At 69.0% G+C, this 53,607-nt stretch carries 56 protein-coding genes and 1 pseudogene (2 of these 57 only partly in view); 23 read left to right on the plus strand and 34 right to left on the minus strand.

All coding sequences use genetic code 11. The features are described 5' to 3' along the window. Both AC1DMS_RS02725 and nac read right to left on the minus strand, forming a co-directional pair. Nucleotides 1-360: the 5' portion of an acetyl-CoA carboxylase biotin carboxyl carrier protein gene (locus AC1DMS_RS02725; RefSeq protein WP_018904133.1), read on the minus strand. Its footprint begins 81 nt before the window's first position; the window shows 360 of its 441 coding nt (coding positions 1-360); it begins with the start codon at nt 358-360; the stop codon falls past the left edge of the window. A gap of 147 nt (nt 361-507) precedes the next feature. Continuing rightward, a complete protein-coding gene (gene nac / locus AC1DMS_RS02730) occupies nt 508-1,446 on the minus strand; it encodes a nitrogen assimilation transcriptional regulator NAC (RefSeq protein WP_049826248.1) in 939 nt (312 codons plus the stop codon). Between the two features lie 162 nt (nt 1,447-1,608). Here nac and AC1DMS_RS02735 point away from each other — a divergent pair, with 162 nt between their 5' ends. Both AC1DMS_RS02735 and AC1DMS_RS02740 read left to right on the plus strand, forming a co-directional pair. Beyond that, the gene (locus AC1DMS_RS02735) at nt 1,609-2,817 is read left to right on the plus strand and encodes an aspartate transaminase (protein WP_369664604.1); all 1,209 of its coding nucleotides are present in this window, start codon (nt 1,609-1,611) and stop codon (nt 2,815-2,817) included. Between the two features lie 33 nt (nt 2,818-2,850). Continuing rightward, nucleotides 2,851-3,522: an RraA family protein gene (locus AC1DMS_RS02740; RefSeq protein ID WP_018904130.1), complete on the plus strand. Its 672-nt coding sequence runs from the start codon at nt 2,851-2,853 to the stop codon at nt 3,520-3,522. Between the two features lie 59 nt (nt 3,523-3,581). On the opposite strand, the gene AC1DMS_RS02745 is transcribed toward AC1DMS_RS02740, so the two are convergent. Genes AC1DMS_RS02745 through AC1DMS_RS02765 form a run of 5 tightly spaced genes read right to left on the minus strand, consistent with a single transcriptional unit; the run spans nt 3,582 to nt 8,284 of the window. Beyond that, nucleotides 3,582-4,268 (minus strand): hypothetical protein, encoded by a 687-nt coding sequence (locus AC1DMS_RS02745; protein ID WP_478180634.1) that lies wholly within the window; start codon nt 4,266-4,268, stop codon nt 3,582-3,584. Continuing rightward, nucleotides 4,265-5,239 (minus strand): Bug family tripartite tricarboxylate transporter substrate binding protein, encoded by a 975-nt coding sequence (locus tag AC1DMS_RS02750; RefSeq protein WP_038106949.1) that lies wholly within the window; start codon nt 5,237-5,239, stop codon nt 4,265-4,267. Before AC1DMS_RS02750 ends, AC1DMS_RS02745 begins: the two co-directional genes overlap by 4 nt. 54 nt (nt 5,240-5,293) lie before the next feature. Beyond that, nucleotides 5,294-6,250 carry a Bug family tripartite tricarboxylate transporter substrate binding protein gene (locus AC1DMS_RS02755; RefSeq protein ID WP_015866094.1) on the minus strand — a complete coding sequence of 319 codons (957 nt, stop codon included), beginning with the start codon at nt 6,248-6,250 and terminating at the stop codon, nt 5,294-5,296. Next, entirely contained in the window at nt 6,243-7,619 is a 1,377-nt protein-coding gene (locus AC1DMS_RS02760; protein WP_278881017.1) for an amidase, read from the minus strand. Before AC1DMS_RS02760 ends, AC1DMS_RS02755 begins: the two co-directional genes overlap by 8 nt. Further along, a complete protein-coding gene (locus tag AC1DMS_RS02765; protein WP_026283934.1) occupies nt 7,616-8,284 on the minus strand; it encodes an RraA family protein in 669 nt (222 codons plus the stop codon). Before AC1DMS_RS02765 ends, AC1DMS_RS02760 begins: the two co-directional genes overlap by 4 nt. 74 nt (nt 8,285-8,358) lie before the next feature. Between AC1DMS_RS02765 and AC1DMS_RS02770 the strand changes: the two genes are divergently transcribed. From AC1DMS_RS02770 to AC1DMS_RS02780, 3 genes are all read left to right on the plus strand, one after another. Beyond that, nucleotides 8,359-9,306: a LysR family transcriptional regulator gene (locus tag AC1DMS_RS02770; protein ID WP_038106945.1), complete on the plus strand. Its 948-nt coding sequence runs from the start codon at nt 8,359-8,361 to the stop codon at nt 9,304-9,306. Between the two features lie 193 nt (nt 9,307-9,499). Beyond that, on the plus strand, nt 9,500-11,335 hold the full coding sequence (locus tag AC1DMS_RS02775) for a CocE/NonD family hydrolase (protein ID WP_018904124.1): 1,836 nt from the start codon (nt 9,500-9,502) through the stop codon (nt 11,333-11,335). A 50-nt stretch (nt 11,336-11,385) separates the two neighbouring features. Further along, a complete protein-coding gene (locus AC1DMS_RS02780; protein ID WP_018904123.1) occupies nt 11,386-12,378 on the plus strand; it encodes a Bug family tripartite tricarboxylate transporter substrate binding protein in 993 nt (330 codons plus the stop codon). Between the two features lie 31 nt (nt 12,379-12,409). On the opposite strand, the gene AC1DMS_RS02785 is transcribed toward AC1DMS_RS02780, so the two are convergent. From AC1DMS_RS02785 to AC1DMS_RS02795, 3 genes are read right to left on the minus strand one after another with little or no spacing between them, the layout of a single operon-like run. Then, nucleotides 12,410-13,342, minus strand: a complete 933-nt coding sequence (locus tag AC1DMS_RS02785) for a LysR family transcriptional regulator (RefSeq protein WP_038106943.1) — start codon at nt 13,340-13,342, stop codon at nt 12,410-12,412. A 2-nt stretch (nt 13,343-13,344) separates the two neighbouring features. Then, complete coding sequence (locus AC1DMS_RS02790) at nt 13,345-14,301, minus strand: nucleotidyl transferase AbiEii/AbiGii toxin family protein (protein WP_018904121.1); 957 nt, start codon at nt 14,299-14,301, stop codon at nt 13,345-13,347. Further along, on the minus strand, nt 14,298-15,035 hold the full coding sequence (locus AC1DMS_RS02795; protein ID WP_018904120.1) for a type IV toxin-antitoxin system AbiEi family antitoxin domain-containing protein: 738 nt from the start codon (nt 15,033-15,035) through the stop codon (nt 14,298-14,300). Before AC1DMS_RS02795 ends, AC1DMS_RS02790 begins: the two co-directional genes overlap by 4 nt. A gap of 137 nt (nt 15,036-15,172) precedes the next feature. Here AC1DMS_RS02795 and AC1DMS_RS02800 point away from each other — a divergent pair, with 137 nt between their 5' ends. Continuing rightward, nucleotides 15,173-16,192 (plus strand): alpha/beta fold hydrolase, encoded by a 1,020-nt coding sequence (locus tag AC1DMS_RS02800; protein WP_369664605.1) that lies wholly within the window; start codon nt 15,173-15,175, stop codon nt 16,190-16,192. Between the two features lie 28 nt (nt 16,193-16,220). Here AC1DMS_RS02800 and AC1DMS_RS02805 read toward each other — a convergent pair whose 3' ends face one another. Further along, nucleotides 16,221-16,973, minus strand: a complete 753-nt coding sequence (locus tag AC1DMS_RS02805) for an AraC family transcriptional regulator (RefSeq protein WP_436288327.1) — start codon at nt 16,971-16,973, stop codon at nt 16,221-16,223. Nucleotides 16,974-17,083: 110 nt separating this feature from the next. Here AC1DMS_RS02805 and AC1DMS_RS02810 point away from each other — a divergent pair, with 110 nt between their 5' ends. Together AC1DMS_RS02810 and AC1DMS_RS02815 are read left to right on the plus strand one after the other, a co-directional pair. After that, entirely contained in the window at nt 17,084-17,629 is a 546-nt protein-coding gene (locus AC1DMS_RS02810; protein WP_015866358.1) for a peroxiredoxin-like family protein, read from the plus strand. 35 nt (nt 17,630-17,664) lie between these two features. Further along, the gene (locus tag AC1DMS_RS02815; protein ID WP_369664607.1) at nt 17,665-19,035 is read left to right on the plus strand and encodes a chloride channel protein; all 1,371 of its coding nucleotides are present in this window, start codon (nt 17,665-17,667) and stop codon (nt 19,033-19,035) included. Here the strand turns inward: AC1DMS_RS02815 and AC1DMS_RS02820 are convergent. The 3 genes from AC1DMS_RS02820 to AC1DMS_RS02830 are packed head-to-tail and all read right to left on the minus strand — an operon-like array spanning nt 19,001 to nt 19,806. After that, nucleotides 19,001-19,453, minus strand: a complete 453-nt coding sequence (locus tag AC1DMS_RS02820) for a DUF1772 domain-containing protein (RefSeq protein WP_369664608.1) — start codon at nt 19,451-19,453, stop codon at nt 19,001-19,003. The two genes, AC1DMS_RS02815 and AC1DMS_RS02820, sit on opposite strands and share 35 nt — an antisense overlap. Nucleotides 19,454-19,468: 15 nt before the next feature. After that, nucleotides 19,469-19,669 (minus strand): hypothetical protein, encoded by a 201-nt coding sequence (locus AC1DMS_RS02825; RefSeq protein ID WP_018904115.1) that lies wholly within the window; start codon nt 19,667-19,669, stop codon nt 19,469-19,471. Then, nucleotides 19,666-19,806 carry an Hsp20/alpha crystallin family protein gene (locus AC1DMS_RS02830; protein ID WP_018904114.1) on the minus strand — a complete coding sequence of 47 codons (141 nt, stop codon included), beginning with the start codon at nt 19,804-19,806 and terminating at the stop codon, nt 19,666-19,668. Before AC1DMS_RS02830 ends, AC1DMS_RS02825 begins: the two co-directional genes overlap by 4 nt. A gap of 220 nt (nt 19,807-20,026) precedes the next feature. Here AC1DMS_RS02830 and AC1DMS_RS02835 point away from each other — a divergent pair, with 220 nt between their 5' ends. Continuing rightward, nucleotides 20,027-20,521 (plus strand): BON domain-containing protein, encoded by a 495-nt coding sequence (locus tag AC1DMS_RS02835; RefSeq protein WP_018906991.1) that lies wholly within the window; start codon nt 20,027-20,029, stop codon nt 20,519-20,521. A gap of 6 nt (nt 20,522-20,527) precedes the next feature. Here AC1DMS_RS02835 and AC1DMS_RS02840 read toward each other — a convergent pair whose 3' ends face one another. Beyond that, nucleotides 20,528-21,085, minus strand: coding sequence for a type 1 glutamine amidotransferase domain-containing protein (locus AC1DMS_RS02840; RefSeq protein WP_018906990.1), 558 nt, complete (start codon nt 21,083-21,085; stop codon nt 20,528-20,530). Between the two features lie 316 nt (nt 21,086-21,401). Further along, the gene (locus AC1DMS_RS02845) at nt 21,402-21,821 is read right to left on the minus strand and encodes a CBS domain-containing protein (protein WP_015866352.1); all 420 of its coding nucleotides are present in this window, start codon (nt 21,819-21,821) and stop codon (nt 21,402-21,404) included. 231 nt (nt 21,822-22,052) lie between these two features. On the opposite strand from AC1DMS_RS02845, the gene AC1DMS_RS02850 reads away from it, so the two are divergent. Together AC1DMS_RS02850 and AC1DMS_RS02855 are read left to right on the plus strand one after the other, a co-directional pair. After that, the gene (locus AC1DMS_RS02850) at nt 22,053-22,559 is read left to right on the plus strand and encodes a transcription elongation factor (RefSeq protein ID WP_369664609.1); all 507 of its coding nucleotides are present in this window, start codon (nt 22,053-22,055) and stop codon (nt 22,557-22,559) included. Nucleotides 22,560-22,573: 14 nt separating this feature from the next. Further along, nucleotides 22,574-23,956 carry an NAD-dependent succinate-semialdehyde dehydrogenase gene (locus AC1DMS_RS02855; protein ID WP_369664610.1) on the plus strand — a complete coding sequence of 461 codons (1,383 nt, stop codon included), beginning with the start codon at nt 22,574-22,576 and terminating at the stop codon, nt 23,954-23,956. A 9-nt stretch (nt 23,957-23,965) separates the two neighbouring features. Here AC1DMS_RS02855 and clsB read toward each other — a convergent pair whose 3' ends face one another. The 4 genes from clsB to hmpA all read right to left on the minus strand — a co-directional run bounded on the left by clsB (nt 23,966) and on the right by hmpA (nt 27,300). Continuing rightward, nucleotides 23,966-25,207 (minus strand): cardiolipin synthase ClsB, encoded by a 1,242-nt coding sequence (gene clsB / locus AC1DMS_RS02860; RefSeq protein WP_418148292.1) that lies wholly within the window; start codon nt 25,205-25,207, stop codon nt 23,966-23,968. A gap of 22 nt (nt 25,208-25,229) precedes the next feature. Beyond that, complete coding sequence (locus tag AC1DMS_RS02865; RefSeq protein ID WP_369664612.1) at nt 25,230-25,601, minus strand: response regulator; 372 nt, start codon at nt 25,599-25,601, stop codon at nt 25,230-25,232. Between the two features lie 157 nt (nt 25,602-25,758). Then, on the minus strand, nt 25,759-26,040 hold the full coding sequence (locus AC1DMS_RS02870) for a hypothetical protein (protein ID WP_018906986.1): 282 nt from the start codon (nt 26,038-26,040) through the stop codon (nt 25,759-25,761). A gap of 75 nt (nt 26,041-26,115) precedes the next feature. Further along, nucleotides 26,116-27,300 (minus strand): NO-inducible flavohemoprotein, encoded by a 1,185-nt coding sequence (gene hmpA, locus AC1DMS_RS02875; RefSeq protein WP_369664613.1) that lies wholly within the window; start codon nt 27,298-27,300, stop codon nt 26,116-26,118. A 138-nt stretch (nt 27,301-27,438) separates the two neighbouring features. Here hmpA and norR point away from each other — a divergent pair, with 138 nt between their 5' ends. Continuing rightward, complete coding sequence (gene norR, locus AC1DMS_RS02880) at nt 27,439-29,016, plus strand: nitric oxide reductase transcriptional regulator NorR (RefSeq protein WP_369664614.1); 1,578 nt, start codon at nt 27,439-27,441, stop codon at nt 29,014-29,016. 243 nt (nt 29,017-29,259) lie between these two features. Continuing rightward, the gene (locus tag AC1DMS_RS02885) at nt 29,260-29,490 is read left to right on the plus strand and encodes a hypothetical protein (RefSeq protein ID WP_478131842.1); all 231 of its coding nucleotides are present in this window, start codon (nt 29,260-29,262) and stop codon (nt 29,488-29,490) included. Nucleotides 29,491-29,544: 54 nt separating this feature from the next. On the opposite strand, the gene AC1DMS_RS02890 is transcribed toward AC1DMS_RS02885, so the two are convergent. Together AC1DMS_RS02890 and AC1DMS_RS02895 are read right to left on the minus strand one after the other, a co-directional pair. Continuing rightward, entirely contained in the window at nt 29,545-31,818 is a 2,274-nt protein-coding gene (locus tag AC1DMS_RS02890; RefSeq protein ID WP_369664615.1) for a xanthine dehydrogenase family protein molybdopterin-binding subunit, read from the minus strand. 13 nt (nt 31,819-31,831) lie between these two features. Continuing rightward, nucleotides 31,832-32,305: a (2Fe-2S)-binding protein gene (locus AC1DMS_RS02895; RefSeq protein ID WP_062365312.1), complete on the minus strand. Its 474-nt coding sequence runs from the start codon at nt 32,303-32,305 to the stop codon at nt 31,832-31,834. Nucleotides 32,306-32,537: 232 nt separating this feature from the next. Between AC1DMS_RS02895 and AC1DMS_RS02900 the strand changes: the two are divergent. The 5 genes and pseudogenes from AC1DMS_RS02900 to AC1DMS_RS02920 form a co-directional block, all read left to right on the plus strand. After that, nucleotides 32,538-32,720, plus strand: a pseudogene (locus AC1DMS_RS02900) (hypothetical protein); the annotation flags it as partial. Nucleotides 32,721-32,763: 43 nt separating this feature from the next. Next, a complete protein-coding gene (locus AC1DMS_RS02905) occupies nt 32,764-33,984 on the plus strand; it encodes a helix-turn-helix domain-containing protein (protein ID WP_369664616.1) in 1,221 nt (406 codons plus the stop codon). Nucleotides 33,985-34,033: 49 nt separating this feature from the next. Further along, nucleotides 34,034-34,717: a Vgb family protein gene (locus AC1DMS_RS02910; protein WP_015866341.1), complete on the plus strand. Its 684-nt coding sequence runs from the start codon at nt 34,034-34,036 to the stop codon at nt 34,715-34,717. Nucleotides 34,718-34,839: 122 nt separating this feature from the next. Continuing rightward, on the plus strand, nt 34,840-35,637 hold the full coding sequence (locus AC1DMS_RS02915; RefSeq protein WP_369664617.1) for a DUF899 domain-containing protein: 798 nt from the start codon (nt 34,840-34,842) through the stop codon (nt 35,635-35,637). A 28-nt stretch (nt 35,638-35,665) separates the two neighbouring features. Further along, nucleotides 35,666-36,262: a hypothetical protein gene (locus tag AC1DMS_RS02920; protein WP_369664618.1), complete on the plus strand. Its 597-nt coding sequence runs from the start codon at nt 35,666-35,668 to the stop codon at nt 36,260-36,262. Here AC1DMS_RS02920 and AC1DMS_RS02925 read toward each other — a convergent pair. From AC1DMS_RS02925 to AC1DMS_RS02980, 12 genes are all read right to left on the minus strand, one after another. Next, a complete protein-coding gene (locus tag AC1DMS_RS02925; RefSeq protein WP_369664619.1) occupies nt 36,222-37,139 on the minus strand; it encodes a sigma-70 family RNA polymerase sigma factor in 918 nt (305 codons plus the stop codon). The two genes, AC1DMS_RS02920 and AC1DMS_RS02925, sit on opposite strands and share 41 nt — an antisense overlap. Continuing rightward, complete coding sequence (locus AC1DMS_RS02930; protein WP_278880857.1) at nt 37,136-37,897, minus strand: SDR family NAD(P)-dependent oxidoreductase; 762 nt, start codon at nt 37,895-37,897, stop codon at nt 37,136-37,138. Before AC1DMS_RS02930 ends, AC1DMS_RS02925 begins: the two co-directional genes overlap by 4 nt. Before the next feature lie 135 nt (nt 37,898-38,032). Continuing rightward, entirely contained in the window at nt 38,033-38,326 is a 294-nt protein-coding gene (locus AC1DMS_RS02935; RefSeq protein ID WP_015866336.1) for an addiction module antidote protein, read from the minus strand. 236 nt (nt 38,327-38,562) lie between these two features. Then, entirely contained in the window at nt 38,563-39,804 is a 1,242-nt protein-coding gene (locus tag AC1DMS_RS02940) for an MFS transporter (protein WP_412512460.1), read from the minus strand. A 184-nt stretch (nt 39,805-39,988) separates the two neighbouring features. Then, nucleotides 39,989-40,966 carry a Bug family tripartite tricarboxylate transporter substrate binding protein gene (locus AC1DMS_RS02945; RefSeq protein ID WP_478180635.1) on the minus strand — a complete coding sequence of 326 codons (978 nt, stop codon included), beginning with the start codon at nt 40,964-40,966 and terminating at the stop codon, nt 39,989-39,991. Nucleotides 40,967-41,005: 39 nt separating this feature from the next. Continuing rightward, complete coding sequence (locus AC1DMS_RS02950; protein WP_412512458.1) at nt 41,006-42,031, minus strand: aromatic ring-hydroxylating dioxygenase subunit alpha; 1,026 nt, start codon at nt 42,029-42,031, stop codon at nt 41,006-41,008. An 87-nt stretch (nt 42,032-42,118) separates the two neighbouring features. Then, entirely contained in the window at nt 42,119-42,925 is an 807-nt protein-coding gene (locus tag AC1DMS_RS02955) for a helix-turn-helix transcriptional regulator (RefSeq protein WP_278879724.1), read from the minus strand. A gap of 69 nt (nt 42,926-42,994) precedes the next feature. Continuing rightward, complete coding sequence (locus AC1DMS_RS02960; protein ID WP_278879722.1) at nt 42,995-43,480, minus strand: DoxX family protein; 486 nt, start codon at nt 43,478-43,480, stop codon at nt 42,995-42,997. Next, complete coding sequence (locus AC1DMS_RS02965; RefSeq protein WP_369664622.1) at nt 43,477-44,265, minus strand: DNA-binding domain-containing protein; 789 nt, start codon at nt 44,263-44,265, stop codon at nt 43,477-43,479. The genes AC1DMS_RS02960 and AC1DMS_RS02965 overlap by 4 nt, the downstream gene beginning before the upstream one ends. Beyond that, nucleotides 44,262-45,104, minus strand: a complete 843-nt coding sequence (gene bufB / locus AC1DMS_RS02970) for an MNIO family bufferin maturase (RefSeq protein WP_369664623.1) — start codon at nt 45,102-45,104, stop codon at nt 44,262-44,264. The genes AC1DMS_RS02965 and bufB overlap by 4 nt, the downstream gene beginning before the upstream one ends. Before the next feature lie 22 nt (nt 45,105-45,126). Beyond that, nucleotides 45,127-45,414: a BufA1 family periplasmic bufferin-type metallophore gene (locus AC1DMS_RS02975; RefSeq protein ID WP_369664624.1), complete on the minus strand. Its 288-nt coding sequence runs from the start codon at nt 45,412-45,414 to the stop codon at nt 45,127-45,129. 152 nt (nt 45,415-45,566) lie between these two features. Then, entirely contained in the window at nt 45,567-46,790 is a 1,224-nt protein-coding gene (locus tag AC1DMS_RS02980) for a PQQ-dependent sugar dehydrogenase (RefSeq protein ID WP_369664625.1), read from the minus strand. Nucleotides 46,791-46,934: 144 nt separating this feature from the next. Between AC1DMS_RS02980 and AC1DMS_RS02985 the strand changes: the two genes are divergently transcribed. The 5 genes from AC1DMS_RS02985 to AC1DMS_RS03005 all read left to right on the plus strand — a co-directional run. After that, nucleotides 46,935-47,324, plus strand: coding sequence for a hypothetical protein (locus AC1DMS_RS02985; protein WP_369664626.1), 390 nt, complete (start codon nt 46,935-46,937; stop codon nt 47,322-47,324). Between the two features lie 76 nt (nt 47,325-47,400). Next, the gene (locus tag AC1DMS_RS02990) at nt 47,401-48,633 is read left to right on the plus strand and encodes a TolC family protein (protein WP_062365296.1); all 1,233 of its coding nucleotides are present in this window, start codon (nt 47,401-47,403) and stop codon (nt 48,631-48,633) included. Continuing rightward, a complete protein-coding gene (locus AC1DMS_RS02995; RefSeq protein WP_478131843.1) occupies nt 48,630-50,132 on the plus strand; it encodes an efflux RND transporter periplasmic adaptor subunit in 1,503 nt (500 codons plus the stop codon). Before AC1DMS_RS02990 ends, AC1DMS_RS02995 begins: the two co-directional genes overlap by 4 nt. Further along, nucleotides 50,129-53,275: an efflux RND transporter permease subunit gene (locus AC1DMS_RS03000; RefSeq protein ID WP_369664629.1), complete on the plus strand. Its 3,147-nt coding sequence runs from the start codon at nt 50,129-50,131 to the stop codon at nt 53,273-53,275. Before AC1DMS_RS02995 ends, AC1DMS_RS03000 begins: the two co-directional genes overlap by 4 nt. A gap of 89 nt (nt 53,276-53,364) precedes the next feature. Beyond that, nucleotides 53,365-53,607, plus strand: the 5' end (the start) of a protein-coding gene (locus tag AC1DMS_RS03005) for a tyrosine-type recombinase/integrase (protein ID WP_018906962.1). 780 nt of this gene lie beyond the right edge of the window; 243 of the gene's 1,023 nt are visible here — the first part of the coding sequence; its start codon is at nt 53,365-53,367; the stop codon falls past the right edge of the window.

Consider the following 53,607-nt stretch of genomic DNA (forward strand, 5'->3'; position numbering starts at 1 on the left):
GTCGGCGCGGACTTCGTTGAACATCTTCATGGCCTCGATCACGCAGAGCATCTGGCCGGCCTCGACGGCCTGCCCCGGCTGCACGAAGGGCGGCTCGCCCGGCGCGGACTGCAGGTGCACCACGCCGTAGAGCGGCGCAAGGCATTCGGCCGCGGCGGCTGGCGGCGGTGCCTGCTGCGCAGACTCCGCGGTGGGCGCCTTGCGCGCAGCAGCAGCCGGGCGCCGCGCGGCTGCGGGCACGGCCGCCAGCGCCGATTGCTTCACCAGCCGCAATGTGCTGCCGTCTTCGCTGTACTCCAGCTCCGCGAGGTCCGAGGCCGCGAGTGCGTCGATGAGCGTCTTGATCTGTTCCTGCTTCATGCCGGGGCTGCCTGTGGCGACAGAACATCCTTGGTGGCCGACGCATTCCGCGAACGCGTGACGGCAGGCATGAACGGTAGCGGCCCGCGGGCACAAAGCCCAAGACGGAATGGCTGTGCCGGGATAAGGCCGGCTTATGACGGCACGCTACGACAGCGCAGCCAGTTCGGGTTCGGGCGTGGCCGCGAAGGTGCCGGCCAGGTCGACCACGAGTTCGAGCAGGATGCTCTTCACCGCCTGCGCCGGCTCCGAGAGCGGCAGGTGGTCGGACTGGCACAGCGCGAGCGGCGCCTCGATGACCGGATCGACGATCTGGAACTGCCAGGCCCCGCAGGCCGCCACCACTTCGCGCGCCATCGACGCCGGCAGGATGGTGGCGCCCAGCCCGTCGGCAATGGCGGCCGTCAGCGTGAAGGCCGACTCGATCTCGGCCACCACGCGCGGCACCATGCCCGCGCGCACGAAGGCCGCGTCGACCAGCTTGCGAACCACGTTGTAGGGGCGCGGCAGGAAGAGCTCGATGTCGCGCAGGTCGGCCAGCTTCACCGGCTGCGCCGGCGCCGGCATGGCGGCCGGCCCGACCAGGAACAGCGGCTCCTTGAGCAGCGGCAGGAACGAGAGGCCGTGGATCGCCTTGTCGCCATAGAGCACGGCCAGGTCCATGCGGCCGTTCATGATGAGCTCGCTCAGCGTGGTGCCGTAGTTTTCGTTCAGGTAGAGCAGGATGCCGGGGTGGCGCGCACGCACCGTGCGCAAGAGCGGCAGCGAGAGCGCCGAGGCCGCCGTGCCGGGCGCAAGCCCCACCGACACCTGGCCCGACAGCCCTTCGCCGGCCGCTTCCATGTCCACGCGGGCCTGCTCGCACTGGCGCAGGATGATCTGCGCATGCCGGTACAGCACCTTGCCGGCCTCGGTGGGCGTGACGCCGCGCTTGGTGCGCACCAGCAGCTGCTGGCGCACCTCGCCCTCGAGCGTGGCCAGTTGCTGGCTCAGCGCGGGCTGGGCGATGAAAAGAACCTCGGCCGCCTGCGTCAGGCTGCCGATGTCCACGATCTTCACGAAATATTTGAGGCGTCGCAGGTTCACGCCGTGTCCCCAAGCAAAAGCCGAGCCTAGCACCGCCCTCGCGCAGCGGCCATCGGGGCCCACCATAAGCTCTGCCTATACAACCAGTGCAATCTCGTCTTGGCCTCGCGCGATCGATGTGCGTACCGTTCGGTCCATGCCATCGCCAACCCAGGAAGACAAGTGACGCCCTCCCGCATTGCCGCCCGCGTGCGGCGCATCAAGCCCTCGCCCAGCACTTCGGCCGCCGACCGCGCCAACGAACTGCGCCGCCAGGGCAAGTCGATCGTGAACCTCGTGGTGGGCGAGCCCGACTTCGACACGCCGCCCCACATCCGGCAGGCCGCCGCCGCCGCCATCGAGAAAGGCGCGACGCGCTACACCCTGATGGCCGGCACGGTGGAGCTGCGCCAAGCCATCGCCGCCAAGCTGGAGCGCGAGAACGGCCTGCACTACGCGATGAACGAGATCATCGCCACCAGCGGCGCCAAGAGCGCGATCTACAACGCGCTCGCCGTCACGCTGGAGCCGGGCGACGAGGTGATCATTCCCGCGCCCTACTGGGTGTCGTATCCCGACATGGTGCTGGCCTGCGAAGGCACGCCGGTCACCGTGGCCTGCCCCGAGGCCAACGGCTTCAAGCTGACGCCAGCGCAGCTGGAGGCCGCGATCACGCCGCGCACGCGCTGGCTGCTGATCAACTCGCCGAGCAACCCGACCGGCGCCAGCTACACCGCCGACGAATATCGCGCGCTGGCCGAGGTGCTGCAGCGCCACCGCCAAGTGATGGTGATGACCGACGACATCTACGAGCACATCCGCTTCGACGGCCAGGCGACGCCGCACCTGCTTGCGGTTGCGCCTGCGCTGCGCGAGCGCACGCTGGTGATCAACGGCGTCTCCAAGACCTATGCGATGACCGGCTGGCGCATCGGCTACGCGGCCGGCCCGGCGGATCTGGTCCAGGCGATGAACACACTGCTGTCGCAGTCCACCGGCAACTGCTGCTCGGTGAGCCAGGCGGCCGCCGCGGCGGCGCTCGACGGCAACCAGGACTTCGTGGCCGAGAGCGTGGCCATCTACAAGCAGCGCCGCGACCGCACCCTGGCGCTGATCAACGACATCCCCGGCCTGCACTGCAGCCCGCCGCCGGGCGCCTTCTACCTGTACATCCACTGCGGCGGCCTGATCGGCAAGACCACGCCAGAGAGCAAGCGGCTGGACCAGGACGGCGACGTGGTGATGTACCTGCTCGAGAGCGAAGGCGTGGCCGTGGTCGCGGGCACCGCCTACGGCCTGTCGCCCTACTTCCGCCTTTCCATTGCCACGTCGATCGAGACGCTGGAGGAAGGCTGCGCGCGCATCGCACGGGCCGTGGCCGCCCTGCGCTGACGCGCGCCTGACTGAATTTCCGAGGACAACACCATGCCCTACAAAGCCATCCGCAAGAACCCGTCGGCCGCACCGGTGGCGCCCGAGATCCTCGCCGCACTGCGCGAGATGCCCGTCGCGGCGCTCAGTGACAACATGCACCGCAACATCGGCAGCATCGGCCTGCATCCCTACCACCGCCCAACGGCGCGGACCATGGCGGGCACGGCCGTCACGGCACGCTCGCGCGGAGGCGACAACCTCACGTACCTGCGCGCGCTCGAATTCTGCCGGCCCGGCGACGTGCTGGTGATCGATGCCGGCGGCGACCTCAACAACGCGGTGGTCGGCGGCATCCTCTCGTTCTACGCCGCGCACATCGGCATCCTGGGCGTGGTGGTCGATGGCGCGATCCGCGACGTGGCCGAGGTCCGTGCGCGCGAGTTCCCGGTGTATGCGCGCGGCGTCACCCACCGCGGTCCCTACAAGGACGGCCCCGGCGAGATCAACGTGCCGGTGTCCGTCGGCGGGATGGTCGTCAATCCCGGCGACATCGTGGTCGGCGACCAGGACGGGCTGATGGCCTTCGCGCCAGACGAGGCCGAGTTGCTGATCGAGAAGGCACGCGCGCACCTCGCAACGGAGGCGGAGACCATCCGGGCCATGAAGGAAGGCCGATGGGACCGCGCCTTCATCGACGCGCTCGAAGCGCGCTGCGCCAACTGAAGCCTGGATGAGCGGGAGAAGCGAGCGCCTGCACGGCGGAACCCGCGCTGGAGGTCGTCTTACGCGCTGATATCCATGCGATACCGGAAAACTCGCGCGTCGATGAGTTCTCCATACTTCTGCACTGGCGCTCCCAGTCGGGCGATGATTTTCCCGGCGGCGGCCTCGCTGGTGCACTCGATAAGCACATAACAGTCCTCGCTGCCCACGTAGCCCGAATCCGCCGTCACCGGCCTGGAAAGGCCAGCATCGGCCTCGACAAAGTGGATCGAAGCCGTGCCCGGTTGGTCGAGCACTTCCAGAACGCCCGCAAGCGCCGGCATCATGGCCGGATCACCGGACGGCCGAAGTCGCATAAGTGCGACTGCGACGCCTCGCGCGACCCCCGCGCTGTGCACCAGGCGTCCGACCACGCGCGTCGGCGCGATGAATCGTGAAATGTGGTGATTCGACCACTCGGTCTGGCTCGCCAGGGCTGCCCGGTAAGGCGCACTGTCCAGCACATCGAACCGCGTGGTGTTGTAGATCTGCAGGTAGCRCGTCGGCGCGCCGACGGATTCATACCGTCTCGCCTCGAGAAAACCGGGAATTGCCACTCTCTCGGCCAGGTGCTCACGGTCGAACCACTCGTTGAAGTCGGCCTCCTCCTCGGGGAGCACTTCCATCGATGAAATCAGGATGCCTTCGCCAGCAAAGACCATGTCGGTTCTCTCTTTCGGATGATGATGTGGGTCGGTGCGGATCAATCGATCCGGATGTTCGATTCGATGATCACCTTCTCCCACTTGAGGCGGTCCCGCTTGATCGTTTCGGCCAGCCGCTGCGGCGAGCCGCCTTCGAGCTCCATTCCCATCTCGAGAAGCTTGTTCTTCACCTCCGGGTCCTTCAGGATGTCGTTCACGTTCTTGTTCAGCAGCGCAATGACGGCGTCGGGCGTCCGGGCGGGTGCCAGCAGTGCAAACCAGTGCAGCAGCTCGAAGTTGGCAAAGCCCTTGGTCTCGGAGACTGCGGGCAGTCCGGGATAGGCGGGCGAGCGTTTCGCTGTCGTCACTGCAAGCGCCTTCATCCGGCCGGCCTTGGCCATCGGCATCGACTCCGGACCGATGGCCATCATCACGGACACCTGGCCGGACATCAGATCCTGGAGCGCGGGCGCGCCACCCTTGTAAGGCACATGCGTCATGTCGATGGACGCCGCGCGCTTGTACAGCTCCATGCCCAGGTGGCTGGGGTTGCCGGCGCCGCTGGAAGCGTAGTTGATCGGTGTCGCCGAAGACCGCGCGAACGCCGTGAGCTCGTCGAACGAATTGACCGGCATCGAAGGATGAACCATGACCACGCTGGGCAGGGTCACGGCCAGCACGATCGGCGCGAGGTCCTTTTCCGGGTCGTAGGCGAGGCGTCCCTTGTAGAGGGTCGGATTGACCGAAAGTCCCGCGGTGGAGGCCAGCAGGATCGTGTAGCCGTCCGGGTTCGCCTTGGCGACGAAGCTGGCCGCGATCTGTTCGGTGGCACCCGGCTTGTTCTCGACGACCACGGGCTGCTTGAGGCGTTGCGACAGCTGCTGCCCGATCAGGCGCGACACCGTGTCGGACGCGCCGCCCGGCGGATAGGGAACCACGATGCGGATGGGCTTGTCCGGGTAGTCCCCTGCGAACGCCGGCCCTGCCATCGCCAGTGAGAGGGCACACGCAACACGTATCAAGGCAATCTTCATGTCAGCATCCAATCAAGAGAGTGAAAAATTCGTCGTCCGGACCGCCCTGCAAGATCACTGGGGCGTGATCTTGGCGGCCTTCACGAGGCGCGCGTAGCTGTCCGCGTCCTTGCGCATGAACTCCCGGAAGGCTTCGGGCGAGTCCCCGACCGGAATGAGGGAGGTCTCCTCGAGCTGCCTACGCAACTCGCCGCGCAGCGCGGTCTTGATCGCGGCGTTGAGCCTGTCGATCACGGCCTGGGGTGTGCCGGCCGGCGCGGCAATGCCGGTCCAGGTGACGACCTCGAAGTCGGGCAGCCCCGCTTCCTTCATCGTGGGAACGTCCGGAAGCAGCGGCGAGCGCTGTCGGCTGGTGATGGCCAGCGCACGCAGCTTGCCGCTCCTGGCGTAAGGCAAGGCCGTCGGCGAGGTGTCGAACAGCATGTCGATCTGCCCGCCCATCAGATCCACGAGCGCCGGCGCGCCTCCCTTGTAGGGAACGTGCAGGAGCTCCACGCCGGCCTGCTGCATGAAGATCTCGGTAGAGAAGTGCTGGGCGGAACCGACGCTCGCGCTGCCGAAGCTCAGCTTTCCCGGGCGTGCCTTGGCCAGCGCGATCAACTCGTTGACGCTGCGCACGGGCGACTGCTGGCCCACGACCAGGATGTTGGGCTGATCGACGATCCGCATGATGGGCGCAAAGGCCTGCAGCGGATCGAATGGCGGATTGGCATACAGGAACTGGTTGGCGGCAAAGACACCGGCGCTGCCGACCAGCAGCGTGTAGCCATCCGGCGGCGCCTTGGCGACGTAGGCGGCACCGACGTTGCCGGAGGCACCCGGCTTGTTGTCGACCACGAAGGGCTGCTTCAGCGCGTCCTGCAGGCTCTTGCCGACCAGGCGCGCGACCAGATCCACGCTGCCGCCCGGAGGAAACGGGACGATCAGGCGCACCGGCTTGTGCGGGTAGTCCTGGGCGGCCGCGCACGGAACGACGAATGCCAGCAGGACGGCAGCCAGCTTGCTAAGCATTGCGCACCTCCTGCGACGGAATTCGAGACGGATGCAGTGCGGCGGCGACATCGGCAGCGACACCCAGCAGTGCGTGATCGCATCCCGCGCGCCCGACCAGTTGCAGCCCGATGGGCCGTGCGTCGTCGTCCTCACCCGCGGGAAGCGAGATACCGCACAGCGCGAGCAGGTTGACCGGGCGGGTGAAGTGGACCGGCGCCACGTTGTGGTCGACGTCCTCGAGGCGCGGCGCGGTCATCGCCGTGACGGGCATGGCGACGGCGGACAGCCCGAGCCTGTCCATCTCGCCGGCGAACTCCTGCTGCCAGCGCGACGCGGTGGTTTGGGCCTGCAGGTACTGCACGGCCGTGGTCGCCCGGGCGGCGACAAGCCGCGACCGCACCGACGGATCCATCGGTGCGTCCGGGTCGTCCAGGAACCGGTTGTTCACCCAGGCGCCTTCGGCGATCATGATGGCATTGGTGGGTTCCTTGAACGCCGCCAGCGGCGCCGGAAACCGGAATGGCACCAGGCTGAAACCCGCCTGCTCGAGCCTTTGCAGGCACTGTGCCTGGCATCGCGCGACGGCCGGCGCGAGCGGCGCGAGTTCATCCGCCTCCAGGACGCCGATCCGCTGGCGGGCGTCCGCGCCCGAACCGGGCGCGCCGGCGAGCGCCTCGAAGCACAGCCGGGCATCCTGCACCGACGACGCGAGCAGGCCCACGCTGTCCAGGCTCTCGCTGAGCGCATAGACGCCCTCGCGCGGCAGCGCATCGATGGTGGGCTTGAAGCCCACGATGCCGCAGAAGGCCGCGGGTACGCGAACCGAGCCGCCGGTGTCGGAGCCGATCGCCCACGGCACCAGGTGGGCTGCCACGGCCACGGCCGATCCGCTGCTGGAGCCGCCTGCCACCAGCGTGTCCATGGCGCGGCCGGCCGGATTGCGTGGCGTGCCCATGTGCGTATTGGTGCCCCAGGCGCCCAGCGCGAACTGCACCATGTGGGTCTTGCCGACGATGACGCCGCCGGCGTCGGCAATGCGCCGAACGATGGCTGCGTCCTGTTGCGCGATGTTGGCCGACAGCAGCGGTGAGCCCGCCGTCGTGGGCTTGCCCTGGATGTTCACCAGGTCCTTCAGCGCCAACGGAATGCCGTGCAGCAGGCCGCGGTCGTGGCCTGCGCGAAGTTCCTCGTCTGCGAGGGCCGCCGCCGCCAAGGCCTCTTCTTCGTAGACCGCCAGGAAGCTCTTGAAGACAGCGTCGTGCGCTGCGATGCGGCGAAGGCACTCCCGCGTGAGGATCACCGAACTCGTCTCTCCGGTTCGCAAGGCACGGGACAGTTCCGCCATCGGTGCGAAGGCGGGCGGCCTGGTCTGATGGGCGCTCGTCATGCCGCTGCCTCCTGGAAAACAAGGCGCGTGTCCAGCACGTCGGAATAGGACTCGCCGGCGCGCAGCCGTGACAGCGTCTGCTGCTCCGCCTGTTGCAGCAAGATCGCCTTCCGGGCCAAGGCCCACGCCTCGTCGGGCCGCATCACCAGAACGCCGTTTTCGTCAGCCAGCACGGCATCGCCGGGATGCACGCGCACGCCCCCGCAGTCCACTGGCCGGCAGAAGCTGCCCGCGTGCCCGCTGGCGCGGGTGGTGCGGGCGCTCAGGCCGCGGGCCCACACCGGCACGCCGAGCTCGCGCAGCTCCGCAATGTCCGTGACGCAGCCATCGACCACCACGCCTGCGACACCGCGAAGGCGCGCCGCGAGCATGCTGGCGCCTCCCATGCACGCGATCGTCTCGTCGCCCGCGCGGTCGACGAACAGGAAATCGCCGGCCCGCAGTTGTCCCAGCGCGTGATGCAGGATGGATCCGTCCGAGCCCTCGCAACGCACGGTGACGGCAGTGCCGACGCTGCGCGCCACCGCAGCCATGGCCTTGATCCGCCCATGCAGGAAGCCGCGATCATGAAAGTGGCCGATGGTGGCCGGCTCGGCCTCCTTCAGCAGGGCCAGCAGTTGCAGCGTGCATGGCGGCGGCAACTCTCCTCGTTCGATGGCAGTCATTTCGGATATCGTCGTTGTGAATGACGGCAATCGTAGGCAGCCGCTCCCGGCACCGATACTGATCAATTCTCACGATGGTTGATTCGAGTTCTTTATCAACGAGGTTCACCCTCCACCAGCTGGAAGCTTTCGTGTGGACCGCGCGTCTCGGCACGGTGCATGCAGCGGCGCGCCACCTGCATCTCACCCAGCCGGCGATCTCGCACCGCATCCGCGACCTGGAGGAGGAACTGGGTATCCAGCTGTTCGAACGCCAGAGCCAGCGCCTGCTGGTGACAGAGCTGGGACGCAACGTGCTGGTCTATGCGGAGCGCGTGCTGGCGTCGGCGCAGGACATGGCGCGGCTCGATCTGCGGCGCACCATCACCGGCCTGGTGCGCATGGGAGTGGACGAGTCCTGCGCGATCATCGGGATGCCGCAGATCCTCAAGGACATCAAGGACTGTTATCCGGCGCTTCGCGTGGACCTGACGGTGGGCGGAGGCGCCCAGCTGCTTCAGAAGATCAACAACCACGAACTGGACATGGCGCTGCACACGGGGCAAAGCAGCCAGCCCGACGTGACAAGCCAGTTCATCGGACTGACCGAACACCAGTGGGTGGCGGCCCACGACCTGATGATGCCCGACGAAGACTTTTTGCCGGCCCACGCCTTGAACCACCGCATCGTCTGCAATGCGCCGCCGTCGACCCTGCATGAATCGGCATCGCGCTGGCTGGCCTCGGACGGCTATTCGTTCGAGGAGTACAGCAGTTGCAACTCGCTCTCGCTCATGGTGGCGTTGGTCGCCTCCGGCCATGCGATTGCCATGCTGCCAGCATCGATCACGCGCCGGCAGGTCGCCGAAAAATCCCTGCAAATTTTGCGCGCCAAGCCGGCGGTGCCGAACGTGCCCTACTACTTTTCGTACCTGGCGCACCACCGCAGCGACACGACGGCGCGCATCCTGGACATCGTGCTGCGCAGCCTGCAGGACGCCGGGTTCTTCCAGGCCGACGGAGCGTCCCGGGACAGCGGCTGAGAAAGCCTTGAGAACGACTGTCGGGTTCTGATGTGTCGGCAGGTTGCTCGGCCGCGGTGGAGCATCGCCTCCTTCCATAGGCTCAACCTATGGATCAATCGGGATTTCGCATTTTTCAACGCGGGCTCGCATTCCCAGAATGGCGGAACGGTGGCAACACCATCCCTCTGTCTTCAGGAAAAGTACCCCGCTCATGTCGGACCGCGATAGCACGCCAGGCGCCTGGCACCTGCCGCCCAGCGCCTACCTCGCCGGGCGCAAGCCCGCCTTCGGCCTGCCCGGGCGGCCGGAGTCGCTCTACGTCACGATGCGCGACGGCTGCCGCATTGCGCTCGACTACTACCTGCCCCAGGCGAGCAACGGCGCGCAGCCGCCCGCCCGCCTGCCCACCATCGTCATCTTCACGCCCTACTACCGGCGCTTCGTGACCACCGACCCCACGGTGGAGGCCAGCCCCAACTGCGGCCGCTACCGCGACTTCTTCGTGCCGCATGGCTACGCGGTGGTGGTGGTGGACGTGCGGGGCACCGGCGCGAGTTTTGGCACGCGCGACGCATTGCGCTCGCCGAAGGAGCGCGACGACTACCACGAGATCGCCGAGTGGATCGTGCAGCAGCCCTGGAGCGACGGGCGCATCGGCTCGACCGGCATTTCGTACCTGGGCGCGGCGGCGGTGTTCCTCGCAAGCACGCGGCACCCCGCCGTCAAGGCCATCGCACCGCTGTTCGCCGTGACCGACATCTACACCGACCAGCTCTACGTGGGCGGCGTGCTCTCGACCATCTGGACCGGCCGCTACGACGAACTGATGGTCGCGCTCGACCAGGACGACCGCCCGGCCCTTGCCAAGTTCGCGTACTACGGCAACCCGCTGTTCGCGGGGCCGCAGCCGGTGGACGCCGATGCCGATGGCCGGCTGCTGGCCCAGGCGCTGCACCAGCACCGCAGCAACTGCCGGCTGAACGACATGGCGCGCGAGCTTCCGTTCCGGCACGACGCAACGCTGCACGACCCCGCATTGACGCTGGACGTGTGCAGCCCCGGCCACTACGCGCGCCAGATTCCCGAGGACGTGGCGATCTACTCCGTCTCGGGCTGGTACGACGGTGCCGGCTACAGCAACTCGGCGATCACGCGCTTCCTGACGCTGCCCAGGCACCAGCACCGCCTGCTGCTCGGCCCCTGGGACCATGGTGCGCGCAGCAACGTCTCGCCCTGGCGCGAGCAGACCGGCTCGGACTTTCCGCTGCTGGCCGAAGTGCTGCGCTTCTTCGACCATCACCTGCGCGGCATCGATACCGGGCTCGACAGGGAGCAGCCGGTGCACTACTTCACCATCCACGACGAGAAGTGGCAGGCCGCCGATGCATGGCCGCCAGTCGCGGGAACCTGCCGCGTCCATCCCGATGCGAACGGCGTGCTGGCGCTGCACGCACCCGCCCCGGGCCGCGACAGCTACCAGGTCGACTTCTCCGTCTCGACCGGCCGCCAGACGCGGCTGGAACGGCTGGGTGCCGTCGGCATCGAGCACTACTACCCCGACTGGACCGAGCGCCAGGCGCGATACCTGCACTACACCAGCGCACCGCTGGCTGCATCCGCCGAATTGACGGGCCATGTGAGCGCGAGCCTGCTGCTCGCATCGTCGGAGACCGACGCGGCCGTCTACGTCTATCTGAGCGAAGTGCTGGCCGACGGCAGCTGCCGCTACGTCACCGAAGGCCTGCTGCGGGCCTTGCACCGCGAAGGCCTGTCGCATTCGCCGGACTACGTGGCGAGCTGGCCCGTGAACACCTGCGACCGTGCCTCGGCCCGGCTGCTGGTGCCCCACGAGCCCGCGCGCCTGAACTTCGCGCTGCTGCCGGTCTCGTGGACTTTTGCGGCGGGCAGCCGCATACGGCTGTCGATCGGCGGCAGCGACGAAGGCCACGGCCCGCAGGTGCCGCACGGGCGGCCGCCGCGCCTGGAGATCCTTCGCGGCGCCGACGCCAGCTGGTTCGATCTTCCGCTGCGCGGCGCGCTGCGCTAAGCACTTCGCTCTCCCGTTCTTCCTTCAACATGCCAAGAGAGAGGCACGCCATGCCCCCCGTCACCCGTCGCTCGTTCGTTTCCATGCTGGCACTGGCCGGCACGCCGCTCCTATCCGTGCCTCTCGCGGCGCAGGCCCAATCGCCCTGGCCCGTACGGCCGGTCAAGCTCGTGGTGCCGCAGGGCGCGGGTTCGGGATCGGACGTGATCGCGCGCCTGCTCAGCGACCGGCTCGCCCAGCAGCTGGGCCAGGCGGTGGTGGTGGAGAACAATCCGGCGGCCAACGGCCTCGTGGCCCTGGGCGCCGTGGCCAAGGCGCCCGCCGACGGCTACACGCTGGTGCTCGCGGGCGTGTCGCAGATCGCCTTCAACCCAGCCCTGTACAAGAGCCTGCCCTACGATCCGCTGAAGGACTTCACCTTTCTTGCGCCCGTGGCCGATACGCCCTTCGTGCTGGTGACGAGCAACAAGAGCGGCATCAAGACCTTCGCGCAGTTTCTCGAGCAGGCGAAGGCGAAGAACGGCGAACTGACCTTCGGCAGCGCCGGCATCGGCAACTCCACCCACATCGCGATGGAACTGATCGCCGCGACCGCGGGCGTCAAGCTGATGCACGTGCCCTACAAGGGCTCGGCCGCGGCGCTCACGGGCGTGCTGGCGGGCGAGGTCGACGCCATGGTGAGCGTCGTCGGCCCGGCGCTGCCGCAGGTGCAGTCGGGCAAGGTGCAGGCGGTGGCGGTGCTCGGCGCCAGCCGCGTGCCGCAGTGGCCCCAGGTGCCGACGGTGAAGGAGGCGGGACTGAACGTGCCGCCGATGCCCGGCTGGTACGCGATTGCCGGCCCGGCGCGCCTGGATCCGAAGGTCGTTGCCACCTTCAACGCCGCGCTGCAGAAGGTGATGGCGGATCCGGCCGTCAAGGCCCGGCTGGCCGACCTCTCGCTGCCGGCCATGAGCGGCGGCGAAGCGGATATCCGCCGCCGCGCGATCGATGACCAGGCTTTCTGGAGTGCCTTCATCACCAGGAACAACATCCGCGTGGAATGAGCATGAGGTGCTCGCGAAGGAGCGCACCGCCCTAGCCTGCGTCGCTGAACCGCCGCACGCCCTTCCAGCGCTTGCTTGCGATCTCCTCGTCGATCACTTGCAGCAGCAGTTCGCGCACGCATTGCACGGCGGGACTGTGCGCCGCCGGGGCCGACAGGCTCAGCGACAGCTCGCGCAGCAGCGGCCGTCCCTTGATGGGAACGCCGCGCACGCGGCCATGCTGCTGCGCCAGCGCAAAGGCCGCGGTCGGCAGCACCGTGGCACCGAGCCCGCGCTCGACGGCCAGGATCAGGATTTCCACTGCGCTGGTTTCGGCCACCAGGCGGAATTTCAGTTGGCGATCGCGCAGCAGCCGCTCGGTGGCCACGCGCACCGAATTCGGATGCGTGGGCAGCAGCAGCGGCAGCTTGGCAAAGGCCTCGATGCCGAAGGCGCGCGGTGCTTTTTGCGACGAGGCCACCACCACGAACAGTTCTTCCTCCAGGATCGGCTCGATGCGCAGGCGCGAATCGGCCCGGGCATCCATCGTGACCGCCAGCGCCAGCCGGTCGGCCGCCACCTGCCCCGTCAAGTCCCCGCTGGAGGCCTCCACCATTTCCAGTTCGATCAGCGGATAGCGCTCCTGCAGCCGCGCCAGCAGCGGCGCGGCCAGGATGCGCGAGGTGCTGGTCGGGAACCCGATGGCCACCCGGCCCGAAGGCGATTCGCTCTCCTGCCGGATGGCCGAGCGGGTGTCTTCGAACTGCCGCAGGATCGTCTTCGCATGGCGATAGAGCAGCTCGCCGATGGCCGTGGCCCGCGTGCCGTGAACACTGCGTTCCAGCAAGGTGACGCCGAGCTCCGACTCCAGATTGGCCATGTGCTGGCTCAAGGAAGGCTGGGCGATGAAAAGCGCCTCCGCCGCGGTCGTGATGTTCTTGAGCTCGACGACCTTGACGAAATAGCGCAGCTGACGGATGTCCATGCTCATTCCTTCCTTGAAGACAGCGGGACACTCGCACTCGAAGCCACGGTGGCCAGCCGAGCGGTCAGCGTCTCGGCCTGTTCGGCAAACTTCTTCGGGTTTGTCTTTTGCAGCTGCGCCAGGTTGTGGAGCTTCCATCGCACGCCCGGGAGATCTTCCAGATGCCCGATGCCTGGCAGCGCGCACTCGGGTGCGCCGGCGACCAGCGATCGCAGGAAGCGCCGCTCATCGTCGTCGAGCCCCTGCTGGATCTCACGCGTGAGGCGCTCCCGGGCCGCGAGCAGTGCGTCGAGCGGCACCGGCTCGGCCGTCATGCCCTGGAAGTTGTGCTCGAAGTCGTGCCGGATGTCGCGCAGCGGCGGAAACAGCACTTCGTGCACCGGCCGGTTGCTGCTGGCCAGGTAGACCACGAAGGCGCGGCGGATGCCGGGTGTGATGCCTTCATGCGCAAAGAGCTGCATCACGTCGAACAGGTCGCGCGGATGCTGGCGGTCCAGCGTCGCCACCAGCTTGCCGCCGTACACGTCCTCCAGCGACACCACCGGAATCTCCAGGTCAGCCATCAAGATGTCACGCGCGGCCGGCGTGAGCGCGGCTCGGCGCACCGGCCGCACGGTGCCCCGCATCACGAAGTTGACTTCGATCTTCACCTGAACCGAGCCGCGGCGCACCAGCAGCTTGGTTTCGCCTGCCAGCGCTGCCGGGGCGTGCGTCTGGAAGCCTCGCCTCTTCAAGCGCTCAGACGCTTGGCGAATAGCTTCGTTGAAGCGCGCCAGCGCCGCGTCGCGCGGCAGCGTGTGATCGGGGAATACCAGATCCAGGTCCACCGACAGGCGCGGCATGTCGCGCACGAACAGATTGATCGCGGTGCCACCCTTCAGGGCGAAGGTGTCGTCCGCAAAGACGAGCGGCGCCACCTGTATCAACAGGCGCGCGGTCTCCAGATAGGCGGGGTTCATGGCTTGAGCACCAACAGGCCGTCGGCCGAACGGGACACCCAGGGCCGGCCGCTGCCCGTTGGCAGCGTGGCTGGATCGAGCTTGGCCGCCCAGGGCACAGAGGCCTCGCGGCCGAGCTGCAGGCACAACCGTACGGTCTTGACGCTCGTGCACCGCCGCAGCAGCTCGCCCAGCACATTGGCGCGCAGGCTGTAGGTGCTCTCCACAAGTTCGCGGGCTTCCTGCAGCGGCTGGCGTACGCCTACCTCGCTCAGCAACTCCAACAAGGCGCGCTCCGGTTCAGCCACCTGCGCCGCCCCGTCGCGCTTCTCGAAAGGGCCGGCGTGCAGCAAGGCGCCCGGTTGTTCGTCGAACAGCCGCTTGCGGTGGTACTCGGCCGGAAAGCGCCCAGTGAACCAGTCCGGCAGGTGCCCCGCCGCCCAACCATAAAGCTGAAGTACTGGCTGCTGCGCCACATACTGGCGCACGCCGTACCAGTCCAGCGCCGACTTGCCGCCCACGTGCAAGCCCGCCAGCTGTCGCTGCAGCAGAAGGAGGCTCGGATGCAGGGCCAGGGTGTCGTTGGGACGACAGAACACGCCGCGTGTCAGACGCGTGAGCCAGCCGGCGCGCACATAGTGCACGGCCAGGTCCGCGGAGATCCCCAGGGCCGCCAAGTCTTCTGAGGTCAGTGGAATTCCAGGGACCAGGCGGGTATAGAGCGCGTTTAGTTTGCTCTTTCCAATCGTAGCCATACTGCGATTCAAGCACTTTTTTCAAGTAATGGCAAACTTGAAATATCTGTCCAGATCGTAGTCTGCCTACGATATAGGTAACTTATATAAAATCAACCCATGGCGCGAGCGGCGTCTTCATGCCATAAAGCCGCACAGTGAGAACTTCAAGACACAGCACGCTGCGCGCCGGCCTTGCCGCGGTTGCGGCGCTCGCCGTGCTGGCGGCTCTGGCCGGCATTGCCTACGAGCAGATCGGTCGTTACCGCGCGGTACGAGACTTCCCGGCGCCCGGGAAGATGGTCGACGTCGGCGCCGGACGCCGCATCCAGCTCGACTGCCGCGGCACCGGCTCGCCCACCGTGGTGTTCGAAGCGGGCCTGAGCGTGGACGGATCGCTGAGCTGGTCGGCCGTGCAGCCGAAGGTCGCGGCGCACACGCGCACATGCGCCTACAGCCGTGCGGGGCTGATGTGGAGCGATCCTTCGAACACGCCGCCGGGCGCAGCGCAGGCGGTGCACGACCTGCATGCCGTGCTGGCCAAGTCGGGCGAACGCGGCCCCTTCGTGCTGGCCGGCCAATCGCTGGGCGGGCTCTACGCGCTGGGCTTCACGCATCGCTTCGGCGCCGAGGTCGCGGGGCTGGTGCTGGTCGATCCGTCGCATCCGGAGCAGGTCGAGCGCGTGGCGCATTTCATGACCGAATCGCGCTCGATGCGCTCGCGCATCGGCATTGCGCTGGCACCGTTCGGCGTGCTGCGCGCGGCCGCGCCGGTGCTGCTGCCGGAGAGCCCGCACCACAGCGCACAGGACATGCAGGCGGTCCGCGCCTTCGCGCCCAAGTCGCTGCGCACGCAGCTCGCCGAAAGCGATGCGGTCGACGCCTCGCTGGCCGAAGCCATGGACTTCCAGCACCTGGGCGATCGTCCGCTGGTGGTGCTGACCGCAATGGCGCCATACACCGCCGCGGAACTGCGCGGAATGAAGCTCACGCCCGAGCAGGGCCGGCAGGTCCAGGCCATCTGGCAGCACATGCACGGGGAAATGGCGGCGTGGTCCTCGCGCGGCAGGCAGCTGCTGGTGGCGGGCGCCGGGCACGACATCCAGTTCGACGAGCCGCAGGCGGTGGTGGACGCCGTGCTGTCGGTGGTCGACGCCGTGCGTGCGCAGCGCCGCTGACGGCATCGCGGCAACGGGCGCGTTCGCCTCACCACATCTTCGGCTGGCCGACCCGCGCCGGTTTCAGGGCCGCGGGTGCGTGGCCGTACGCTTTTGAAAAGGCTCTGGAGAAAGCCTCGGCGCTGCCGAACCCGGTGCGGCGGGCCGCGAGCTTGACCGGGTCGCCGGCCATCAGATAGCGGCGCGCCAGCGTCAGGCGCCATGCGCCAAGGTAGGCCATGGGCGTGGTGCCGACGATCGTGCGGAAGGTCGACATGAAGGTGCTCCTGGACATGGCCGACCGGCTCGCCAGGTCGTCGACGGTCCACTGCCGCGACGGCATGTCGTGGATCGACACCACGGCCCGGTGCAGCGAAGGATGCGCGAGCGCGGCGAACAGGCCCGGCTTCTGCGTGCCCGCATCGATCGCGCTCCGGAGCGCCATCAGCACCAGCACCTCGGCGAGCCGGTTCAGCGCCGCGCTGCGGCCGCAGCGGCTCCCCGCCGCTTCCGCCATGAAGGCTGCGGCGGTGGCCTGCAGCGACGGCGAGCCGTCCAGCGGCACCGAGACCTCCTCGGGCATCGCGCTCATCAGCGGATTGGCCTCGTTGTCGAAATCGACGCTGGCCGCGATGCGCGCATCGGGCGGCAGTTCGGAAAAGCCGCCGGGCCGGAAGACCACCCGGCCTGCGCTGCCGTCTTCCGGGCCCGCGAGCAGCAGGGCCGGCGTGCCGGGCTCGCCCGGTGCAAGCACCGCCACGCGCAGCTTGAACACCTCGACGAAGGCGGCGAGCCGGTCCATCTTGGGTGGATTCGGACTTTGAGTCATGAAAGTCGGACGTTTCATGGCGCCGAGCATGAGATCTTTGGGCCTTGTTTGCAACCCTCCGCTTTATTCAAGGAGCAACCCCCATGCTGATTCCACGCCAACAAGCCCCGGACCTGAGCGTCGACACCCTCGGCGCCGGCCGCTTCCGGCTGATCGACGAAAAGCCCGAGCGCATGACGCTGGTGTGCTTCTACCGTGGGCTGCATTGCCCGATCTGCGCCAGCTACCTGAAGGAACTCGAGCGGCTGACGCCGGCCTTCGCTGAGCGCGGCGTGGCCACCATCGCGATCAGTTCCGACGATGAGGCGCGTGCCCGCGCCATGGCCGACAAGATCGGCGCGGCCAAGCTGCGCATCGGCCATGGCCTGTCGCTCGCGGACGCCGGGAAGTGGGGCCTGTACATCTCGGCGAGCCGGGGCAAGACCTCCATCGGCATCGACGAGCCGGCGCTGTTTTCCGAGCCCGGCCTGTTCCTCATCAGGCCCGACAACACGGTCTACTACCTGTCCGTGCAATCGATGCCCTTCGTGCGGCCCAACTTCGCCGAGATGGTGCAGGCGCTGGACTTCGTCATCAAGAACGACTACCCGGCGCGCGGCGAGCAACTGCTGGAGCAGCCGGCGGCCTGAGGCGGCACGAAGGTTGCGTAAACTGGCCCGCACCCATGAACCGCGAGCCAGACTTCCTCGAACATCTGCGGGCCGAACTCTCGAGCGGCCGCACCTGGCTCGACCGCGCCATCGTGCTGGGCTATGCGATTGCGGCCGGGCTCTTCGTGGTGGGCTTCACGCTTGCGAGCGATTGGGTGTTCGGCGCGTTCCAGCGCTTCCACCGCGCGTGGCCCTGGGCCGTGCTGCTGACCACGCCGCTGCTCACCGCCGCCATCGCGTGGTTCACGCTGCGCTTCTTCCCGGGCGCTGGAGGCTCGGGCATTCCGCAGATCAAGGCGGCGCTGCACGCCACGCTGCCGGAGGAACGGCGCTTCAGCTTCGCATCGCTGCGCCTCACGGTCGCCAAGATCGGGCTCGGCGCGGCGGGCTTCGCGGCGGGGCTTTCGATCGGGCGCGAAGGGCCTTCGGTGCAGGTGGCGGCCGGGGTGATGCAGCATGCGCGGCGCTGGCTGTCGCCGCGCACCACCATCGACGGGCGCGCGCTGCTGGTGGCCGGCGGCGCGGCGGGCATCGCGGCCGCCTTCAATGCGCCGCTCGCGGGCGTGGTGTTCGCGATCGAGGAGCTCTCGGGCCGCCTGGAGGCGCGTTCCAGCGGCCTGATCATCACCGCCATCGTGCTGGCGGGCCTGGTGGCCGTCTCGGTGTTCGGCAACAGCAGCTATTTCGGCGTGATCCGCGTGCCGCGGCTCGGGTGGGATGCGCTCGGGCCGGGCCTCTTGGTCACCTTGCTCAGCGGCGCGGCGGGCGGCCTGTTCGCGCGCCTGCTGATCGCCTCGCTCACGGGCGCGCCGGGGCGCCTCAACCGCTGGCGCGCGCGCTTTCCGGTGCGCTTCGCGGCTGCCTGCGGCCTGGCCGTGGCCATCATCGGGCTCGTCACCGGCGGTGTCACCTTCGGCGCCGGGTCGGAGGCCGTGAAGCAGATGCTGCAGGGGCATGACGAACTCACGCCGCTCAACACCGTGCTCAAGTTCGTCGCCACCTGGCTCACGGCCTGGAGCGGCGTGCCGGGCGGCATCTTCGCGCCTTCGCTGTCCATCGGCGCGGGCATCGGCGACGCGGTGGCCGCGCTGGCCAGCCGCGATCTCGGCCCTGCGCTGATCGCGATGGGCATGGCCGGCTTCCTGGCTGCGGTCACGCAGGCGCCGCTCACCGCCTTCATCATCGTGATGGAAATGGTCGATGGCCATTCGATGGTGCTGAGCCTGATGGCGGCTGCCATGCTGTCCAGCCTGGTCTCGCGCATGATCAGCCGGCCGCTGTACGACACGCTGGCCGAGCACATGGTGTGGCGCGCCGTGGGCTCGATGCTGCCCACGGATGCCGCGGCAGTCACGCCCGCCGCCAGGACAACGCCGACGCCGTGACCAGGCAGAGCGCGAGGAACACGATGGCCGCGTTCACCGCATGCGAGTACTCCCAGTGGCGCCGCAGGATCTCCCAGTTGGCCGGGACGCTGGTCCAGTTGTGCGTGGCCTGGTTGCCCGGCAAGGTCCATGCCACGAAGATCGCGAACATTGCCGCGATGCAGGCCGCGGCACCGAGCGCGAGCCAGAACGGCAGGGGCTGCGAGCGGACGACGACCGCAAGGGCGATGTTCACCACCAGCGCCGCCACCCACAGCGAGCCGAGCACGGCCCAGCCGCGGTAGATGCCCTGCACCAGAAAATACTCCGGCTGGCCGAGGCCGATCTTGTTCGGGAGCGCCGCCAGGTGGGCGCCCGAGGGAATCAGCGCGAGAGCGCCGATCGCAATGGCCAGGAACTGAACGATCCTCGTGCCCATGGCAAGCCCGTCGAGCTAGGCGGCCGACTGCACGAACGGCCTGGCCTTCTCCAGGAAGACCTGGTGCCTCGCGTCGAGCTCTTCGATGTCTCGTTGCAGTTCGGCCTTGTCGTACGGCTCGCCGGCGGCAATGGCCGTCATCCAGCGGTCGAACTTGTCGCGCTCCGCGCGCCAGGCATCGTATGCAGTGCGGAGCTCGTCCCATTGAATGGTCATGCGAAGGCCTGCTCGATCTTCAGCACGCCGTCCTCCAGCCTGGCGACGGCGGTCTTGTCGTCCACCTCGCTGCCGAGCGTGAAGCCGCTATTCGTTCCATGCGGGTCAGGGCATTCATGATGATGATCTCCCGTCAAGTGTGGTGGCGAAACACGTCGCCTCCGCGCAGGCACGGCGACGCTCCAAGCCTATGTTCGGCCGTTGGCAAACCCCTGCCGCGTGCGAAGGAATTCGGGCGCGCCGCAACGACAGTTGCCGCGGCTGCCATCCATCGACGATGTCCGACAGACGGCCCTTGCGGCCCGCGCAAAGTAGTGAAAAGTCGTCCATCCACACACTAGGAACAGGAGCACCACCATGCGCGATTTCGTTTCCTTCGCAGCCGGCGTGGCTGCAGGCACTGTGGCCATGTACTACCTCGATCACCAGAGCGGCCCGCGGCGCCGGGCGCTCGCGCGCGACAAGGCCATTGCGGCCGGGCATGAGGCCGCGGACATGGCCGAATCCGCAGGCAAGAGAGCGGCGGACCACCTGAAGGGATACATGGCCACCGGCCGGCTCGATCGCACCGGAGGCGGCGAACCCGAGACCGACTCCCAACTGCACGAGCGCATCCGCGCACGGCTCGGACGGGTCGTGAGCCATCCGAGGTCGATCGAGGTGGAAGTCGACCGGGGCAGCGTCCACCTGCGGGGCCACATCCTGACCCGGGAGCTGGACGACCTGCTCTACGAGCTGAAGCAGATGCGGGGCGTGCAGGCGGTGACCAACGAACTCAGCTGCCACGACACGGCCGAGGGAATCTCCGAGTTGCAGGGCCGCACCGAGCCCGCCGGGCGCCCGCTGCATTGAGCCGTCTCAGGCGTGGGCCCGCGCATCCGCGAACAGCCGGACCATCTCGCGGTCGAAGGCCGGCAGGTCCTGCGGCTTGCGGCTGGTGATGAGGTTGCCGTCGACCACCACTTCGCGGTCCACCCACTTGGCGCCGGCATTCGTGAGGTCGCTGCGCAGCGAGGGCCACGAGGTCATCGTGCGGCCGCGCACCGCGTCGGCCTCGATCAGCGTCCACGGTCCGTGGCAGATCGCGGCCACCGGCTTGCCGGCCTTGAAGAAATCGCGCACGAAGGCGATGGCCTCCTCGTTGATGCGCAGCACATCGGGGTTCATGACTCCGCCGGGCAGCACGAGCGCATCGAACTCGTGCGCGGCGGCCTGCGGCAGCGGTATGTCGACGTTGAATTCATCGGCTGGCTTGTGGTGCTTCCAGCCGCGCACGGTGTTGTCCTTCGGCGAGACGATCTTGGTGGCGGCGCCGGCCGCATCGAGCGCCTTGCGCGGCTCCGTCATCTCGGCTTGCTCGAAGCCGTCGGCCACGAGAATGGCGACCTTGGCGCCATCGAGTTGGGTCTTGCTCATTGGGGAAATCCTTTCGGCCGTGTTTGCAAGAGAGAGAAAGAGAAAGAAAGGCAGCGGCCGGCCGCTGCGCTTCAAAGGGGGACGTGGTGCGCCTTTCATGCCATGCGCCTTGCCCACGAGCCACGCTCATTGGCGTTTGCGCCGGCCTGTCCGGCCCCGTTCTCGTCGTGCTCGCTCGATTCCACATGAGCACCGTCGGAGCCCCGGAGGGGCGCACCACATCCAACTCCAGACTGCGCCGCCGCATCGCCCACTTCTGTCAGAGGGATGCGGAAGCGCTGTAGGAAATCGCCAACCTCGGCGCGGGCGCCAGTGCTCAGGCGGGCTCCGAGATCTCGCACAGCGCTTCGGCCGCGGGTTCGGACTCGGTTTCCCTGACTGCAAGGTCGCCCAGCGCCACGATGCCCACCAGGCGCTTGTCGCGGCTGACGATCGGCAGCCGGCGGATCTGGTACTCGCCCATGATCGCGACAGCGCGTTCGACCGGTTCGTCCTCATAGGCCCAGCGGATCCGGTCGGACATCACCTCGCGCACCTTGGTGTCGGCGCCGCGGCCTTCGGCCACCGCGCGCACGGCAATGTCGCGGTCCGAGATGGAGCCGATCATCCGGTCGTTCGCGCCGACCGGCATCATGCCGAAGTCGCCGTCGCGCATCTGCCGCGCGGCCTCTGCAATGCTCGCATCGGGACTGATGACTTGCACGTCCCGGCTCATCACATCCTTGATCGTGTGCATGAGAAATCTCCTCTTCGGTTGAAAGGCCACGCGGCGGGTCCGGCCGAGGCGGCCGGCGCCGGGGCCTCGTGAACACTTTGCGAAAAATTGCCGCCTCCCCTCTGTAGGACTCGGCGCCCCACGCGCGTGATCGCCTGCATCGTCGAAGGCCTACATCGACGAGGTCGCGGCGCCCTACACCCGCGGCGCGCCAGCGGCCTAGAGTGAAATTTCAACTGCGGGAGATCCACCATGCCCGAGAAGAAAACCATCGAACGCGCCGAGCGCGACAAGCGCGAAGGCAAGGCGCCGACCACGCAGGCCGGCGAGTTCGTGCGCGAGGAAATCGAGCACATCCGCGAAGGCCGCCACGGGGCGCGTTCGCCCGAGCAGGCCATTGCAATCGGCTTGTCGAAGGCGCGCCGCGCGGGCGTCGACCTGCCCGTGCCCAAGAAGGGCACGGTCTCCGAGAAGACGCGGCGCAGCGCACAGCAGGCGCTGGAGGCCGGCGACAAGCCGGCTGCCAAGGTGTCGCGCAAGCGCTCGCGCGCGACCATCGGCGCCCTGCAGCACGAAAGCCAGGCCGCGGCGTCCAGGCCGGCGCTGGCCCGGCATGCCAAGGCGGCGTCCAAGGAGCGCACCGCGGCAGAGCGCTCGGCAGCGGCGCGCAAGGCGGCGCGTACCAAGAGTCCCGCCGAGCGTTCGCATGCCGCCCGCAAGGCAGCGCGCACGCGGGCCGCGCACAAGGCCGCCAAGTGAGGACAGGCAGCAAGATGACCATCGAATCCATCAACCCCGCGACCGGCGAGAAGCTCGAGGCCCATGCGGAAATGCCGCGTGCCGCGGTCGACGACATCATCGGCAAGACGCACGAGGCCTTCCTGGCCTGGCGCGGCACCTCGTTCGAGCAGCGCGCGCAGCACCTGCGCGAGGCGGCGAAGATCCTGCGCGCGAAGTCCGACACCTGGGGCCGGCTGATGGCGCACGAAATGGGCAAGCCGCTGCGCGACGGCATTGCCGAGGCGCAGAAGTGCGCGGCGTGCTGCGAATTCTTCGCCGACAACGCGGCGCGGCTGCTGGCGCGCGAGCCGGCCGATACCGAGGCGCGCACGAGTTTCGTCACCTTCAATCCACTGGGCGTGGTGCTGGCCGTGATGCCCTGGAACTTCCCGTTCTGGCAGGTGTTCCGGTTCGCCGCGCCTGCGCTGATGGCCGGCAATGCGGCGGTCCTCAAGCATGCGTCGAACGTGCCGGGCTGCGCGCTCGCGATCGAGCAGATCCTGCGCGAGGCCGGCATGCCCGAGCACCTGTTCCGCACGCTGCTGATCGGCAATGCGCAGGTCGATGCGGCCATCGGGCATCCGCTGGTGCGCGCGGTCACGCTGACCGGCAGCGGCCCGGCCGGAAGCGCGGTGGCGCGCAAGGCCGGCGAGATGCTGAAGAAGACGGTGCTCGAACTCGGCGGCAGCGATCCCTACCTGGTGCTGGAGGACGCCGACCTCGACCTGGCCGCCAGCGTGTGCACCAAGGGCCGGCTGGTCAACGGCGGCCAGAGCTGCATCGCCGCCAAGCGCTTCATCGTCGTCGAGCCGGTGCGGCGCGAATTCGAGCAGCGCTTCGTGCAGAAGATGAAGGCGGCGCGGCAAGGCGATCCGCTGGACATGGCGACGGAAATCGGCCCGCTCGCCCGGCACGACCTGCGCGACGCGCTGCACCGGCAGGTCGCGCAGAGCGTGCAGCGCGGCGCGCGCTGCCTGCTCGGCGGGCAGGTTCCCGAAGGCCCGGGCGCCTACTACCCGCCGACCGTGCTGACCGACGTCGCCAAGGGAATGCCCGCATACGACGAAGAGCTGTTCGGCCCCGTGGCCGCGGTCATTCCGGTGCGGGGCGAGGAAGAGGCCATCGCCGTCGCCAACGACTCGTCGTTCGGCCTGGGCGCCGCCGTCATCACGCGCGACCTGGCCCGCGCCGAGCGCATCGCGGCCGAGTCGATCGAGGCGGGCTGCGTGTTCGTCAACGAGGCCGTCCGCTCCGATCCGCGGCTGCCCTTCGGCGGCGTGAAGGACAGCGGCTACGGCCGCGAGCTGTCGGGCTACGGCATCAAGGAGTTCGTGAACATCAAGACGGTGTGGGTGGCTCAGGCCGGGCATCAGTGAACGCAGCGCTCAGCGGCCCAGCGGGGTCACGCGGGGCGCATGGCGCGGCAGCCATGCGATCCATGAGGGATACCACCGCAGCAGGTGAAAGACGACGAAGCTGCGCACCAGCCGCCAGCTGCTCCACTTGTCCAGGTCCGCGGCCCCGATCCGCTTGCAGTTGCGGTTCATGTGCTCGAGCCGCTCGGACAGCGCGCGATTGAACGCCGGGTCGTGCACGACCACGTTGGCCTCGAGATTGAGCGCCAGGCTCAGCGGGTCCAGGTTGCTCGAGCCCACGGTGCTCCAGCAGTCGTCGGTGAGCGCCACCTTGGCATGCATCGGCCGTTCGCAGTATTCGAAGATGCTCACGCCCGCCAGCAGCAGGTGGTGGTACAGCATGCGGGCCCCGATCCTGACGATCGGGATGTCCGGCTCGCCCTGCAGGATGAGGCGCACGTCGACGCCGCGCCGCGCCGCGTTGCGCATGTCCTGGATGAGGCGGTAGCCGGGAAAGAAGTAGGCATTGGCGATGACCACGCGCTGCCGTGCGCTGCGGATGGCCACGCGGTAGTGGCGCTCGATGTCGTTCGTGTGGCGCCAGTTGTCGCGGGTGACCAGGCACACTTCGGCTTCGCCGGCGCGCGCATGGCCGGTGGCGTGGCCGCTGCCTTCCTGCTGGCGCTCCGGCGGCGCGGGCCGATGGCTGCGCGCGCCTTGCTGCGCCTTCTTCTTGTCGGCGGCAACCGCACGCGCGGCGAAGCGATGGATCAGCTGCACGATCGGCCCGTTCAGTTCCACCGCATAGTCCTGCTTTGCCGTGGCGCCGAAGTCGAGCAGCTGATCGGCGGAGAAGTTGATGCCGCCCACGAAGGCGCAGGCATCGTCGACCACCACGATCTTGCGATGCATCCGGCGCAGCAGGTTCAGCCGCTGCCCCAGGATGCTGTGGCCCGGATCGAACACCCGGAGCCGGACGCCGGCCGCAGCCATCTCTTGGATGAAGGCCTCGGAGAGATCCGGTGAACCGAAGCCGTCGACCAGCAGGTCGATCCGGACGCCGCGCCTGGCCGCCTCGCACAGGCAGGCATGCAGTTGCGTGCCGACCTTGTCTTCATACAGGATGAAGGTCTCGATGAGCACCTCGCGCTGCGCGCGCCGCACCGCCTCGAACACGCGCGGAAAGAACTCCTCTCCGTTCTCCAGCAGCGAGACCCGGTTGCCCGGAACCCAGCGGGCACGGCCCAGGCCTCTGGCGGGAGAGTTCTTCATGGACGGCTGTCCGCACGCAGGCTCAGGGGGCCTGGTAGCCCAGGCAGTGCTCGAAAAAGGCGTCGAGCTCGGTGGACTTGTCGAACACCGCATCGGCGCCGAGCGCCAGGCAGCGGCGGCGCATCTCAGCGCTTGGATAGTTGGTGAGGACGATGACGTGCTGGTTGCTCGCGCGGCCCTGGCAGGAGCGGATGACCGTGAGGCCGGAACCTTCCTTGAGGAAGAGATCGATGACCGCGAGTTGCCAGGTGCCATGCTGCGCAAGCGCATCGATGGCGGCCTGGGCCGTCTCGGCGGTGGCCACCACACGGGCGCCGGCCAGCTCTTCGAGTGCGGGAATCAGGTTGTCCCGGATCGTCCGGCTGTCCTCGACAAGGATCGTAGTGAGCGGCATGCATACGCTTTCGGCGTCTGGAGGCTCTTGGGACATCGGAACGCAACCACCAATGCGGTCTTTGTACGGCCCGGCCCTGCTCGTCCTTGTAGGCAAGCTTCTCGACTTGGAGACGGTGCCCAGGAAGCGCGCCGCCGAAGCGCGCGCCGGGGCTTGCTCAGGACGCCTTGCGGTTGCTTTCGGTCTCCAGCGCTTCGGCGACCTTCTCGAGCAGATCGACCGATTTCGACAGCTTCTTCTCGATCTGGCCGGTCTGCTCGATCGCGCGGTCGAGGTCGTCGGTGCGCGTGTCCTCGGAGACGCCCTTGTCCAGCACCACGTGAACGACGGCGAGCTCGTCGGCGGCTTCTTCCACCGTTTTCTTCACCTGCTTGCTTTCGTCCAGCGCGCGTTCGACGGCGCGGCTGCTGCTGCTCTCGGGGGCGTTCAGGGCGGGCATTTGGGATCTCCTCGTGAGTGCACTTTCATCCTATACCCGTGAAGCCGAAGCGTCGACAAGATGGGGTAGCCCGCCTCATGCCTCCAGCGCCTCCAGCGGACCGAAGAATTCGTAGCGCAGCTGCTGCTTGGGCACGCCCAGCGCCAGGCCGCTCGCATACACCGCCTTCATGAAGGGCTTGGGGCCGAGGAAGTAGAGGTCGACGTCGCGGTCGGCCGGCAGTTGCTGCGCGAGCAGCTCGCGCGTGACGAAGCCGGTCGCATGCGGCCGGTCGGATTCGCGCGGCGCGTCGTAGACGTAGAGCGGCTTCACGTTGGCATGCCGGGCGGCCAGCGCATCGACGCGCGAGCGGAACGCATGGGCGCCGCCATGCCGCGCGGCGTGGATGAAGTGCACCGGCCGGCCGGTGTGCGCCATCGACTCGAGCATGCTCATGGCCGGCGTGATGCCCACGCCGCCTGTCACCAGCACCAGCGGCCGCACGCGCTCGCCGGCGGGCTGCAGCACGAAGTCGCCGCAAGGCGCCTGCACACGCAAGACGGTGCCGACCCCGGCCTTCTCGTGCAGCCAGTTGGAGGCGCGGCCGCCCTCTTCCTGCTTGACGCTGATGCGGTAGAAGGGCTTGCCCGGCGCATCGGACAGCGAATAGTTGCGCCGCAGCGGCTCGCCGTCGATGTTCAGCACCAGCGTGAGGTACTGGCCGGGCGAGAACGCGAGCAGCGGGCCGCCGTCGGTCGGCTCCAGGTAGAAGGAGGTGATGACGTCGCTCTCCTGCTCGCGGCGCGCCACGCGGAACTCGCGCTCGCCGCGCCAGCCGCCGGTCTGCGCGGCATTGGCGCGGTAGACCTCTTCCTCTGCGGCAATCAGCAGCGCCGCCAAAGATTGGTAGGCCTCGCCCCAGGCCGCGATGATCTCGTCGGTGGCGGCTTCGCCGAGCACGTCCTTGATGGCCTGCAGCAGGCAGCCGCCGACGATCGGGTAGTGCTCGGGCAGCACGCCCAGCGCGGCGTGCTTCTGGATGATGCGCGGCAGCGCGCCTGCAATCTCTTCGAGCCGGTCGATGTGCGTGGCATAGGCCAGCACCGCGCCCGCCAGTGCGCGGGCCTGGCTGCCGGCGGCCTGGTGCGCCTCGTTGAAGAAGGCCTTCACCTCCGGATGGCTCTCGAACATGATCCGGTAGAAGTGGCTGGTGATGGCCTCTCCGTGCGCCTGGAGCGCGGGAACGGTGGCTTTGACGATGGCGATGTTTTGCGGGGTCATCTGTGGCTTTCGGGGTCGGCAGTTGGGATGCTTTTCCTTCTCACGATCCGTGCCAGCTCCTGGCCCCCCGCAAGTGCCCGCCGCCGCTGGGGATTTGCGATACGTGGTCAAATTCGCAACAGGATCCATGTTGTATTTATGACCACAAACAGTGTCAATTCGACCACGGGCGAAGCGGCCGCGGCCACCGAGGCGCAGCGCTACCGCTCGCTCCTTGCCGCTGCGCGCGGCCTCGTGCGATGCGATGCCGCCGCGCTGCTGCGGCTCGACGGCGACGTGCTGCGGCCGCTGGCCGTGGACGGCCTGAGCGACGAAACCCTGGGGCGGCAGTTCCCCGTGGCCTCGCACCCGCGCTTTGCCCGCCTGCTCGAGAGCGGGCGGGGCCTGCGCTTCCCGCACGACTGCGGCCTGCCTGACCCGTACGACGGCCTCGTCGCGGGCCAGCCGGGCATCCTGCCCGTGCACGACTGCATGGGCGCGCCGCTGCGCCTGCGCGGTGCCACCTGGGGCTTGCTGACACTGGACGCGCTCGACGCCGGCACCTTCGAGGCCGTGGGCCCGGCACAGCTCGACGCGCTGGTGGCGCTGGTCGAAACCGGCATCGAGGCTGCCCACACGATCCAGGAAATGGAAGCGCGCGCCATGCGCGAGCAGGCCGTGGCCCAGGCCCTGCGCTCGGGCCGCGGCGCCACGCGCGAGCTCCTTGGCAGCAGCCCCGCGATGAAGCAGCTGTGCAGCGAGATCGACACGGTCGCGGTGTCCGACCTCACGGTGCTGCTGCTCGGCGAGACCGGCGTGGGCAAGGACCTGGTGGCGCAGCGCCTGCATGCGCGCTCGCGCCGCAGCGACCAGCCGCTGGTGCAGGTGAACTGCGCGGCGTTGCCCGAGACGCTGGCCGACAGCGAGCTCTTCGGCCACAAGCGCGGCGCCTTCACCGGCGCGGTGCAGGACCGCAACGGCAAGTTCGAGATCGCCGATGGCGGCACGCTCTTTCTCGACGAGGTCGGCGAACTGCCGCTGACGGTGCAGGCCAAGCTGCTGCGCGTGCTGCAGAGCGGCGAGCTGCAGCGGCCCGGCAGCGACCGCACGCTGAAGGTCGACGTGCGCGTGATCGCGGCCACCAACCGCGACCTGCCCGCGGCGATCGCGCAGGGCCGCTTCCGGGCCGACCTCTACCACCGGCTCTCGGTCTATCCGCTGGTCGTGCCGCCGCTGCGCGAGCGCGGGCGCGACGTGGTGGCGCTCGCGGGCGGCTTCCTTGAAGAGAACCAGCATCGCCTGGGCGCGCGCAACCTGCGGCTGTCGCCGGCCGCCAAGGCCGCCCTGCTCGCGCACGGCTGGCCCGGCAACGTGCGCGAGCTGGAGCATGTGATCAGCCGCGCGTCGCTGCGCGCCTTCAGGGAGCAGCGCCGCGGCGCGCGCTGGACGGCGATCGAGCCGCATCACCTGGCGCTGGAGGCTGCGGCGGCCGGCGGTCCGGCAGCGTCGCCTGCGCCACCTGCACCGGCGCCGGCAGGCCAGCACGCGGGCGTTGCCAGTGGCGGCGCCACGCTGCGCGAAGCCACCGAGGCCTTCCAGCGCGCCTGGCTCGCCGATGCGCTGGCGCGGCACCGCGGGCACGTGGCCAATGCGGCGCGCGAGGCCGGCATCGACCGCAGCAACTTCCACCGGACGCTGCGCAAGCTGGGCGTGCCGCGGCCGGAAAGCACGCCCTGAGCCCCGTGCATCCCATGCCGGAGGCATCGGCATACCCCAACGGTCCGCGCAGCCACTCACCACTTTGTGGGAGTGTTAACAGTTACCAATCTCAACACAATGGCGCGAAATTTAGACAAACAATTACGCAACGTAGCTGCCTGGAGCTGAGAGGTTCCAGCGACAGACAAGCTCGGTGCCGTGAACCCTTTGGAGCTTGTCTTGCACAACCTGTTTTCAAGTTGCACGTGCGGCTTTGCCCACATGAAACGGCTCCAGCGGCGGCTGTGGATGCGCCTGTTCCCTTCGCTGCGGCTTTATCGCTGCGCCCAGTGCGGCCGCATACAGCTTGCGCCGCGCCGGGCCGTCGAACAGGCGATCGCCACGCGGCTGGCCCAGGAAGCAACGCTTCGGCGGCCTGCGGAGCCGAGCCCGAATGCCGCTTTGGGTGGGCACATCGAGGAGGCCGAAGCTTCGCCGGCGCTGCGCCGTTAGGGCGCACACCGTTCCGTGCCCGCCCGGCTCAGTGCATGCGCGTCGGGGTGCGGCTCATGCCGGTTTTGTGTCAGCCAGGTCGAACGGCAGCTGCCGCAGCGGCTTGCCCGTCAGTTGCGCGATCGCGTTCGCAAAAGCCGGCGCCAGCGGCGGCAGGCCCGGCTCGCCGATGCCCTTGGGCGGTTCCGCGCTCGGCACGATGTGCACGGCGAACTCGGGCATGTCGGTGATGCGCGGCACGGTGAAGTCGCCGAAGTTGCCCTGCTGCACTTCGCCGTCCTTCAGCGTGATGGCGCCGCCCGGCAGGCACATCGACAGGCCCATGACCGCGGCGCCCTGCACCTGCGCTTCCACGCTGCGCGGATTGACGGCCAGGTTGCAGTGCACGCCGGCGGTGGCGCGGTGCAGCACCGGCTGGCCGTCCTTCACCGAAGCCTCCACCACATAGGCCACCACCGACTCGAAGGACTCGTGCACCGCCACGCCCCAGGCGCGGCCGGCGGGCAGCTGCTTCTTGCCATAGCCGCTGCGGTCGACGGCGAGCTGCAGCGCGGCGCGGTGGCGCGGGTGCTTGTCGCCGAAGAGCTGCATGCGGTAGGCCACCGGGTCCTGCTTTGTGCTGCGCGCGATCTCGTCGAGCAGGGTCTCCATCACGAAGGCGGTGTGGGTGGAGCCCACGCTGCGCCACCACAGCACCGGCACGTTGACCTTGGGGTGGTGCACGGTCAGGCGCATCGGCAGCGGGTAAGGATCGCGCATGCCCTCGGTGGCCGTGGCGTCGATGCCGTTCTTCACCTGGAAGGGCTCGAACACGGAGCCGGCGGTGATCGACTGGCCCACGATGACGTGGTCCCAGGCCAGCACCTTGCCGCGCTCGTCGAAGCCGATGCGCGCGCGGTGCAGGTGCATGGGGCGGTAGTAGCCGCCCTTGATGTCGTCCTCGCGGCTCCACAGCAGGCGCACCGGCGCGTTGAGCCCGGCGGCGCGCGCGGCCTTGGCGATCTCGCAGGCCTCCACGATCACGTCGCTGGTGCTCACGAAGCGCCGGCCGAAGCCGCCGCCCGCCATCTGCACGTTCACGCGCACCTGCTCGGGCTTGAGGCCGAGCGCGCGCGCCGCCGCGGCACCGTCGAGCCCCGCGCACTGGGTGCCGACCCACAGCTCGGCGCTGTCGCCCGACAGCTGGACAGTGCAGTTCAGCGGCTCCATCGGCGCATGGGCGAGGTAGGGGAACACGAACTCGGCTTCCAGCTGCCGCGGCGCCTTGGCCAGCGGCGCCATGTCGGCGTCGAACTTGCGCGCGCCGGGCTGTTTGGCCAGTTCGCGGTACTGGACCAGTTGCCTGCCGCTGTCGACCTTTTCGACGGCGGCCGTATCCCACTGCAGCTTGAGCGCGTCGCGGCCCAGCTTGGCCGGCCAGTAGCCGTCGGCCACCACGGCCACGCCCTCGGCGCCACGGTCCAGCGGCACGCGCAGCACGGCCTTCACGCCCTTGACGGCGCGCGCGGCGCTGTCGTCCACCGAAGCCAGGCGCGCGCCGAACACCGGCGGATGCGCCACCACGGCCGTGAGCTGGCCGGCATGCTTGACGTCGATGCCGTAGTCCTGCCGGCCGCTGCTCTTGGCGCGCGCATCCAGCCGCGTGGTCGGTCGGCCGATGAGCTTGAAGTCCTTGGGGTCCTTCAGCCTGACCTTCTCGGGCACCGGCAGCGCCATGGCGGCCTCGGCCAGTTCGCCGTAGCCCAGCTTGCGGCCGTTCGGGCCCAGCACGGTGCCGGCCTGCGTGCGCAGCGTGGATACGTCGACGTTCCAGCGCGCCGCCGCGGCCGACAGCAGCATGGCGCGGGCGCGCGCGCCGAGCTCGCGGTACTGCGTGAAGCTGTTCTTGATCGAGTTGGAGCCGCCGGTCAGGTGCATGCCGAAGACCGGGTCGTGGTAGGCGGCGTCATTGGTGCCGCTCTTGCTGCGCACCAGGCTCCAGTCGGCATCGAGCTCCTCGGCCAGGATCATCGGCAGGCCGGTCTGCACCCCCTGGCCGAATTCGAGGCGGTTGTGGGTCACGGTGACTTCGCCGTTGGGCGCGATCTGCACGAAAGCCGAAGGCTGCTGCGTCGGCTTGAGGGTGCTGGCCGCCGCTTGCTTGCCGGTGGCCTGCGCCATGGCCATGTGGGGAAAGGCGCCGAGCGCGAGGCCGCCGGCGCCAGCCAGCTTGAGGAAGCTGCGGCGCGGCAATGCGGTGGTGTCCTCGGGTTGTGATTGGCTTGCTTCGGCCATCAGGCGCTGAAGGATGCGCGGCAGTTCGGTGGAATCGATGTGAGTGGGCAACATGGCGGATGCTCCTTCAGGCCAGGGATTTGGCGGCATCGGCCACCGCGGCGCGGATGCGGGCGTAGGTGCCGCAGCGGCAGATGTTGCCGGCCATGGCGGCATCGATCTCGGCCGCCGTGGGCTGCTTGCCCCGGGGCTGCGACTTGAGGAACGCCGTGGCGCTCATGATCTGGCCGCTCTGGCAGTAGCCGCACTGCGCCACGTCGTGCTTGACCCACGCGGTATGCACCGCGGCACCGACCGGGTCGCTGCCGTCCGTTGCGGCCTCGATGGTGACGATCTTCTTGCCCTCTGCGGCCGAGATGGGCGTGATGCACGAGCGGATGGCTTGGCCGTCCAGGTGCACCGTGCAGGCGCCGCACAGCGCCGCGCCGCAGCCGAACTTGGTGCCCGTCATGCCCAGCGTGTCACGCAGGGCCCAGAGGATGGGGGTGCCGGGATCGGCGTCGACCGTGTGGTCGCGGCCGTTGACATTGAGCGCGCTCATGGTGGGGTCCGTTCTTCTTCGTGGGGTGGGGGCGCCGGTCGGCGCTGGAGGCGACTGTAGGAAGAAGCATCAGAAAGAAACAGTGGCGAATATTGCATGCCTTGTGAAGTCAGGCTTCATAAAGCAGGTTCATTGAGAGGAGACGGCCAGCCAATGGCCGTCAGAAACCACAGTGTCTTACCTTGAGATTTCTATCTAAACGGTTGACTTATATGGACTTTCACCATGTTCTTTGAAATCGTCTGTTTGCAGTGAAAGGAAGCGAGGCCTCGCCTCTCCACGGTCAGCAGATGTGGTCTCCACGACCGGTGAGATGGCGCTCATGAACACCATGCATCCCATGGATTTCGTGGACGTCAAGCTGACGTTGGAGAAATATCCGGACCGCGATCCCCTCAAGCGTTCGAAAGACCTGTTGCAGGCCGAGATCGGTGTTGGCGCCGGTGTAGCCTCGCCCCATGGATTCCCTGATTGCCGCCTCCGCCCGCGCCCTGGCCGCCGGCGACGCGCTTGGCGCGCTCAAGCGGGTCGCGCTGCGCGACGACCCGCCGGCGCTGGCCCTGCGCGGCATTGCGATGGCGCAGCTCGGCGAGCATCCGCGCGCGCGCGAACTGCTGCGGCGCGCCGCGCGCGGCTTTGGCGCCCACGAGGAACTGGCGCGCGCGCGCTGCGTGGTGGCCGAGGCCGAGGTGGCGATGGCCATGCGCGAGCTCGGCGGCTCGCCGCGCGCGCTGGCCGCGGCGGCGGCCACGCTCGAAGCGCACGCGGACCGTGCCAACGCGCTGCAGGCGCGGCTCATCGCGGCGCGCCAGCAGCTGCTGCTCGGCCGGCTCGAGGCGGCCCGGGCCGCGCTGGCGCCGCTCGATGCGCGCGACCTGCCGCCGGCGCTCGAGGCGGTGGCCGAGCTGACCGCCATGGAATTGGCGCTGCGCTCGCTGCACGTCGGCCCGGCGCGCGCGGCGCTGGCCCGTGCGCAGGCGGCGGCCGACCGCGCACGCGTGCCCGCGCTCTCGGCCGAGGTGGCGGAGGCGCGGGCCGCGCTCGACCGTCCCGCGGCACGGCGGCTCTTTGCCGGCGGGCAAGAGGAGTTGCGGCTCGACGAGGTGGCGGCGCTGCGGGCCTCGGACGCGCTGGTGGTCGACGCCTGCCGCCGCGGCGTGGGCGCCGGCGGCGCATGGCGGCCGCTGGCGCGCCGGCCGGTGCTGTTCGCGCTGGCGCGTGCGCTCGCCGAGGCCTGGCCCGGCGACGTCGACCGCGAGGCGCTGATCGCCTACGCGTTCAACACCCGCCATCCCGACGAGACGCTGCGCGCGCGCCTGCGGGTCGAGATCGGCCGCCTGCGCGCGCTGGTCGCGGCCGAGGCCGGCATCGAGGCCACGGCGCGCGGCTTTGCGCTCAGGCCGCGCGATGCGCGCGAGGTGGTCGTGCTTGCGCCGCCCATCGACGGCGAACAGGCTTCGCTGGTGGCGCTGCTGTCCGATGGCGCGGCATGGTCGACCTCGGCGCTGGCACTGGCGCTGGACGCGAGCCAGCGCACGGTGCAGCGCGCGCTGGCCGAGCTCGAGGCCGAGGGGCGGGTGCGCGCCATCGGCCGGGCGCGGGCGCAGCGCTGGCTGGCGCCGCCGCTGGCGGGATTCACGACGATCTTGTTACTCCCCGCCGCGCTGCCGATTGAATAGAGTTGTCTCCAAGGCGCCGAACCCGGAGCCCGCCAACAAGGAGCCAGCGATGAACAGCAGCAAAGCGAGCAAGAAAGACAAGACGGAAGCCGCGCCGCGCACGGCCGAGATCGTGCGCGAGTACGGCCCCTTCGCCGGCGCCGCCAGCGTGGCCGGCGTGACCCACGACGGCGAGCGCGTCTGGGCGGCCACCGGCGCGCAGCTGGTGGCCTTCGATCCCGCGAGCGGCGAGACCACGCGCACCCTCGACTGCGCCTGCGATGCCGGCACCGCCTTCGACGGCACCTACTTCTATCAAATTGCCGAGGCGCGCATCGACAAGATCGATCCGGCCAGCGGCAAGGTGCTGGCGTCGATCCCCACGCCCGGCCACGGCGGCGACTCGGGCCTGACATGGGCCGAGGGCAGCCTCTGGATCGGGCAGTACCGCGACCGCAAGATCCTCCAGATCGACCCGGTCAGCGGCGCGGTGCTGCGCACCATCGAGTCCAACCGCTTCGTGACCGGCGTGACCTGGGTCGACGGCGAGCTGTGGCACGCCACCTGGGAAGGCGACGAGAGCGAGCTGCGCCGCGTCGACCCCGACAGCGGCGCCGTGCTCGAGCGGCTGGAGATGCCGCGCGGCGCCAACGTGAGCGGGCTCGAGTCCGACGGCGCCGATCTCTTCTATTGCGGTGGCGGCGGCAGCGGCAAGGTCCGCGCCGTGCGGCGCCCGAAAGCCGCCCGGGCCTGAGCGGCCCACCGCGACAACCCCCTTTCGGCTTTGCTGCCGAAGACGAGCGCGCCGGCCACCAGGCGGGTGGAGCCGCGCATGGACCCAACCCACATCGGCTCACCGAGCCCAAGGAGAAACGCATGAACACCGCCATTGCCGAAAAGAGCACCGTGACAAACCACCCCGTCGTCTCGAAGGACCAGTGGCTCGCCCGGCGCAAGGCGCTGCTGGCGCGCGAAAAGGAACTCACGCACCTGCGCGACGAGATCGCCCGCGAGCGCCGCGCGATGCCGTGGACTCGCGTCGAGAAGAACTACGTCTTCGACACGCCCGAGGGCCCGCGCGCGTTGGCCGACCTGTTCGAAGGCCGCCGCCAATTGCTGGTGCAGCACTTCATGCTCGGCCCCGATTGGGAGCAGGGCTGCCCGAGCTGTTCCTACATGTCCGACCACCTCGGCGGAATGAAGGTGCACCTGGAGAACCGCCACGTCACGCTCTTGGTCGTCTCGCGTGCACCGCTGGACCAGATCGAGCGCTTCCGCCGGCGCATGGGCTGGGAGTTCAGGTGGGTCTCCGCGCACGGCAACGACTTCAACTACGACTTCAACGTGAGCTTCACGCCGCAGCAGTGGGCCGAGGGCCAGGGCGAGGTCTACTACAACTACGGCGTGCGGCCCTTCCCGGCGCAGGAGGCGCCCGGCATCAGCGTGTTCTACAAGGGCGATGCGGGCGAGGTGTTCCACACCTACTCGACCTACGAGCGCGGCGTCGAAGCAATGATGGGCACCTACAGCCTGCTCGACCTCACGCCCAAGGGCCGCGACGAGCCCAACCCCGTCTACGCGATGGACTGGGTGCGCCACCACGACCGCTACGAACCGGCACCGGCCGCAAAGCCGGCGGCCGCGGCGGGTTCGTGCTGCCACGCGCCCGACTGAACCGCGCTGAATCGGCAGGCACACCATCATGGCAAGCCTCTGGCCGTGGCTCGCAGTCGCGGGCGTCGGTGCCCTGCACGGGCTGAACCCTGCCAGCGGCTGGATGTGGGCGGCCGCCTGGGGCCTGCGTTCGCGCGACCGCAGGCAGGCCCTGCGGGCGCTGCTGCCGATCGCATTCGGCCATGCCGCCTCGGTGGCGCTGTTGGCCGGCGCGGTGGCCTTCGGCCTGTCGCTCGACCGCGCGCTGCTGCAGGTGCTGGCGGGCGTGCTGGTGATCGTCTTCGCGGGGCTTCACCTGTGGGGCCGCACGCCCAGCGCGGCGCGCGCACCGGCCGGGCATGCGGGGATGGCGCTCTGGTCCTTCATGGTGTCCACCGCCCACGGCGCCGGCCTGATGCTAGTGCCGGCGCTGATCCCGCTGTGCATGGGCGATGGGGCGGCGACGGCGTTCAGCGCGTCGGACTCGCTCTTGCTGGCGCTCGCGGCGGTCGGCGTTCATACCGCGGCCATGCTCGCGGTCACCGGTGCGATCGCCGTGGGCGCCTGCCGCGGCTTCGATGCCGGCGGCCGCTGGCTCCGAAAACTCAGACGGAAACCATCAGCTGCAGCCGCGCATCGGCCGTGACGTAGCGGATGTGGCGGTAGTCGCGGATCAGGCTGATGCGGCCGCCCTGCCACTCGAGCCACATGATGTAGCCCGGTTCCGGATCGCCGCGCCGGTCGAACACCGCGATCACCTCGCGGCCCTCGAGCCATGCCGGGGCAAGCCATACGCCATCGACCTTTGCGTAGAGCGTGAAGAACATGCCGACGTCGGCGCGGCCGGCGCGCACCGGATGCGCCGACTGGACCAGCCGCACGTCGTCGGCCAGCAGCGCGCGCAGGCCGTCCCAGTCGCGCTGGTTGAAGAGCGCGACATAGCGCACGAGCGCGGCGGACGGCGGCGGCGGTGGTGCGGGCGGGCCCGGCGGCTCTGCGTTGATCTCCCGCAGGCGCGCACGCCCGCGCGCGAGGTGGCCCTTCACGGCGTCGACCGTGAGGTCGAGCACCGCTGCGATCTCCGCCAGCGATTCGCCGAGCAGGTCCTTCAGGATCACCACGCTGCGCTGGTGGATGGGGAGTTCCGCGAAGCGCGACACCGCGGTCTTGACAGCTTCCTGGCGCATCAGCATCTCCATCGGGTCGGGATTGGCCGTGTCGGCCAGGTCGTTGGCCGCGTCGATCGGCTCGGCCATGCGGATCGTCCGGCCGCGCAGCAGATCGAGCGCGCGGTTGTGGGCGATGCGGAACAGCCAGGGCCGAAGCGGCGTCGCCTCGTCCATGGCGTGCACGGCCGCGAAGGCGCGCTCGAAGGTGTCCTGCACCACGTCCTCGCCTTCGATGACCGAGCCCATCAGGCGCGCGCAGTAGCGGTGCAGTTCGGGCCGCAGCGCCTCGGCGAGCGCCGCCAGCTGCGCCTGCTTGCCGCTGCGGTTCGGCGAAGGCGCCTGTGCTGCACTCACGAGGCCGCCTCCTCGAGCACCGTGATGCCCGAGTCGCCGCCGAAGCCGAAGGCGAAGCCCTTGGCATAGGCCGGGTCCTCCAGCATCGAAACCACCTTGTCGCCGAAGGCGCGCGGCGGCATCGGCGTACCGAAGCGCGCGAGGAACTCGCCGGGCGCCACGCCCATGGCGCGCGCATAGGCGGCGGCCCCCGCGTCGCCCACGCCGGTGCCGCCGATCATCTGCATCGGCACGATCGCCTGGAAGCGGATCCCGAGCTTCTGCTGCTCCGAAATGCCGTTGGCGTACTTGGCCATGAACCAGAGCATGCGCTTGGCGCCGGCATAGCCGCCCGAGAGTGGCGAGCCGTTGCGCGCCGCGCCGCTCGATCCCACCAGCACGCGGGCGCCGGGCGCGAGCGGCAGCCTGAGCGCCGCCTGCAGCCAGTAGAGCCCGGCCTTGACGTCGGTCTCCCAGGCCGCGCTGAAGTCGGCCCAGCTCAGCTGGTCCAGCCGGCCCATGCGCGGCGGCGTGCCGGCGTTCAGCACGAGGATGTCGGGGCGGACCTCGGCCAGGATGCGGTGGGCCGCGGCCTCGTCGGTCACGTCGGCAGCGACGGTGGCCACGCCCAGCCGCGCGCGCACGGCCTCGAGCGCGCCGGCGTCGCGCGCGACCAGCTTCACCCTGGCGCCTTGCGCGGCCAGCGCTTCGACCAGCCCCAGCCCCAGGCCGCGGCTTCCGCCGGTGACGACGATGTTCTTGTCCTTGATGATGCTCATGATGACCTGGCTCCGTTGTGTGCTGTGGATGGAACCAGGACGATCCAGGCCTGCAAAAGGAGTCATGCAGCGGGTCCGCGGAAACGTGAGCGCGATGGCCACGGCGCGGGCCAATGCGAACTGAATCGGCCGCTGTCAGGAATGCGCCGGCTCTATCTTCAGCTTGAAGCCCAGCGCGTTGATGACCTTGAACAGGGTATCGCTGCTGGGTGCCCTTTCTCCCGAGAGGCTCTTGTACAGGCTCTCGCGGGAGAGGCCCGTGTCCTTGGCGAGCTGGGCCATGCCTCGTGCGCGCGCAATGGCACCCAGCGCCCCGGCAAATTCGGCGGGGTCGTTGTCATCCATCACCTGGCGCAGGTACTCCACCATGTCTTCCTCGCTGGCAAGGTAGTTGGCGATATCAAATGGACGGGTCTTGATCTTGCTCATTTCGCAACTCCAGAGCCAACTTCTTGGCTCGTTCAATGTCGCGCTGCTGGGTCGGCTTGTCGGACCAGACGGATGCGCGTCATGCCGTCCTTCAGCCCCTCGAGCCAGGCGGAGAACTCATCGGTTTCAATGACCGTGACCATGAACGGATTGTAGCCTACAGGATACAACCCAGCAAGCACTGTAGCTGCGCCGCTTCTTGGAGGCGGCGGTGCCGCTGATCGACGCCCGAGAAATCAGCCCGCCGGCTGTAGCCGCGGCGCCTTGCCGGCAGCACCGGTCCGCGGGAACGTGAGCGCGATGGCCACGGCGCCAAGTCCCACGGCCATCGAGCCGATGTACATCCAGGCATAGCTGCCGTAGCGGTCGAACAGCCAGCCGCCGAGCACCGGGCCGAGCGCCATGCCCAGGCTGGACAGCATCGACGCCGCGCCCAGCACCGCGCCGAGGATGCGGCGACCGAAGTAGTCCCGCGCCAGCACCGCATAGAGCGGCATCACGCCGCCATAGGCCAGGCCGAAGACGATGGCCACGGCATAGAAGCCGCCGAGACGGTTCACCAGCAGGTAGCTCGCGGCGGCAAAGGCCTGGATCAGCAGGCCGGCCACGAGCACCCGCTTGGCGCCCAGCCGGTCCGCCAGCACGCCGAAGAGCAGCCGCCCGCCGAGGCCCGCCGCCCCTTCCATGCTGTAGATGGTGACGGCCGCGAAGGTCGGCAGGCCGCAGCCGATGGCATAGCTGACCGTGTGGAAGATCGGCCCGGAGTGCGCGGCGCAGCAGGCGAAGAACGTGATGCCGAGCACCAGGAAGGCGCGCGAGCGCAGCGCCTGTCCGATCTTCATTTCGGGCGCCGGGGCCGCGCCTCCGGGAGCGGCGTGGGCGGTGCGCGGCGCCGCGCGAATGAGCCAGACCGCGGGCAGCAGCACGACCCACGCGCCGATGCCGATGATCAGCTGGGCGGTGCGCCAGTCGTAATGCGTGACCAGCCAGGCGGCCAGCGGCGAGATGGTCATGGGCGCCACGCCCATGCCCGCCGACACCAGCGAGACGGCCAGGCTGCGGTGCCTGTCGAACCACGACGCGGCAGTGGCGATCACCGGCGCGAAGAAGCTGCCGGCCGCAAGGCCCATCATCACGCCGTAGAAGAGCTGGAATTCGAGCAAGGTCGATGCGCGGCTGGCCAGCACCGTCGAAAGCCCGAGCAGCACCGTGCCCGCGAGCACCACCACGCGCGGGCCGTAGCGGTCGCTCAAGGCGCCCCAGCCGAAGCCGGCCACGCCCATGCTCAGGAAGGCCAGCGTCATGGCGCTGGAAATGCCCGCGCGCGACCAGCCGGTGGCCGCGCTCATGGGCTCCAGGAAAACGGCCAGCGAAAACAGCACGCCGATGGCCACGCAGGTCATCAGCGCGCCGGCGGCCACGAGGGACCAGTTGGAGTCGAGCGCGTCGGCCGGACGCGCTGAGGCAGCAGTGTTCATTGTCTTGTTCCAGTGGAAGATCGAAAATGGTGAACTGATTGGTTGACTATAAAGGAATTCACCTCTTCGGGCGCGCTTTTCAGCGCAGAGGTCCAACCAGGACGTTCAAGACTTCGCAAAGGAGCCAGACAGGCGCCGGCGCGGCGCAGCGGGCGCGCGGCGCACTTCGATGCCGCTGCGGCGGCTACTGCGCCTCGATGCCGAACTCCCGCATGCGCCGGGTGATCACGTCGAAGTCGCGCCGGTAGTTCGCATTGAACTGCTCGGGCGTGGTGTTGAGCATCTCGAGCCCGCGCTCCGCCATCCGCGCCTGGACCTCGGGCATGGCGGCGGCGTTGCGCAGCGCCACCGTCAGCCGCTCGACCACCGCGGGCGGCGTCCTGGCGGGCGCGACGAACGCGATCCATACCGCCGCCTCGAACAGCGGATCGTCGAAGCCCAGTTCGCGCATCGTGGGCACCTGCGGCAGCACGGCCGAGCGCTCGCGCCCCATGATCGCGAGCGGAACGACCTTGCCCGCCTGCACATGCTGGCGCGCGAAGCCCGCCGACGTGAGGCCGACGCTCACGGTGTTGCTCAGCAGGTCGGCCATGACCGGCGCCTCGCCGCGCTGCGGCACGTGCACCATGTGCGCGTCGAGCTTGCGGTTGAGCGCCTCGCCCGCCAGGTGGCCGAGGCCGCCCGGTCCCCAGGTGCCATAGCTGAGCTGCTGGCCCGGCCGCGCCGCGAGCTTGCGGAAGCCTTCCATGTCCTTCACGCCGAGCTCGAGGTTGGCCGACAGGATGGCCGGGCTGCGCACGACCTGCGTCAGGAAGACGAAGTCGCGCTGCGGGTCGTAGGGCAGCGTCTTGTAGAGCGCGACGTTGTTGATGAGCGAATCGCCGAGCGTGACCGCGATCGTGTAGCCGTCGGGCGCGGCCCGCGCCACTTCGCCCAGGCCCACCGCGCCGTTGGCGCCGGCGCGGTTGTCGACCACGAAGGACTGGCCCAGTGCCTTCGCGGCATGCTCGCCGATCAGGCGCGCGACGAAGTCGTTGGCGCCGCCGGCCTGGGCTGTGACGACGACACGGATCGGCTTGCCCGGGAAGTTGCCTTGCGCGAAACCCGCGAACGGCAGTGCGGCGAGCATGGTGAGGCCAAGGGTGAGAAAGTGGCGGCGCATCGGGGTCTCCTGGAGTTGTTCTGGATGTGGGGCGGCGCGTCAGCCGGCCTGCGAGGCGCGCTGCTCGCGCTCGACCTCTTCCTGCAGCAGCCGCCGGTACTGCACCAGCGCGGCGTCCATCGCGAGCGGCAGCATCCGCGCTTCGGGATCGATGTTCAGGTACTGCGCGGTGATCATTTCGCGGTCTTCCTCGAACGCGGTGACCAGGCCGCGGTAGATGGTCTCGGTGACCGCGGGGTCCGCGATGCTGCTTCGGTGCGACTGCTGGAAGAAGTAGTGCGTGGTCGTTGCCGTCTCGGGCGTGAGCGCCTGGCAGCTGTGCAGCTGCACGCCGCCGCGCTGCTCGCCTTCGGCCTGCCCCACCGGCGCGCCGCCCGATTTCATCAGCAAGGTGCCGGGCAGGAGGAAGTCGTAGATGAAGTAGCGGTCGACGTTGCGGTCGAAGCTCTGGAACGACTTCCAGAAGGGAGACGGGGGCACGTCGGGCACGTGCCGCGTCACGCGGATGCCGCGCGGCACCTTCTCGATCCTGGGCACGGCCTGGGCGATGGCCGTCGAGCCGCCCAGCGTGCCCTCGTGCACATAGCTCAGGTGCGAGAAGTCCAGCAGGTTGTCGCAGACCAGCAGGTAGGGCGTGTCGTAGTGGACATAGCCGGGCCTGTAGCGCCAGTCGGGGTGGTCGCACGAGAAGTTGTCCGGCAGCAGCGCACGGTCCGCAAGCGACGGGTCCCCCATCCACACGAAGATCCACTTGTTGTGCGAGACCACCGGGTAGGTCCGCACGCGCGCCTTCACGGGAATGCTGGCCAGCCCCGGTGCCTCCACGCAAACGCCGTCGGCGGCGAACTTGAGGCCGTGGTAGCCGCAGCGCACGCAGTCGCCTTCCCTGCGTCCGCGCGACAGCGGCGCATGCCGGTGGCAGCAGCGGTCCTGCATCGCCACGAGCTCGCCGCCCTCGGTTCTATAGACCAGGATCGGCTCCTCGAGCACCGTGCGCGTGAACAGCGCGTTGTCGGAAATCTCGTGATCCCACGCAATGACGTACCAGCAGTTTCGAACCCACATGCCTGTCTCCCAGAGTCCAGGCAATGTAGGAATTCGCGCGGCTTTCGTCTGTCCCTGCGGAAGGGTACAAAAGGCTCCGGGTCGGCCCTAGTGAATGAAGCGCAGGAGCTGCTGGCGTCCGTGGATCGCGAGCTTCAGGTAGGCGCGCTTGCGCAGCGTCGTCACGCTCGATGCGGCAATGCCCAGGTCGGCGGCGATGCCGTCGGCGCCGATCCCGCAGGCGATGCGCGCGCAGACCTCGCGCTCGCGCGGCGACAGTTGCGGTGCCGTGCGCTGCAGCGTGCGCTCGATGCCCGCCACGCGCAGCGGCGTATCGGGCGATGCGAGCTGCGCGAACAGCGCATTGCGATGCGCGCGCTTCAACAGGGGCGCAAGGCCGAGCAGTTGCGCAACATCCGCTTGCGCGAACTGGCCGTTCTGCCGGTTGCGGTACAGGTTGATCGCAAAGATCGTGCGCGGCACGGGCGAGTAGAGAAAGCTCAACCGCCCCGTCAATTGCCGGCCGACGAAGATCTGCTCGCGCCACGCCGGGTCGGGGATGTCCGCCGCGTCATACAGCAAGGCGGTCACGGGTGCGTGGGCCAGCGCCTCTCCACCCATGCGCGCGGCCAGGCGGGTCATGTCGTCCGCCAGCCGGAACCGCTTCTTGTAGAGGGAGAAGCACTCGGCCGTGATGTTGTCGCACCGGCCCATCGCATGCCCTTCGACCTGCGACGGAACGCCGTCGATGTACTCCACGAGCGAGATGTATTCGACCGGCACCACGTGGTTGATGAAGTCGAGCATGTGGAGCGCGGGCGCCTCCTCGCTGCCCGCGTCGAGCAGGTGCGCGACGGCGCCTGCGTCCAGCAGCTGGCCCGCAGGTGGCGTGTCGAGAAACCAGGTGGAAGGCATGGCAGCCCAATATAGGCAAGCCGCGCCCGATTCAACAGGGTGGAAGCCCGCGGGCCGCGCGCCGGCCGGTCAGCGAATGCGCAGCGCGTGGTCCAGCGAGAGGCGGCCCGCGCCGCGGCCCGCCAGGTACAGCAGCAGCGCAGCCCACGAGAGGTGCGTCGGCCATGCATCCGGATAGACGAACACCTGGATCACCAGCGTCATGCCCAGCAGGGCCAGCGCCGACAAGCGCGTGAAGAGGCCCAGCACCAGCAGCAGCGGGAACAGGTGCTCCGAGTAGGCCGCCAGGTGCGCGGCAATCTCGGGCGGCACGAAGGGCAATTTGTATTCGGTGCGGAACAGCTCGTAGGCGCTGTCGGTCAGCGTGAGAAAACCCTCGACCTTGGTGCGGCCCGAGTAGAAGAAGATGGCCGCCACGGCCACGCGCGTGGCCAGTGCCAGTGCGTCGTGGGCCACGATGCGCGTGAGGCGTTCGGCCACTGCGTTCCAGTGCGCGCGAAGACCGCGGCGATTGCTGTTTTCGATCGATGCGGGAGCCTGAAGGTGGGTGCTCATGGTGCTCTTTCGTTGGATGCAGGCGAAGCCGAAGTGCCGGCGAATGCACCGGCGCGCAACAGGGCCGCGAACATGGCCGAGATGTCTGCCGCCGGGTCGGCCGCCAGCGCGCGCTCCGCCGCTTCGGCAAGGCTTGCGCCGCTGGCGCAGGCGTCGAGGAAGGCGCAGCCGGCCTGGGTGATCCCTTGCCAATTCACCGTGTCGGCGGGCCGCGTCAGCAAAGCGCCCTCGCCTCGCCAGGCCAGTTCGTCGCCAACCGCGCTCGGCCGGCGATGGCGCTCCCAGATGCTGTAGACCGGTTGCTCGTCGAACCAGGCCCAGCGCGCTGCCGGATGCGGCGCAAGGACCAGGGCCGCCATCTGCTGCGGCGTGCGGCGGGCGATCCATGCGGCGTCGGCGGCTGGTGCGTTGTGCGCGGCATGGGCTTCGCGCCAGAGCGTGTCGAGCTGCGCGACGCCGGGCAGGTAGACGAGCTCGGCGGCCGGCTCGAAGCCGCGCAGGAAACCGGGGAAGCCAGTGCCGTAGTGCAGCAGGCGCCCGTCGCTCGGCGGATCGGCCGCTACATAGAGTGCGGCGGCGGCGCGAAACCATTCCTCGCCCACCAGCTGCGCAACGGTCGGGAAGTTGGCCTGCAGCGCATCGATGCAGGCCTTCATCACGGTGTTGCGGTACACCGCGAAGGCGGGCTGCATGGCGAGCGCCCGCACTGCAGGGTGCGCGGCTTCCGAAGGAGCGAACAGGGCCTGCGCAAAGGCCTGCTGGAACTGATCGCGCGGCGTGTTCATGCGATGGCCTCCTGCGCGGCACGCTGCAGCACGGCCGCGGCTTGTTGCTGCTCCGCCATGAGCTCCCCGAAGGCCGGCACGTTGCCGTCGCGCTCGATCAGCGTGGGCCGGGCGCCGGCGCGATCGACGAAGCGCCGGTACAGCTGCCAGACCTCCGGTGCGATGGGCGCATCGTGCGAATCGATCAGCAGTGCATCGCCGAGGGTGGGGTCGGCGCTGTGGCCCGCAAGGTGGATCTCGCCGACCGGCGCCTGCGGAAAGCGGTCGATCCAGTCCGCGGCCGAGAAGCCCAGGTTGCATGCGGAGACGTACACGTTGTTGATGTCGAGCAGCAGCCTGCAGCCGGTGCGGCGTGACAGCTCGGCAAGAAAATCGATCTCGTCCCATTCATGCCCGTCGATGTGCAGGTAGTGGGACGGGTTCTCGATGGCCATCGCCATGCCCAGCGCGTCCTGCGTGCGCGCGATGTTGCCGGCGATGCGATGCAGCGCGGCGGTGCTGCGCGGAAAAGGCAGCAGGTCCGGAAAGTACTGGCCGTTCCATGTGGACCACGCGAGGTGCTCGGAGATCAGCGCAGGCTGGATGCGCCGGGCGAGCGCCGCCAGCCGCTGGAGATGCGCCGCATCGGGCGCTGCCTCGCCTGCGAGCGAGAGCGAGACGCCATGCAGCGACACCGGATGGCGCGCGCGGATCGCATCGAGCCATCCGATGCGCGGGCCGCCCGCCACCATGTAGTTCTCGGGGTGCACCTCGAACCACAGGCCCTCGGCACGCGCGCCGAGCGCGGCCTCGTAGTGCTCCGGCTTGAGGCCGAGGCCAGCCGCGAGGGTGTCGGACATGGCAGCGTGCGCAGTGCAGCGGTCAGGACTTGATCGGGATCAGCGAACCCATGCCCTTGGGTGTCTTGATGGTGGTGCAGGTGCCGGCCGGAACGTTCTTCCACGAGTTGCCCTGGTAGTCGACCTTGGAGGTGCCCGCGCAGGTGGTGCCGGGGCCGGCGGCGCAGTCGTTCTTGCCGGCCATCGAGACGCCGTAGCACTTTTCCATGGCGGCCGTCTTGTCGGCCATCGGTTTGTCTTGCGCCATGGCAGAGCCCGCGGCAAGGGCACCCAGTGCAAGAGCGGTGATCGCGAAAGAACGATTGATCATGGATGAACTCCAGAAGATTGATTGAGAAATTGCAACCGCGCCCAATGCGCAGTCCCTTGCTAGTTCGCGGCGTGCGAAGCCCGGGTTACAGGCCCGGTGCGATTCGGCAATTTTTTTGCGGGGCGAACGAAGATCGAGAAGAACGCCACCTGCTACAGCATCGAGTCTGCCCGCGCCACGCGCACGATGCGCGCCTTGGCACCATCCGTGAGCAGGTAGAGGCTGCCATCGGGCCCTTGCCTCAAGTTGCGGATGCGCTCGCCCAGTTCGGAGAACAGGGCTTCGCGCCGAACCACGCGCGGTGCGCTGTCCTCGCCCGCGAGCTCGAATCGCCATACGGCCTTGCCGGCCAATGTGCCCACGAAGACGTTTCCCTTCCACGCGGGAAACTGGTCGCCGGTGTAGAGGATGAGGTTGCTCGGTGCGATCTTCGGCGTTGTCCAGAAGGCCAGCGGCGCTTCCATGCCGCGCTTCGATGTTCCCTCGCCGATCTTGGCGCAGGTGTCGTACTCGCAGCCGAAGGTCACCACCGGCCAGCCGTAGTTCAGGCCCTTGCGCACGATGTTGATCTCGTCGCCGCCCTGCGGCCCGTGCTCGGCAACCCAGAGCTGCCCGGTCCGGGGATGGACGAATGCGCCCTGCGGATTGCGATGCCCGCGGCTCCATATTTCCGGGCGCGCGCCCTGGCGTGCGACGAAGGGGTTGTCGTCGGGCACGGTGCCATCGGTGCGGATGCGCACGGTCTTGCCCTGGTAGTAGGCGAGCGCCTGGGCGCGCATGCGGTCCTGCGGCGCATGGCGGTCGCCGATGGTGACGAAGAGATGGCCGTCGGCGGAAAGCGCGAGCCGCCCGCCGAGGTTCTGCCCGTTCACCGCGCCCGGCGTCTGGCGAAACAGCACCTTGAATTCATCGATGCGCGATCCGTCGTCGCTCAGGCGGGCGCGTGCCACCGCCAAGCCGTTGCGGTCGGCGTGCAGCCCGCGGCCGGCTTTGGTGTAGCTCAGGTACACGAGGCGGTTCGAGGCAAAGGCCGGATCGATGGCGACGTCCAGCAGGCCCCCGTGATCGCGATGGTCCACGCGCGGAACGCCGTCGATGGAAGAGATCTCGCGCCCATCGGCGCTGATCATGCGCAGCCTGCCTGGTCGTTCGGTGACGAGCAGATGGCCATCGGGCATGAACTCCATGCCCCAGGGCGACTCCAGCCCGTCGGCAAAGGTGCTCGCCTGCGGCGCATCCGGCGCGGAGTCCGCAGGCATCGCCCGCGCACCGGCATGCCAGAGCATTGCGAGAAGCAGCGCGGCGCCAAAGCCGTGCCGCCGCCAGGACAGCGCTGCAAACCTCGAACGACGAATGGCTGCGGGCGCTGTGTTCATGTCGGTGCTTGCTGAAGGGCCGCGGCGACGTTGCCGTTCGAAAATCTTATCGGCGAGCGGCCAAGCCCGACAGTCCGTTCTTTCCATGACCCCTTTGATCGAGGGCCGCGGAACGTGCCGTGGCTGGCGATACACTGAGCGGCCATGCGCGGCTATCGCCTCCCCCGACATTGCACGACCGCGTTCCTCGTGGTCCTGTCGCTGCTGTTCTCGCAACTGGCGCTGGCAAGCTATGTCTGTCCCGGGGCAGCGGACACGGCATCGACGGCCGGGATGGCGATGGCGCCGGGCGAGCCTTGCGAGGGCATGGACACCGCCCAGCCCCTGCTGTGCCACCAGCATGCCGCCGACATGTCGCTGTCGTTCGAACCGGTGAAGGCCGCCACGCCTTCGCTGCCTGCCATCGTGCAGGTATTGGCCGTGCCGCTGGTGCTGGCAGCGCTGGCCGAGCCGCTCCCGCGCCAGGCACTGCCCGAGCGGCAGCATCCGCCGCCTGATCCTGTTTTTCTTGCGACTCTCAGACTTCGCGTCTGACCCCTCCGTCGACTGACCGGTGCTGGTGCGGCGCGTCCGCTTGCCAGCGATTGCCTCGTTCGTCCGCGGAGTTGTCATGTCCATTTTCTTTTCCCGCGCAACCGCCTTGGCGGTTGTGCTGCTGCCGTGCCTTGCGACGGCCGCGCCCCTGTCGCTCGACGCCGCGCTGGAGCTGGCCGCCCGGCGCTCCGAGACGGCACGCGCCGCCCGCGCCGGGGTGCGGAGCGCCACCGAAGCGGCGCAGGCCGCGGCCCAGCTTCCCGATCCCGTGCTGCGCGTGGGCATCGACAACCTGCCCGCGACCGGGCCGGACCGCTTCCACACCGCGCGCGAACCGATGACGATGAAGCGCATCGGCATCAGCCAGGAATGGCTGTCCGCCGACAAGCGCGCGGCGCGCCAGGCCGCTGCCGATGCGGCGGTCGGACGCGAAAGGGTGCAGGCGCAGGTGGCCGCGGCCGAGACCCGCCTGCAGACCGCGCTCGCATACCTGGACGCCTTTTACGCCGGCGAAAGCCTGAAGCTCGCCGTGCTGGCGGAACACCACGCGCATGAAGAGCTGGAAGCTTCGCGTGCGCGCCTGTCGTCGGCCGCCGGCAGCAGCCAGGAGGCGCTGGCAATGGCAGGTGCAAAGGGCGTCTCGGAAGACGAGGCGGCGGACATCCGGCAGCAGCAGAACGCCGCGCGCGTGGCGCTCGAACGCTGGGTGGGCGTGCAACCCGACGAGCTGATGCCCGTCGGCGAGCTTCCCTTGCCCGCTGAAGACGCCTATGTGGCCGGGCACGCCACGGTGGCCGCGCGGCAGCGCGACGTCGACGTGGCCCGGCAGGCGGCGGCGGTCACGGCGTCCAACCGCAAGCCCAACTGGACCTGGGAGCTCGCCTACGGCCAGCGCACCGGCTATTCCGACGTGGTGTCGGTCGGCGTGAGCATTCCGCTGCCCGTGGCACCCGGCGAACGGCAGGACCGCGACACCGCCGCCAGGCTGGCGCTCGTCGAAAAGGCCGAAGCCGATCTGGCCGAGGCCACCCGCGTCGCCGGTGCCGAATACCGCGCACTCGCGAGCGATGCCGAGCGCCTGCGGCAGCGCATCGAGCGCTATCGCGCCGGTGTCGTCGTTCCCGCCGGCCAGAGGACGGCCGCCGCGATGGCGGCCTACCGCTCCAACCAGGCGAGCCTCGCTGCGCCGTTCGAGGCGCGGCATGCCGAACTCGAAGCGCAGCGCAAGCTGCTGGCGCTGCAGCGCGATCTCGCGCGGACCCGAATCCAACTGGCCTTCCGGCCGCTCACTGCCGAGGTGGCGCAATGAACCGAAAACTCACCGCGGGCGTGTTGCTGCTGGCCGCCCTGCTGCTCGCCACCGGTGCCTTCTACCTGGGCTGCAAGACGGGCCAGGCCGCGGATGCCTCGATCGCGGCCGCCGCTCCCGATGGCCGCAAGGTCCTCTACTGGCATGACCCGATGGTGCCTGGCCCGCGCTTCGACAAGCCCGGCAAGTCGCCGTTCATGGACATGCAACTCGTGCCCGTGTATGCCGACAGCGCCACCGGTGCGGCTGGCGACGCGGGCGTGAAGATCAGCCCCGCCGCGCAGCAGAACCTCGGCATCCGGTATGCGAAGGTGCGGCGCACCGACGCGTCGTCCTCGTTCGAAGCCATCGGTTCCGTGCAGTTCGACGAACGGCTCAATGCCGCGGTGCAGACCCGCGTGGCCGGCTACGTCGAGCGCCTGTCGGTTCGCGCACCGATGGAGCGCGTGCGCAAGGGCCAGGCCCTGGCCACCCTCTTCGCGCCCGACTGGCTCGGGCCGCAGAACGAGTGGCTTGCGCTCAGGCGCGCGGGCGTTTCGCCCGATCTCGTTGCGGCGGCCCGCGCCCGCATGCGGGCGCTGTCGATTCCCGCCGAACTCATCCGGCGCAGCGAGGAAAGCGGCACAGCGCAGGCGCGCTACGTGCTCACCGCGCCGGTCGATGGCGTGGTGGCCGAGCTGGGCGTGCGCGAAGGCGTCGCGGTCACGCCCGGCATGACGCTGTTCCGCATCGCGGGCCTGCAGAAGGTCTGGGCGGTGGCCGAGATTCCGGAGGCGCAGGCGCTTGGCCTCGCGCGCGGGCAGAAGGCCAAGGCCGTTCTGCAGGCCGACGCATCGCAGTCGTTCGACGGTGCGCTCGACGAGATCCTGCCCGAGATCAGCACCGCCACCCGCACCTTGAAGGCCCGCTTCGAGGTCGACAACACCAAGGGAAAACTCGCGCCCGGCATGCTGCTGCGGCTGCAGGTGGCGGGGCCCGCGAGCAACCGGCTGGTGGTGCCTTCGGAGACGGTGATCCGCACCGGCCGGCGCGCCGTCGTCATCGTGCGCAAGGCCGACGGTGCCTTCGAGCCGCGTGACGTGTCGCCGGGCGCGGACCTGGGCGACGACACCGAGGTCGTCTCGGGCTTGTCCGAGGGCGAAGAGGTGGTGGCCAGCGGCCAGTTCCTGATCGACTCGGAGGCGCGGCTGCGCTCGGTGCTCGGCAACATGGCGGCACCCGCGGCCGCACCGGGCGCAAGCGCCCCGGCACCGGCCGTGGTGACTCACCAGGCCGAAGGCAAGGTCGAGAGCGTGGCGCCCGACGGCATCACCATTTCGCATGGGCCGGTCGCGACGCTCCAGTGGCCCGCGATGACGATGGGCTTCGGCAAGGCCGCGCCCAGCGCATTCCCCGAGATCAAGCCGGGCGACCCGGTGCGCTTCGAGTTCAGGGAAGGCGGCGCCATGGGCTACGAGCTGGTCTCCATCCAGCGACTGCAATCGGGCGCCACGAAATGATCGCCGCCCTGATCCGCTGGTCGGTCGGCAACCGCTTCCTGGTGCTGATCGCGACCCTGTTCCTGGTGGCCGCGGGAGGTTGGTCGGTGGCGCATACGCCGCTCGATGCCCTGCCCGATCTCTCGGACACGCAGGTCATCATCCGCACGCCCTACCCCGGAAAGGCACCCCAGGTGGTCGAGGACCTGGTCACCTATCCGCTCACCACCACCATGCTCAGCGTGTCCGGCGCCAAAACCGTGCGCGGCTATTCCTTCTTCGGCGACTCGTTCGTCTATGTGCTGTTCGACGACAAGACCGATCCGTACTGGGCGCGCTCGCGCGTGGTGGAGTACCTCAACCAGGTGCAGGCCAGGCTTCCCGCGGGCGCGAGCGCATCGCTCGGCCCCGACGCGACGGGCGTGGGCTGGGTCTACGAGTACGCGCTGGTCGACCGCACGGGCACGCGCGACATCGGGCAGCTGCGCGCGCTCAACGACTGGTTCCTCAAGTTCGAGCTCAAGACCGTGCCCGACGTGGCCGAGGTGGCCAGCATCGGCGGCATGGTGCGGCAGTACCAGGTGGTGCTCGACCCCGACCGCATGCGCGCGCTCGGCATCACGCAGGCGGCAGTGGTGGAGGCCCTGCAGAAGGGCAACCAGGCCTCGGGCGGCTCGGTGGTGGAGCTTGCCGAGGCGGAGTACATGGTGCGCTCGCGCGGCTACCTGCGCTCGCTCGATGATTTCCGGACCATCCCGCTCGCAGTGACGGGCGCCACGCCGGTGCTGCTGCGCGACGTGGCCACCGTGCGGATCGGCCCCGAGATGCGCCGCGGCATCGCCGAGCTGGACGGCGAAGGCGAAGTGGCCGGCGGCGTGGTCGTCATGCGCTCGGGCAAGAACGCGCGCACGACCATCGAGGCCGTCAAGGCGAAGCTCGAGGCGCTCAAGCCGGGCCTGCCGCCGGGCGTGGAGATCGTGCCCACCTACGACCGGTCGCTGCTGATCGACCGCGCGGTGGAGAACCTTCGCTCCAAGCTCGTCGAGGAGTTCGTCGTGGTGGCGCTGGTCTGCGCGGTGTTCCTGTTCCACCTGCGCTCGGCGCTGGTCGCTGTGGTGGCGCTGCCCATCGGCGTGCTGGCCGCGTTCGTGGTCATGCACTGGCAAGGGGTCAACGCCAACATCATGTCGCTGGGCGGCATCGCGATTGCCATCGGCGCGATGGTGGACGGCGCGATCGTCATGGTGGAGAACGTGCACAAGCACATCGAGGCCTTCGAGGCCGCGCAGGGCCGGCCGCCCGCGGTGGCCGAGCGCTGGCGGCTGGTGGCCGATGCGTCCGTCGAGGTGGGGCCGGCGCTGTTCTTCTCGCTGCTGGTGATCACACTGTCCTTCGTGCCGGTGTTCTCGCTCGAGGCGCAGGAGGGGCGGCTGTTCTCGCCGCTGGCCTTCACCAAGACCTACGCCATGGCGGCCGCGGCGGGCCTGTCGGTCACGCTGATCCCGGTGCTCATGGGCTACCTGGTCCGCGGGCGGATTCCGCATGAAGCCGCCAACCCGGTGAACCGCTTGCTCATGGCGGCCTACCGGCCCGCGCTGGAGCTGGTGCTGCGCTTTCCCAAGGGAACGCTCTTCGTTGCCGCCGTGCTGCTGGCCCTCACCGCGGTGCCGATGATGCGGCTCGGCGGCGAGTTCATGCCGCCGCTGGACGAAGGCGACCTGCTCTACATGCCGTCGGCGCTGCCCGGGCTTTCGGTGTCGAAGGCGTCCCAGCTGCTGCAGCAGACCGACCGGCTGATCAAGACGGTGCCCGAGGTCGAGCGCGTGTTCGGCAAGGCGGGACGCGCGGACACGGCCACCGATCCAGCGCCGCTCGAGATGTTCGAGACCACCATCCAGTTCAAGCCTCGGGCGCAATGGCGCGCGGGCATGACGGCCGACAGGCTGGTCGAGGAACTGGACCGCGCCGTCAAGGTGCCGGGCCTCAGCAACGTGTGGGTGCCGCCGATCCGCAACCGCATCGACATGCTGGCCACGGGCATCAAGAGCCCCGTCGGCATCAAGGTGGCCGGGGCGGATCTGGCCACCATCGATGCGCTGACCACCCAGATCGAAGCCGCGGTCAAGGGCGTTCCCGGCGTGTCGTCGGCCCTGGCTGAGCGGCTCACCGGCGGGCGCTACATCGATGTCGATGTCGACCGGCTCGCGGCAGCGCGCCATGGCCTCTCGGTGGCGGACGTGCAGGCCGTGGTGTCCACGGCCATCGGCGGCGACAACGTGGGCGAAGTCATCCAGGGGCGCGAGCGCTATCCGATCAACCTGCGCTATCCGCGCGAGGTCCGCGACTCGCTCGAGCGCCTGCGGCAGCTGCCCTTCGTCACGGCCAGGGGCGCGCAACTGCTGCTGGGCGATGTCGCCAACATCCGCATCGAGGACGGTCCGCCGATGCTGCGCAGCGAGAACGCGCGGCTGTCGGGCTGGGTCTATGTGGACGTGCGCGGGCGCGACCTGCGCTCCGCCGTCACCGACATGCAGGCAGCTGTCGGCCGCGCCGTGAAGATGCCCGCGGGCTACGCGGTGTCATGGTCCGGGCAGTTCGAATACCTGGAGCGCGCAACCGAGCGGCTGAAGCTGGTCGTGCCGGCGACGCTGGCGGTCATCTTCGTGCTGCTCTACTTGCTGTTCAGGTCGTTCGGCGACGCGGCGCTGGTGATGGCGGCCGTGCCGTTCTCGCTGATCGGCGGTTTCTGGCTGGTCTGGGCCATGGGCCACTCGGTCTCCGTCGCCACGGCGGTGGGCTTCATTGCGCTGGCCGGCGTGGCGGCCGAGTTTGGCGTGGTGATGCTGGTCTACCTGAAGAACGCGCTGGCGCGGCGCCTGGCCGCCGGCGAGCCGATGGACGACCAGACCCTGCGCACCGCCATCCGCGAAGGCGCCGTGCTGCGCGTGCGGCCCAAGGCCATGACGGTGGCCGTCGTCATGGCGGGCCTGCTGCCCATCCTCCTTGGCAGCGGCACCGGCTCGGAAGTGATGACGCGCATTGCCGCGCCCATGGTGGGCGGCATGGTCACCGCGCCGCTCTTGAGCATGCTGGTGGTTCCGGCTGCGTGGTATTTGCTGCGTCGCCGAGGGAGTGCCGTGAGATCCGACAAGCAAATACACTAACGGCAATCCGTTCCTTCAATCAGAACTCCATTCCGTGCCCGGCCGTCCTTTCGCTCATCAAAGAAACACCTGCCGTTAGCGTATTTCCTATGCCGTCGCTTCCCCTCTTCTCCGAACCCTCCGGTGAATCGCATCAGGCGGCGTTTGCCAGCTGGCTGGCCGCGCAGCAAGAAAACGGCGCCTTGCGGCAGCCCTCTTCCATCGCGGTCTATCGCGACATGTGGGGCAGTTTCACGGCCTGGTGCCTCGGCCAGTCGCCCGCGGTGACGCTTGCGTCGCTGGACAAGGGCGACCTGTCGGCGTTCCAGCAGGCGCGCTTCGGCATGAAAAGC

This window comes from Variovorax sp. 05T418 (assembly GCF_056396385.1).

Excerpts from the sequence above, each read along its gene's own strand:
- AC1DMS_RS03000 (WP_369664629.1), top strand. The coding sequence starts at position 50,129 with ATGATCGCCGCCCTGATCCGCTGGTCGGTCGGCAACCGCTTCCTGGTG.
- AC1DMS_RS02770 (WP_038106945.1), top strand. The coding sequence starts at position 8,359 with ATGGTTGATTCGAGTTCTTTATCAACGAGGTTCACCCTCCACCAGCTG.
- AC1DMS_RS02990 (WP_062365296.1), top strand. The coding sequence starts at position 47,401 with ATGTCCATTTTCTTTTCCCGCGCAACCGCCTTGGCGGTTGTGCTGCTG.
- AC1DMS_RS02870 (WP_018906986.1), bottom strand. The coding sequence starts at position 26,040 with ATGCCCGCCCTGAACGCCCCCGAGAGCAGCAGCAGCCGCGCCGTCGAA.
- AC1DMS_RS02780 (WP_018904123.1), top strand. The coding sequence starts at position 11,386 with ATGCCCCCCGTCACCCGTCGCTCGTTCGTTTCCATGCTGGCACTGGCC.
- AC1DMS_RS02945 (WP_478180635.1), bottom strand. The coding sequence starts at position 40,966 with ATGCGCCGCCACTTTCTCACCCTTGGCCTCACCATGCTCGCCGCACTG.
- AC1DMS_RS02965 (WP_369664622.1), bottom strand. The coding sequence starts at position 44,265 with ATGAACACGCCGCGCGATCAGTTCCAGCAGGCCTTTGCGCAGGCCCTG.
- AC1DMS_RS02885 (WP_478131842.1), top strand. The coding sequence starts at position 29,260 with ATGAAACGGCTCCAGCGGCGGCTGTGGATGCGCCTGTTCCCTTCGCTG.
- AC1DMS_RS02930 (WP_278880857.1), bottom strand. The coding sequence starts at position 37,897 with ATGAGCATCATCAAGGACAAGAACATCGTCGTCACCGGCGGAAGCCGC.
- AC1DMS_RS02915 (WP_369664617.1), top strand. The coding sequence starts at position 34,840 with ATGAACACCGCCATTGCCGAAAAGAGCACCGTGACAAACCACCCCGTC.
- AC1DMS_RS02950 (WP_412512458.1), bottom strand. The coding sequence starts at position 42,031 with ATGTGGGTTCGAAACTGCTGGTACGTCATTGCGTGGGATCACGAGATT.
- AC1DMS_RS02855 (WP_369664610.1), top strand. The coding sequence starts at position 22,574 with ATGACCATCGAATCCATCAACCCCGCGACCGGCGAGAAGCTCGAGGCC.
- AC1DMS_RS02890 (WP_369664615.1), bottom strand. The coding sequence starts at position 31,818 with ATGTTGCCCACTCACATCGATTCCACCGAACTGCCGCGCATCCTTCAG.
- AC1DMS_RS02935 (WP_015866336.1), bottom strand. The coding sequence starts at position 38,326 with ATGAGCAAGATCAAGACCCGTCCATTTGATATCGCCAACTACCTTGCC.
- AC1DMS_RS02985 (WP_369664626.1), top strand. The coding sequence starts at position 46,935 with ATGCGCGGCTATCGCCTCCCCCGACATTGCACGACCGCGTTCCTCGTG.
- AC1DMS_RS02850 (WP_369664609.1), top strand. The coding sequence starts at position 22,053 with ATGCCCGAGAAGAAAACCATCGAACGCGCCGAGCGCGACAAGCGCGAA.
- AC1DMS_RS02765 (WP_026283934.1), bottom strand. The coding sequence starts at position 8,284 with ATGACTGCCATCGAACGAGGAGAGTTGCCGCCGCCATGCACGCTGCAA.
- AC1DMS_RS02810 (WP_015866358.1), top strand. The coding sequence starts at position 17,084 with ATGCTGATTCCACGCCAACAAGCCCCGGACCTGAGCGTCGACACCCTC.
- AC1DMS_RS02760 (WP_278881017.1), bottom strand. The coding sequence starts at position 7,619 with ATGACGAGCGCCCATCAGACCAGGCCGCCCGCCTTCGCACCGATGGCG.
- AC1DMS_RS02825 (WP_018904115.1), bottom strand. The coding sequence starts at position 19,669 with ATGACCATTCAATGGGACGAGCTCCGCACTGCATACGATGCCTGGCGC.
- AC1DMS_RS02840 (WP_018906990.1), bottom strand. The coding sequence starts at position 21,085 with ATGAGCAAGACCCAACTCGATGGCGCCAAGGTCGCCATTCTCGTGGCC.
- AC1DMS_RS02795 (WP_018904120.1), bottom strand. The coding sequence starts at position 15,035 with ATGGCTACGATTGGAAAGAGCAAACTAAACGCGCTCTATACCCGCCTG.
- AC1DMS_RS02820 (WP_369664608.1), bottom strand. The coding sequence starts at position 19,453 with ATGGGCACGAGGATCGTTCAGTTCCTGGCCATTGCGATCGGCGCTCTC.
- AC1DMS_RS02940 (WP_412512460.1), bottom strand. The coding sequence starts at position 39,804 with ATGAACACTGCTGCCTCAGCGCGTCCGGCCGACGCGCTCGACTCCAAC.
- AC1DMS_RS02835 (WP_018906991.1), top strand. The coding sequence starts at position 20,027 with ATGCGCGATTTCGTTTCCTTCGCAGCCGGCGTGGCTGCAGGCACTGTG.
- AC1DMS_RS02785 (WP_038106943.1), bottom strand. The coding sequence starts at position 13,342 with ATGGACATCCGTCAGCTGCGCTATTTCGTCAAGGTCGTCGAGCTCAAG.
- norR (WP_369664614.1), top strand. The coding sequence starts at position 27,439 with ATGACCACAAACAGTGTCAATTCGACCACGGGCGAAGCGGCCGCGGCC.
- AC1DMS_RS02865 (WP_369664612.1), bottom strand. The coding sequence starts at position 25,601 with ATGCCGCTCACTACGATCCTTGTCGAGGACAGCCGGACGATCCGGGAC.
- clsB (WP_418148292.1), bottom strand. The coding sequence starts at position 25,207 with ATGAAGAACTCTCCCGCCAGAGGCCTGGGCCGTGCCCGCTGGGTTCCG.
- AC1DMS_RS02790 (WP_018904121.1), bottom strand. The coding sequence starts at position 14,301 with ATGAACCCCGCCTATCTGGAGACCGCGCGCCTGTTGATACAGGTGGCG.
- AC1DMS_RS02775 (WP_018904124.1), top strand. The coding sequence starts at position 9,500 with ATGTCGGACCGCGATAGCACGCCAGGCGCCTGGCACCTGCCGCCCAGC.
- AC1DMS_RS02980 (WP_369664625.1), bottom strand. The coding sequence starts at position 46,790 with ATGAACACAGCGCCCGCAGCCATTCGTCGTTCGAGGTTTGCAGCGCTG.
- AC1DMS_RS02920 (WP_369664618.1), top strand. The coding sequence starts at position 35,666 with ATGGCAAGCCTCTGGCCGTGGCTCGCAGTCGCGGGCGTCGGTGCCCTG.
- AC1DMS_RS02910 (WP_015866341.1), top strand. The coding sequence starts at position 34,034 with ATGAACAGCAGCAAAGCGAGCAAGAAAGACAAGACGGAAGCCGCGCCG.
- bufB (WP_369664623.1), bottom strand. The coding sequence starts at position 45,104 with ATGTCCGACACCCTCGCGGCTGGCCTCGGCCTCAAGCCGGAGCACTAC.
- AC1DMS_RS02805 (WP_436288327.1), bottom strand. The coding sequence starts at position 16,973 with ATGGACCGGCTCGCCGCCTTCGTCGAGGTGTTCAAGCTGCGCGTGGCG.
- AC1DMS_RS02895 (WP_062365312.1), bottom strand. The coding sequence starts at position 32,305 with ATGAGCGCGCTCAATGTCAACGGCCGCGACCACACGGTCGACGCCGAT.
- hmpA (WP_369664613.1), bottom strand. The coding sequence starts at position 27,300 with ATGACCCCGCAAAACATCGCCATCGTCAAAGCCACCGTTCCCGCGCTC.
- AC1DMS_RS02750 (WP_038106949.1), bottom strand. The coding sequence starts at position 5,239 with ATGAAGATTGCCTTGATACGTGTTGCGTGTGCCCTCTCACTGGCGATG.
- AC1DMS_RS02740 (WP_018904130.1), top strand. The coding sequence starts at position 2,851 with ATGCCCTACAAAGCCATCCGCAAGAACCCGTCGGCCGCACCGGTGGCG.
- AC1DMS_RS02845 (WP_015866352.1), bottom strand. The coding sequence starts at position 21,821 with ATGCACACGATCAAGGATGTGATGAGCCGGGACGTGCAAGTCATCAGT.
- AC1DMS_RS02960 (WP_278879722.1), bottom strand. The coding sequence starts at position 43,480 with ATGAGCACCCACCTTCAGGCTCCCGCATCGATCGAAAACAGCAATCGC.
- AC1DMS_RS02755 (WP_015866094.1), bottom strand. The coding sequence starts at position 6,250 with ATGCTTAGCAAGCTGGCTGCCGTCCTGCTGGCATTCGTCGTTCCGTGC.
- AC1DMS_RS02815 (WP_369664607.1), top strand. The coding sequence starts at position 17,665 with ATGAACCGCGAGCCAGACTTCCTCGAACATCTGCGGGCCGAACTCTCG.
- AC1DMS_RS02995 (WP_478131843.1), top strand. The coding sequence starts at position 48,630 with ATGAACCGAAAACTCACCGCGGGCGTGTTGCTGCTGGCCGCCCTGCTG.
- AC1DMS_RS02955 (WP_278879724.1), bottom strand. The coding sequence starts at position 42,925 with ATGCCTTCCACCTGGTTTCTCGACACGCCACCTGCGGGCCAGCTGCTG.
- AC1DMS_RS02905 (WP_369664616.1), top strand. The coding sequence starts at position 32,764 with ATGGATTCCCTGATTGCCGCCTCCGCCCGCGCCCTGGCCGCCGGCGAC.
- AC1DMS_RS02975 (WP_369664624.1), bottom strand. The coding sequence starts at position 45,414 with ATGATCAATCGTTCTTTCGCGATCACCGCTCTTGCACTGGGTGCCCTT.